Origin of the sequence: Thalassospira sp. UBA4513, assembly GCF_002388495.1 — a bacterium.
In the GTDB taxonomy this organism is placed as follows: Bacteria; Pseudomonadota; Alphaproteobacteria; order Rhodospirillales; family Thalassospiraceae; genus Thalassospira; species Thalassospira tepidiphila.
Genome location: NZ_DGMR01000024.1, coordinates 1 through 57671, shown reverse-complemented (window position 1 = coordinate 57671; position 57671 = coordinate 1). Strand labels below are relative to the sequence as shown.

The window sequence follows — 57671 nt, the reverse complement described above, 5'->3', positions numbered from 1 at the left end:
CAATCCAGCTCCAGGTCGCACCAATCGTTCCTTCGATGCCGCCGCCCAGCAGAATGTAATTCTGATCAAGCGGGGCAACCGTGCGTCCTTGCGTGACCCACCATGCGGATCCGCGCCAGACCAAAAGCCCGCCAAGTGTCACGATAAATGCCGGGACGCCAAGATAACCGACTGCAACACCTTGAATGGAACCGATCAGGCCACCGACAACAATGCCAACCATAAGCGTCAGCACCCAGGTCAGGGGATGGTTGTAATCAAGAAACTGTGGCAGGACATCGGTCTGAACGACCCCCATGATCATGGCCAGAACACCCAGGACCGCCCCGACCGAAAGGTCGATATGGCGGGTGACAATGATCAGGACCATGCCGCACGCCATCACTGCCACAGAGGCAGTCTGAACCGACAGGTTAAAGATGTTTCGGGGCGTGATAAAGCGACCGCCCGAGGCAATGTCAAAACCCACCCAGATAATCAGCAGGACAACGGCGAGGCCAACCAGACGACGGTCGACTTCCATTTTCGAAAGTAGTCGTGACATGAAAAAGCTCGTAAAGCAGCGGGGCCGAACTGCGATATCTGCACGATATGTGGAATGCAGTCGGCCCCGGGTTTATGCAAGGTCGGAGGAAACAGGTTGGCCTAATTGCAGGCCGCAACCTTGCTGTTGGTTACGCCCTGGCAAACCACGTCTTTGGACACCCAGCCAGCATCAATCACCAGATCAAGTTTGTTCTGGGTGATCGCAACCGGATCAAGGAAGTAAGACTTCATGGTCACGCCATTCGGGCTCTGCCAATCTTCGGTACCGTCAACCTCGTCAAGCTTGGTGCCCTTGGCAAGTTCAACGGCGATCTCAGCCGCACGCTTGCCAAGAAGACGGGCATCTTTCCAGACCGAAACCGTCTGGGTGCCAAGTGCTACACGGTTCAGTGCGGCATGATCGCCGTCCTGACCCGATACAGGAATGCCCTGCATGCCCTGTGCAGACAGTGCTGCAACAACACCACCGGCGGTGCCATCGTTGGATGCGACAACGGCATCAACCTTGTTGTCCGCAGCCGTCAGGAACTGTTCCATGTTCCGCTGCGCAATCGCTGGCTGCCAGCTGTCGGTATAGGCTTCGCCAACAACCTTGATGTCGCCCGCGTCAATTGCCTTCTGCAGGATTTCAAGCTGTCCTTCGTGCAGAATGTTGGCGTTCGGGTCGGTAGGTGCGCCTTTGATGAAGACGTAGTTGCCTTTCGGTTGTTCGGCAAAAACGGCCTCGGCCTGAAGGCGGCCGACTTCCTTGTTGTTGAACGTAATGTAATAGGCGTTCGAGTCTTCGATCAGGCGGTCATAGCCGACGACCGGAATGCCTTCGTTCAGGGCCTTTTCGACAGCCGGGCCAATTGATGCTGAGTCCTGTGCCAGGACGATCAGAGCATCGGCACCACGTGCGATCAGGCTTTCGATATCGGAAAGCTGTTTGGACGGATTGCTTTGGGCATCTGCGCTGATGTACTCAGCCCCCGCAGCATCCAGAGCGGCCTTGATTGCGGCTTCATCGGTTTTCCAGCGTTCTTCCTGGAAGTTCGACCAGCTGACACCAACAGTCAGATCAGCAGCAAAGGCATTTGCAGACAGCAGAACGGTTCCGGCCAACATGGCCGTTGATAGGAGTTTTTTCATCGGTTTCTTCCCTGAATAAATGTGTCTTCTGGTGACATTTATTTTTGTTATCGAAAAAATGTTGACGTGAAGAAGGCGTCCTGTCAAATATTTTTTAGTGAATAAATTAAATTCATCGCTTTTCACGCATTTTTATATCGCAGTTTGCGATTAAGGGTTGAATTGACGGTGTTTATAATGTGGTGCGCTGCAGCAATTAATTTATTCACCTAAAATAATATGAAAAGAGACAGGGAACGTTATGACAGCGAGTTATCACGACATTGACGGTAAATCCGTGCTTGTAACCGGCGGTGCATCCGGGATTGGCGCCTCGATTGTGCGCGCATTCTGTGCGCAGGGGGCGCGGGTCGGGTTCTTCGATATCGATGATGCCGCCGCGCAAAAACTGATCGCCTCCATAAAGGAAGAGCACGGCGTAACCCCGGTCTACAAATCGCTTGATTTGCGCAACCAATCATCCATTTCCGATGCGGTTCGCGACATGTCGGTTGCGATTGGTCCGATTGACGTTCTGGTAAACAATGCAGCGCGCGATGATCGGCATTCGCCCGAAGATATCAGTCCTGACAAATGGCGTGATGGTCTGGATGTGAACCTGAACCATCATTTCTTTTGTGCCCAGGCAGTCGCACCGGGCATGAAGGAAAAACGGTGCGGAAGTATTATCAATTTCAGTTCTGTGAGTTATATGATGGGCCTGCCGGATCTGGTAACGTACGAGACCGCAAAGGCCGGTATTATCGGACTGACGCGCGCGCTTGCCCGGGACTGGGGTGAATATGGCATTCGCGTCAATGCGGTGACGCCGGGCTGCATCATGACACAGCGCCAGCTTGATCTTTGGATTTCTCCCGAGGATGAAGAACGCATTCAGGAGCAGCAATGCGTCAAACGCCGGCTGGTGGGGGATGATGTTGCACAGATGGTTCTTTTCCTGGCATCTGATGTTTCGTCGGCCTGTTCATCACAGAACTTCATCGTGGATGGCGGCATCGTCTGATCGTGTGTTTCGACGGGTGCCAAGACCGCTGCTCGCCCCGAGACCACTGCTCGAACTTGGAAAAAACAGTATATGTCGCCTGCAAATCTCTCTGATCAGCCAATCATCATCGATGAAAAAGCCAACCCGTATCGCGACTGCATCCAGGGTCTCGCCAACCAGCCGATCACAGTCGTCCGGTTGCTGCGTGATGCTGTGAACGAAAACCCGGTCGTTGCCAGTGGTCGCAATTTTGCCGTTCCCGAAATCAAGGACGTGGTCGGGCGTCTGGTGGAAAACCGCCCGCGCATCGCAATCATTGCCGGCGCACCTGATCATCCGGCCCATCTTCTGGATCGTCCGCAGGCGCTGATGGCGGCACTGCGCATTTGGGAAATGGGCGGGGTTCCGTTCCTGTTCCATGTGCCGGTGATTTGCGATGGCACGGCGCAAAACAATATCGGGCAAAGCTATTCACTGGCGTCGCGCAACCATACGGCGGCGGCAGTCAATATCACCTTTGAAGGCCACAGTTATCATGCGGCCTATGTGATTGCCGGCTGCGACAAGTCGCCTGCCGCTGTGGTGGCGGGGCTGGCAGCGGCCGATCATGCACGCGCCTGGCGCGGCGATCAGGCGCCGGTCTGGGCAGTCTTTGCACCGTCGCATGTTCTAAAAGGCGGCGAAATTCCCGAAGGCACGCGTCGTCTGCTGGATAAAATCGCCGCTGACTCCGATGCCGCGGGGCATGATGACCTGGGCGCCGATATCCGCGAAAACATGCGCTATATCCTGCAATGCACCTCGGACGAGGCATTTGCAGGATTGCTCGAACGTGCCCGCCTTCTGGGGATTATCGACGGGGCGCTTGAACGTCGGGTTCTGGATGAGCTCGCAACAGCGACCTGTGATTCCAAGGGCGGCATTTGTGCCTTTAACGGCACGGGCAATTCATCGCGCACCATGTTGGCGGCCTTCGGCCTGACCCCGCCGGAACTGGAATTGCTGACCGATGTTCCGCCGTTCGAGGCCGTGGCCGCCGGGATCGATGCCCTGTTTGGCGTTTTCAACAAGCCGGAATATGCGATTGGCAATTTGCTGAAGGCCAACTTCGCCAATTTCGTGCGTGTTCATAATGCCACGGGATCGAGCAGCAACATGCTTTTGCATTTGCCATTCATGATGCGCTATGCCGGTTTTGATATCTCGATTGATGATTATCAGGATGTGCGCACCAAAACCCCGGTGCCGGAAATTTTCGCCCACAGCCTGACGGAAAACCGCGACACTTTTGTCTTGGCTCAGCAAATGGCCGAAGGCAAAAACCGCGGTATGGAAAGCATCTATCGCATTCTGGCCGATCTCGGCGTGGCGATGGATCTTGATGCGCCAACCATCCTCGGAAAAACCTGGGCGGAACGCATTGCCAATCTTGAAAATCCGGTTGATCTGTCGCTGGGCGATGCATCGGTCATTCGTGCCAACCCGGTCAGACAGCGTTCAGGCGTTGATGTCATCACCGGCAGTTTCTTTGAAAATTGTGCGGTCAAGACATCGGGTATGAGCGACCGGTTATTGTCGCACTTTGATGATCATGTCTTCATCGTGCGCTATTACGAAAATGAACATGTCTGTAATGCCGACTTTGCTTCGCCCGATTTGATTACGCGTCTGATTGAAACCGATGGCGTTGACGAGGAACTGATTGCCGCAGTCGTGCGTCGCAATGGCGGAAATCGTGTCGATATGGATACGCCAAAGGACATGTTCGAACAGGGTCATCTGTCCTTTGCGTTTGTCATCGGCGGGCAGGGACCGGAAGCCTATGGCATGCCGGAAATGTTTTCGCCGTCGCAGAACTTGCGCCATCACCGCATTCTCGAAGCATCATCCATGCTGATCACCGATGGACGTTATTCCGGGGTCACCAAGGGGGCCTGTATCGGTCATATGGTGCCGGAGGCCTTTACAGGTGGTGCAATCGGTTATCTTAAGGATGGCGATGTGCTGCGTCTTGATCTGACCGGGCTAACGCTGGATTGGCTCGATCCCGAGGCATTCAAACGTGGGGAAGAGGTCGCATCCGATCCCCGCGACATTGCGGATCGCAAGCCGGTCTTTGATGCACGGTTCAAACGCATGGCCGATCGCCAGTGTGATATCGCCGCAAGCAACGTGCTTGACGGGATTGGCAATGCCGCTCGCGGTATTGTGCCCCGTGCCGTCGATCGTCGCGCAACCAAATCTTGGCGCTAAGCCGCAAGGGTTTCACACCAAAATGCAAAACGCCCCGTGCCGTATTGGCCGGGGCGTTTTTGATTGTTGGAGGTGCTAAATTTAACCCATCCGCTCCGATGCGTAGCTTCCCGGGCTTGGCGGGAAGACGATGGTGCGGTTGCCGTTGATGAACGAACGATGATGGATATGGGCATGCACCGCACGCGCCAGCACCTGGCTTTCGACATCGCGGCCAATCGACACATAATCGGCCGAGTTCTGGGCATGGGTAATGCGCGCAATGTCCTGTTCGATGATCGGACCTTCATCAAGGTCGGCGGTGACATAATGCGCTGTTGCGCCAATCAGTTTGACCCCGCGCACATAGGCCTGTTGATACGGGTTGGCACCCTTGAAGCTTGGCAGGAAGGAATGGTGGATATTGATGATCTTGCCACTCATTTTCTTGCACAGGCTGTCAGAGAGGACCTGCATGTAGCGGGCCAGAACGATCAGCTCGACATTATAGTCAGAAACAACATCAAGAAGCTTTTTCTCGGCTTCGGGCTTGTTTTCCTTGGTAACCGGGATGTGGTGGAAGGGAATATCGTGATTAACGACAACCTTCTGATAATCAAGATGGTTTGACACCACGCCAACGATATCAATCGGAAGTGCCCCGATTTTCCAACGATACAGCAGATCGTTCAGGCAATGACCAAACCGCGACACCATCAGAAGAACCTTCATCTTCTCGGAGCTGTCATGGATTTCGTACTTCATGCCAAGTTCTGCTGCCGGACCCTCAAAGCCTGCAATCAGGGTTTCCTGATCAACACCTTCTTCGCTGACGAAGGCAACCCGCATAAAGAACAAGCCGGTTTCTTGGTCGTCAAACTGGGAGCTATCGGTAATGTTACAGCCGTTATCTGCCAAATAGGTCGAAATAGCAGCAACCACCCCGCGCTGAGAATCGCAGGAAACAGTCAGAACGTAGCTTTTCATCGCGTCTGGCTTTCTCGTTTGGAATAATCAAAAATTGCCCGGCCCCGTCCATCGGGGAATGAGATAAGGCCGGGCAGAAGCATTAAATATCAAGTGTGTTCTCACGTTCCCAGCGGGAAAAGTGAGAAACGTAAGAATTCCACTCGGTTTGTTTGAGTTTGAGATAGGCACTTGAGAATTCCTTGCCCATCGCAAGCTGGAGCTCTTCGTTAGAGCCCATTTCACGCAGGGCATCGAGCAGGTTCAGTGGCAGACGCGGTGCATCCTTGATCGAATGCCCTTCCTTGTACATGTCGATATCGTAATGCGGTCCCGGATCGGCATTGGTTGCCATGCCATCAAGACCGGCCGCAATGATCACGGCCTGAAGAAGATAGGGGTTGGTTGCCCCGTCGGGCAGGCGCAGTTCGAAACGCCCCGGCCCTGGAACGCGGACCATGTGCGTGCGGTTGTTGCCGGTCCAGGTCACAGTGTTCGGAGCCCAGGTCGCACCCGACATGGTGCGTGGCGCATTGATACGCTTATAGGAATTGACCGTCGGGTTGGTGATCACCGCCATGGCAGAGGCATGCTTCATGATGCCGCCAAGGAAATGCTTGCCCTTGGCCGACAGGCCAAATGGCATATCATTATCGGCAAAGGCGTTGGCACCATCATTATCCCAGACTGACACGTGGCAGTGGCAGCCATTGCCGGTCAGGCCCGGGAAGGGCTTTGGCATAAAGGTTGCGCGCAGGCCGTGTTTTTCGGCGATTGATTTGACCATGAACTTGAAAAAGGAATGCTTGTCGGCGGTTTTAAGCGCGTCATCGAATTCCCAGTTCATTTCAAACTGGCCATTGGCGTCTTCGTGGTCGTTCTGATACGCACCCCAACCGAGTTCAAGCATGTAATCGCAAATCTCGGCAATCACGTCATAACGGCGCATGACGGCCTGTTGGTCGTAACAGGGTTTTTCCGCCGTATCGGCCGGATCAGAAATTTCCGACCCATCGGTGGTGACAAGGAAAAACTCCGCCTCGACCCCGGTTTTGACATTGAGGCCAAGCTCGGCAGCCTTGGCGATCTGGGCTTTCAAAACGTTGCGCGGGGCCTGTTCGACCGGTGTGCCTTCCATGATGCAATCGGCGGCAACCCAGGCGACTTCCGGTTTCCAGGGCAACTGGATGACAGAGCTAGGATCAGGAATGGCGAACATGTCGGGGTGGGCCGGGCTCAGGTCAAGCCAGGTGGCGAAACCTGCAAAACCGGCACCTTCTTCCTGCATGTCGGCAATTGCCTGGGTCGGGACAAGTTTGGCGCGCTGACCGCCAAACAGGTCGGTAAAGCTGATCATGAAGTATTTGATGCCGCGTTCCCGGGCAAAGGCTGATAGATCCTTGGTCATCGAAGTCCCCTGACGAATTTTATCAATAACCATCGGTTCCCCGGGCACGCCTTGGGGCGCACCCGGTCCGGTGGTAGGTTAACTGTTCTAGAATCCTCCCTGACCCGGAACCCAGTTGGTTCCGGCAAGCGGTACACCCGCCATGGCGGCCGCTTCGATATTCAGTGCGCAGAGATCCTCGGGTTCGAGGTTGTGCACATGATTTTTGCCGCAGGCGCGCGCAATGGTTTGCGCTTCAAGGGTCATGACCTTCAGATAGTTGGCCAGTCGCCGTCCGGCGGCAATCGGGTCAACCCGTTTCATCAGGTCGGCATCCTGTGTCGTGATGCCTGCGGGATCACGACCTTCATGCCAGTCATCATAGGCACCAGCGGTGGTGCCAAGTTCGTTATATTCTGCTTCCCATTTCGGGTCGTTATCCCCAATCGCGACCAGGGCCGCAGTCCCGATGGAAACCGCATCCGCACCAAGGGCAAGCGCCTTGGCAACGTCGGCACCATTGCGGATACCGCCCGAAACGATCAGCTGTACTTTGCGGTGCATCCCCATGTCTTGCAATGCTTTTACCGCCGGGCGGATACAGGCAAGGGTCGGCTGACCGACATGTTCGATAAAGACTTCTTGCGTCGCGGCTGTGCCACCCTGCATGCCATCCAGCACGATGACATCGGCACCGGCCTTGACCGCAAGGGCAACGTCATAATAGGGGCGTGCGCCGCCAACCTTGATAAAGATCGGCTTTTCCCAATCGGTGATTTCGCGGATTTCCTGAATTTTGATCTCAAGATCATCCGGGCCGGTCCAATCCGGATGACGGCAGGCGGATCGTTGATCAATGCCCATTGGCAGGTTGCGCATTTCCGCCACACGGTCCGAGATCTTCTGGCCCAGCAGCATGCCGCCGCCGCCCGGTTTTGCGCCCTGACCAATAACGATTTCAATCGCATCTGCACGTTTCAGGTCGCGCGGGTTCATGCCGTAACGTGACGGCAGGTATTGATAAACAAGCTGGGTCGAATGGCCGCGTTCTTCCTCGGTCATGCCGCCATCGCCCGTCGTGGTCGATGTGCCTGCCGCCGATGCACCGCGTCCAAGGGCTTCCTTGGCCGGACCGGAAAGCGAGCCAAAGCTCATGCCAGCAATGGTGATCGGAATTTTAAGCTCAATCGGTTTCTTGGCAAAACGCGTACCCAGCGTGACAGCGGTTTCGCATTTCTCGCGGTAGCCTTCGAGTGGATAGCGCGACATCGATGCGCCAAGGAACAGCAAGTCATCGAAATGCGGGACCCGGCGTTTCGCACCACCACCGCGGATGTCATAAATGCCGGTCGCGGCTGCGCGGCGGATTTCTGAAAGGGTGTAATCATCAAAGGTTGCCGATTTACGCGGCGTCGTAACGGGATTTTTGTAGGTCATGGTCTGATCCTGTCTTTGGGCTGAAATGCGCAATTTTGGGGTGCTGCGCAGCTTTCAGCATGCCGCATCAATAGGCGTCGAAATTATCGACACTGAAGTTGTAAAGCGTTCTGGCCGAGCCATATCGCGTGAATTCCTCGGGCTTCACATCCGTGATGCCTGCATCTGCAAGAAGCTTGGTTAGAAGGTCGATATGTTCGGCCCGCATTTCCTTTTTCTCGCAATCGGCACCGAGGCTTTTGACCGTGCCGCGCACGAAAAGGCGCGCTTCATAAAGCGAATCACCCAGCGCATCACCGGCATCGCCCAGAACAACAAGGTTGCCCGATTGCGCCATGAAGGCGGACATGTGGCCGATATTGCCTTTGACGACGATATCGACACCTTTCATCGAAATGCCGCAGCGTGACGACGCATTGCCTTCGATGACCAGCAACCCGCCATGGGCGGTGGCCCCGGCATACTGGCTGGCATCGCCTTTGATCACGACTTTGCCCGACATCATGTTTTCAGCCACACCCGGACCGGCATTGCCATTGACCGTGACGGTGGCCTGTTCATTCATGCCCGCACAGTAATAACCCACGCTACCATTAATCGTGACATTGACCGGTGCGTCGATGCCGACAGCCACGGCATGTGCGCCGCGCGGATTGGTGATTTCGAAATCCTCAGGCACACCACTTTTATCAAGCGCATGAAGCGCCTGATTGAGCGCGCGCAGTTCGGTGGTTGCAAGATCAAACACTGGCATGTGTGTTCCTTCCTCATAGGACTGCAGGGTGAGTGCAGTCGGGTCGGTGCGCGCATCGCAGCAACCGACAGGGTTCGTGTTAATCAGTGTTCCCAGAAATAAACCGTGGCCGGTTCCGGTTCCCAGACGCGGGCGTCTTCAATGCCCGGCAGGTTGACCAGTGCGCGGTATTCGGACCCGAATGCGACATAGGCATCGGTTTCCGCCATCACGGCTGGTTTGCAGGCAATTGGGTCGCGCACAACGCCAAAGCCCGATTTGGTGCCAACCACAAAGGTAAAGAAGCCATCAAGGTCATCAAGCGCACTTGTCAGGGCTTCGCCCAGGTTCTTGCCCTTGGCCATTTCGCCGGTTAGATAGGCGGCTGCGACCTCTGAATCGTTTTGGGTTTCAAGGCGAATGCCTTCGCGGGTCAGTTCGCGGCGAAGGTTATTATGGTTCGACAGCGAACCATTATGCACAAGGCATTGGTCCGAACCGGTCGAAAACGGGTGGGCGCCAAGGGTGGTCACCGCACTTTCGGTCGCCATGCGGGTATGGCCGATCCCGTGGGTGCCGCTCATGTCGGAAATCTTGAAACGTTCCAGCACGTCCTTTGGCAGGCCGACTTCCTTGTAAATCTCCATCGCCGTACCCGTTCCCATGACGCGCACATTCGGACGAAGGTCTTCAAGTGCGCTTCGGGTCGCATCGATCTGATCGCTTGAAACCGTAATCACCGCATGGGTGTTTTTGGGCAGGATGGATGCGTTTTTGATCCCGGCTTTGCGCAGGTCTTCGGTCAGTCCGGCAAAATCTGTTTCCGGTTCCGGAGACTGGATCGTGAGTTTGACCAGATCATTCTGATCTGCGCCATAAATTGCGATGCCCGCACTATCGGGACCACGGTCGGTCATGGTCACCAGCATTTCAGACAACAACGCGCCGAGCTGTGGTTCCAGACTTTTATCTTTAAGGAATAAACCAACAATGCCGCACATGGCAGGACAGTCTCCATTCTGTTTCTGAAACGGAGACTACCTGTTCGCGAATGCGGAATCAACTATGAAGAATAAAAATTTCTTCTCAGTGAATTGATGTTTTCACCGGAGTGAATGCTTATCCCCGGGCGGGATAGCAGATGATCGATAGGTAACGTATTGGAAATGAAAGAAGTTCTTCCGGTCCGTGGCGGGCATCGGCATCAAAGAACAGGCTGTCGCCTTCTTTCATGTAGTAAAGCTGATCGCCATGGCGGTAACGAACTTCACCCTCAAGCATATAGATGAATTCCATGCCTTCATGCTGGAAGGCGGGGAAGCTGCTCGACTCCTCGGTAAGCGTTAGCAAATAGGGTTCGACCACCACGCCGCTGGTGTTGTTATCGATATGACCCAGCAGGTTATATTCATGGCCGGCGCGCGTGCCGCGGCGTTCAATCGCAACACCTTCGCCGGATTTCACGAACACCGCATTGCGCGGTTCTTCATAACGGCGGAAGAAATCGGTCACCGGCACACCCAGCGCACTTGCCAGTGCCTGAAGCGAGGTCAGCGACGGCGAGGTCACGCCGTTTTCGATCTTGGAAAGCATCCCCATCGAAATCCCGGTTGCCGACGCCAGATCGGAAATCGTAATGCCCAGCTTCTTGCGGAGCGCTCGGACTTCATGGCCGATGGCAATTTCCAGATTGTTTTCCTTGGGTTCACGAAGCGCGTGCGGGTCCTGGGTGAGGGCGGCGGGTTTGCTCTTGGTGTCCATACCTGATCCTTGCTCGCTATTGGCGGTGGTCTGCGGTGCTTGTGTTGTTTTGCTATTTGCCATGCTGGCTTGTCCTCCGTCACCGGTTTTGTCCCGGTGCGGGTCCGCTCGTTTCTGGTTTCCTCGAACGGCCACTTGATGCGGCCTGCCTTTTTATCGGTCGTATGCGCCCGGGCTTTTGCCCTTATTGGTCGGCCATACGCCATAGGCATGACTTACACTGGCAGGAAATATTTATCAACTCCAGGGAAAATAAATTTCCGCAAAGGCGATATGAGGGGTGGGGATGGAAGTTGCTGCAATGCCGTAGAAAATAGCCTTTAAGGAATAAAAATTGAATAATATGAAAAATAATTATTGCGTTCGCGAACAAGATGCCGCCAAAATATGGAACAAAATAAGCCGATAATAGCGCGCTGATTGTGCGCAAAGGCAATCATATCAGGAGGCCATCACTATGACTGCAAGCTGGAGATTTTCAGCCCTTGCCGATCGGCATCGCGCGCTTGGTTCCAATCTCGAAGACTGGAGCGGTATGGGTACCGCCTGGACCTATGACAAGGATTGGGAGGAGGAATACATCGCGATCCGCACCAAGGCCGGGATCATGGATGTTTCAGGCCTGAAAAAGGTTCACATCACCGGCGCGCATGCATCCCACGTGATCGACTATGCCACCACGCGCAATGTCGAAAAGATCTATCCGGGCAAGTCTGTCTATGCCTGCATGCTTAATGATCAGGGCAAGTTCACCGATGATTGCGTGATTTATCGCATGGGGCCCAATTCATGGATGGTGGTGCACGGATCGGGCACCGGGCACGAAGAATTGACCAAGGCGGCCATGGGCCGTGATGTGTCGGTTCGTTTTGATGACAACCTTCATGATTTATCGCTGCAAGGGCCGCTTGCGGTGGATTATCTGGCGGAATATGTGCCGGGCATCCGCGATCTGCCCTATTTCCATCATACGCAGACGCAGTTGTTTGGCCTGCCTGTAATGATTTCGCGCACCGGCTATACCGGTGAACGCGGCTATGAGATCTTCTGTCGTGGGCAGGATGCCGGGATGATCTGGGATCGCATCGTTGCCAAGGGCAAGGATATGGGCATTATTCCGACCCGCTTTACCACGCTTGATATGCTGCGTGTCGAAAGCTACCTGCTGTTTTACCCTTACGATAACTCGCAGATGTACCCGTTCGAAAATGAAGGTCCGGGCGATACCCTGTGGGAGCTTGGCCTTGATTTCACCGTCAGCCCGGGCAAGACCGGCTTCCGCGGTGCCGAGGAACACTACCGCCTGAAAGGCAAGGAACGCTTCAAGATCTTTGGCATCCTGTTTGATGGAAAGGAAGTCCCGGCCGAAGGGGCGGAAGTCTTCAAGGACGGGGCCAAGGTCGGCGTTGTCACCTGTGCGATGTATTCACCGCTCAAGGATCAGACCATGGCCATTGCCCGTCTGGCGGTGGATTGCGCCGAACAGGGTGTGCGGCTTGAAGTGACGGGTGAAAAAGGCATGCTCGGCGGAATGGCCCATACCATGCCATTTGATGACCCCAAAAAATTGAAAAGAACAGCCAAGGGTTAAGGTCGGCGACCGGGGGCTGTCAGAGGCCCCCGGATCAAGCGCCTGATCCATGAGGTTTCTGACAGAATGGGACCCGCTACCATGTCTGAGAGTCTTATCGAAGAAAGCATTCTTTCCCGTCCGACCTATGGCACGTTAAAAATCGTACCGGGTCTGGCGCATTATTTTCTGGCCGATGCATCCGGTGCCGAATGCGTTATCCGGGTCGTGCAGGAACTGCCGCGCGACATGTTGGAAAAGGTGCATATCCTTTATGTGCCGACCCCGGGTGAAGCCGCCCTGATTACATCGCTTTATGCGCTTGGCGCCAAACGGTTCGAACATTCCCCGACTATTGACGAAGCCGTCGCCAAGCTTGGTGAATGGCTGTCAGACGCCAAGATGGGCAGCCAGCTTTATCTTGCGGGCACCGAAGGCTTGGTCGGGCAGGGCGCTGCCAAGGGCGAGGCATGCGGCCTCGATCATACAGCAGTGCAGTGTGAGCATCGCGGCAGTCTGGCGCGTCGCGTTCAGTGTGTTCACTGCAAAACCATGATCGAGGACGTCACCACCCAGCCGGTCAAATGTCCGTCTTGCGATTTGCTGTTGCTCGTGCGTGATCACTATTCCCGTCGTCTGGCGGCGTTTCAGGGTGTTTGTATCAATGCTGAAGACCCGTCTGAAGAAATCGAAATCAAGGAGGTGTTCAAATGAGTGCGTCCGATCATTTGATTCCGGTGGTTGTCAGTAACGTGGTCGAGGTCAACCCGATCATTAAACGGTTCGAGTTCAAGCACGTGAATGGTGATGAACTCCCCGCCTTTTCGGGTGGGGCACATATCGTTGTCGAAATGCTTGATGACGGCACGAAACGCAAAAATCCCTATTCGCTGATGAGCTCCCCGTTCGAGCGCGATCAATATGCGATTTCGGTGCGCCGGGACGATACCGGGCGCGGCGGATCGAAATTCATGCATGAGCAGGTGCGACCTGGCATGCAGATGAAAATCTCTGCCCCGGTCAATCTGTTCGCGCTCGACTTGCGGGCCAGAAAACACCTGATGATTGCTGGCGGCATCGGCATTACGCCGTTCATCGCGCAAATGGCCCAGGCCGATAAGCTCGGCGTGCCGTTTGAACTGCACTATGCTGCGCGCTCAGTATCGCAGGCGGCCTATATGGACAGCCTTGCCGATCGTTTTGGCGATCACGTGTCGTGCTATTGCGATGATCAGGGCGAAAGCGTTGATTTGGAAACGCTTTTATCCAGTCAGCCCCTTGGCACGCATGTCTACGTCTGCGGCCCAAAGGGCATGATCGAACGGGTGGTTGAAACCGCGACAAGTCTTGGCTGGCCCGCCGCACACGTTCATTTCGAACACTTCCTGGCCCCACCAGTTGGTGAGCCCTTTGAAGTGCATCTGTCCAAGGCAGGCATTGATATCACGGTGGGTGCGGAGCAAAGCCTGCTCGAGGCGGTTGAGGCATCCGGAACCCCGATCAATTGCATGTGCCGGGGCGGGGCGTGTGGTCAGTGCGAAACGGTGGTTGTCGCCTGCGACGGCGAGATCATGCACAACGATCACTGGCTTGATGAAGAACAGCGTGCGGCAAAGCAACGGATCATGCCGTGTGTTTCACGGTTCCGCGGCAAACGCCTTGAACTTGATCTGTAAGGGGGATTTCAGTCATGACCATCCAGTTTAAAGACGAGAGCTTCCGCGGTGATTTCACCTACGCCAATAGTCCGTCAAACATCCCGCGTTTTCCGTTTCCCTTCCCGGAAGACGAATACATGTATTCGACCAATATCGAACCGCATCATGCTGCCCGTGCCGGCAGCCCGTTTGAAAATGCGTTTGATGTTGATGAACACTATGTCGCGGAAATGAAGGACCGCGCGCTAGTTTTGGCCGAAGACCCCGGTCGATGTCAGGCCTTGCCGCATATGGAAACGGCGGGGTGGGATTTCCTTGAACTCGTGATGGTGTCCAAGGCGCGCGATTATCCCGATCTGTTCAAACTGACCATGGATGGCGATCGCTGGCACTGGATCAACAAACCGCTTCAGATCGACGATACCTTTACCTTTGGTGACAGTTCGACACTGCCCTGCCATCCGATGGAATATATCGGGCGTCAGGTACAAGGCGATCACGCCATCCTTGATCAACGCGATGGCAATCTTTGGATGGATGCCGGGATCATCACCGCACAGGCCGACTGGTCGCTTGATTTCGACATTGGCATGAATTTCTTTGAATGGCATGCGCCCGTGCCGCTGGCCCACGAACTGGGTGTGTTCCAGCGTGCGCTGAAATTCCTTTTGACCCTGCCACAGGGGCAGCCATCCCGGCGCCTGAACTGGACGTTGACGGTTAATCCGCGTCTCGATACCAGCCCGGAAAATTATCCCAAATGGGGTCCGGACCGGATGACCGTGACGCCGGAAAATATTGGTGAAAAGGTCCATCTGCGTGTGGAGCTTCAGACGTTCTGGCGTCTGCCGCGGTCCAACGCAATCCTGTTTCCGATCCGAACATATTTGATGGCGATGAACGAAGTGGTGACCCAGCCAAAATGGGGCCGTCGCCTGCATCGTGTCATGCGCGATTTGCGGCCCGAACTTGTCGATTACAAGGGGCTGTCGCGCTACCACCCGATCCTGGTCGAGTGGCTTTCACAATTTGACGACGGGGCGCCGACGTCACCGGGGATCTTCCCCGATTAACAAAGAACGAACCGGCACAAGCCGGACAGAGGAGACGCATAAACGGCATAACGCTTTTATTGGGGATTTAAGGCTATGACACTTCGTGTTGCGATTATTGGCGCCGGTCCGTCAGGCATGGCGCAGATGCGTGCATTTCAATCTGCTGCCGCCAAAGGGGCCGAAATCCCCGAGATTGTGTGTTTTGAACGTCAGGAAGACTGGGGTGGTTTGTGGAACTACACCTGGCGCACCGGACTTGATGAATATGGCGAACCGATCCACGGATCGATGTATCGCTATTTGTGGTCAAACGGGCCCAAGGAATGCCTGGAATTTGCCGATTACACGTTTGAGGAACATTTCGGCAAACCCATCGCATCCTATCCGCCGCGCGCAGTGATCTGGGATTACATCAAGGGCCGGGTTGAAAAGGCCAATGTCCGCCCGTGGGTGCGGTTCAGAACCCCGGTCCGCAGTGTTGAATTCGATGAAGAAAGCCAGACCTTCGCCGTCACATCACATGATTTGAAAAATGATGTGGTTTCGACCGAGGAATTTGATCATGTCATTGTTGCCAATGGTCACTTTTCGACCCCGAATGTGCCGGAATTTCCGGGCTTTGAGACCTTTGGCGGGCGTGTTTTGCATGCCCATGATTTCCGTGACGCACTGGAATTCAAGGGCAAGGATATCCTGATCATCGGTACGTCCTATTCGGCTGAGGATATCGGATCGCAATGTTACAAGTATGGCTGCAAGTCGGTCACGGTCAGCCACCGCACCAACCCGATCGGCTTTGACTGGCCAGATAACTGGGCAGAGGTGCCGCTGCTGACCAAGGTTGATGGCAATACGGCCTATTTCAAGGATGGCTCATCACGTGACGTCGATGCGATCATTCTGTGCACCGGCTATCAGCATCACTTCCCGTTCCTGACTGATGATCTGCGTCTTAAGACCGATAACCGCCTGTGGCCACTGGGCCTTTATAAAGGTGTCGTCTGGGAAGAAAATCCGAAGATGATGTATCTCGGCATGCAGGACCAGTTCTATACCTTCAACATGTTTGATGCGCAGGCATGGTTTGCCCGTGACGTGATCATGGGCCGCATTCCCTTGCCATCCAGGGATGAAATGAAGGCCGACAGCAAGGCCTGGCGGGATCGCGAAGAGGGTCTTAAGGACGATCACGACATGATCTGGTTCCAGGGAGATTACACCGCCCATCTGATCGAAATGACGGACTATCCGATGTTCGATATCGAAGGGGTGAACAAGACCTTTGAGGAATGGGAACATGACAAGGCCGACGACATCATGGGCTATCGCAACAAGTCCTATCGATCGCTGATGACGGGCAATATGTCACCAGCCCATCACACGCCGTGGCTGGACGAACTTGATGACAGCCTGGAAGCCTATTTGCAGGTTGAAAAGAAAACGGCTGCCGAATAGGCAGCCGAACTTTCAGGACTTTCAAAGAAGCGGGCGCAAGTCCGCCGTCTCCCTTAACCAAACTCGCAGTCACCCCCACAGTCGACATGGCTGCGGGGTTTCTTTTGGGGTTTATAAGCCGCGCGTTTCAGGACCGCGGCTTTTCCTTTTTGGGATCATAATGCGGGAAGGCGGTGATGATGGCGGGCAGGCGGACCATATGGCCGTCAAGCTTGCCAATCTCGACCTCGGTGCCGATATCGGCGTGCGCGATATCAACCCGCGCCAGTGCGATATTCTTGCCCAGAATGGCGGATCGTACCGCACTGGTGATCACACCGATCTGCGCACGTCCGATATGAACGCAATCGCCATGGCCGACCGTGACGTTGCCATCAATCTCGATGCCCACCAGTTTGTGCGACGGATGTTCCTTGCGCCGGATCAGGGCGTCACGGCCGACAAAGTCATCTTCCTTTGATTTGAGCGGTACGGTGAAGCCGATCCCGGCTTCGAACGGATCGGTCTGATCGGAAAATTCATAATCGGCAAAGATCAACCCGGCCTCGATCCGCAACATGTCAAGGGCTCCTAGCCCCATCGGCGTCAGGCCGTGTGGTTTGCCAGCCGCCCAGATGGCATCAAACACGGTGAGGGCGTCCTTGGGATGGCACCAGACTTCGTAACCAAGTTCTCCGGTATAGCCGGTGCGGGAGACGACAACAGGTGCGCCTTTGGCATCACCGATCCGGCCAACGGTGAATTTGAACCATTCGACTTCATCCATGGATGGCTGATGCGGCGGAGTCCAGATGACTTCGCGCAGGATATCGCGGCTTTTAGGACCCTGAACGGCGATGTTGTGCATCTGATCGGTCGATGAGCGGATCAGGACATGCAGGCCAAGTTTTTCGGCCTGTTCACGCAGCCAGACACCGCTGTAATCATCGCCGCAAATCCAGCGGAAATTATCCTGCCCCAGACGCAACAACGTGCCGTCATCAATCATACCGCCGTGCGGATAGCACATCGCGGAATAGACGACTTGGCCGATGCCAAGTTTTTTGACATTGCGCGTCAGGCAATATTGCATCAGCGCTTCGCTGTCCGGGCCGGTGATTTCGAACTTCCGCAAGGCTGACAAATCAATGACCACGGCCTTTTCACGGCAGGCATAATATTCTTCGATCATGCCGTGGCCGTTATATTCATGGGCCAGCCAGAAACCCTTATATTCGACGAAGTTGCGGGTCAGTTCGCGTGTACGCGGGTGGAAGGCGGTTTCTTTGGTCATTTTTGCTTCGGCCTCTGCAGTCGGGCGCCAGGCAACGGCGTGGCTGAATTTTTCAGCACCATCGTAACTTCGGATATGGATGTCGGTTGGTTTCCAGGCATTGGCCGCGGAAGTGTCATCCGGGCAGGCCGATGACACACAGACAAGGTCGGTCATCGCACGCAACAGCACGTAATCGCCCGGACGCGACCAAGGCTGATCGGCATACATCACGCCGTGATCATCAATGCCAGTATTGAAAAAGAAATTGATCGCCATCCAGCCAGCCCGCGGATCAACACCATGTTTGGCAAGGGCCGCGTTGAAATTGTCCGTGCAGTTCACATGACCGGGATAGCCGATGTCATCGTAATATTTCGCAGCACAGGCCATGGCAAAGGCATCATGACGCCCGCAGGTGTCCTGAACGACTTCGACCAGTGGATCCATGTCCTGATCATAGTATTTTCCATGCAGGCCGGGCATTGGATAGGCATGGCCCATCAATGTGCGTGTGGTGGTCACATCCAGCGGGTTCTGAATGCCGCGATCAAGTTTGCGCGCATCAAAACACTGAAAATCAGTGCATTGCCGCCCGTCGACATCAAGAATCTGGATGTAGTCGCCTGCCTTGATTTCATAGGCCTCGGCGGTGGCCGAATGCACACGCAAATCCACAACCGGATCGGCCAGCGGATCGGGCAGGGCGAAGCTATAGGTATCAGAATGATGGGCGCGTTTGATCAGGGCCGTGATCGGTGTTGCGGTATTGTGCGCATCGATCCGCATCAGCGGTGCCGGGGTGGCAATGATGACAAACCCGTCAAGCTGGATGGTCAGTTCAACCGTATCACCGGGTGGGCTGGCATTGCCAAAAAGCCGATGGGCAAGACAGCTTTCAAGTTTGATATCGCGTTTGCGCAAGGTCTTGGCAAAGCGCGTCAGGCTGTCATCAAACGGATCAGACAGCAGATCCATCAAGCCATGCGGCGCGCCATGTGCCAAAGGTTCAAAAATCTCGGGCCGTGCGGCGCCGGATGGTGTCAGGCCGATCAGCTCGACTGATTGCATGCCTTCGCAATTGTGGAGTGCGAGTTGATCGCCCTCGCGCACCGAAATCATGATCGCACCGCGTCCGGGAATTTCATAGCGTTCGCGATTGCGCGCCATCGCAGTGCGTCCGGCATTGATAATGCGACTGGGGCGCGCAGCGCGGACAGCGTGCGGATAGGTTTCCGGTGTTCGGGCAAGGTCGATCATTGTGGCCTCGTGTGCGGTGAATGATCTGAAAGCGGCAGGCCTGGAGGGTATTTGGTGTTTTTACTTTCGGGAAAAGGCAGAGAGGCCAGTTTTGACACTGGCCTCTCGCTGTGTCAGTTGAGCAAAGCAATAACCCAAGGGTTCAGGGCGTCATTGTATTGCTTTGCATCAATCAGATTACATGTCTTTGTAGGCTTTGTTCTCGTGAATGGCCATCGAGGCGATGGTCCAGATGCACACGCCAACACCAACAAGTGTAAGCGCCACGAGCAGAGCCGGTTTGTCAGCAAAGGTGAAGTAGGCTTCTGCACCTTCCCAACTGGTAATCGGAGCTGAGTTCATGTTTCAGTTTCCTTGTTTCGATGTGTCAGAATGATCTTACTCAGCCGGGGTCGGCGAAGTCGGATCGTTGGTAAACGCTGCCGGAACGGTGCTTTCCGGATATGCGCGGACCGGTACTTCTGCCTTGTCAAGGCCAGCCACTTCTGCCTGTTCAGACACACGCAGCAGACCAACAAGCTTCAGAACCAGGGACAGAACGTAGCCCGGTGCGAAGCCAAGGATCATGAAGACGACAGCACTTGAAAGCTGTCCGACAAACGAGATTTCCGGACCGGCAACGTTCTGATAGCCAGATGCAAAGATACCGGCCATGACAAGGCCCCAGACACCGCCAAAGCCGTGGACGGCAACCGCGCCAACCGCATCGTCGATCTTGAATTTCTCAACAAGGATGTCGTTGAGTTTCGGCATGACGCAACCGCCGCCAAAGCTGACGAGGAAGGCAAGACCCGGATAGTAAAGGTCAAGTGCCGGTGCAGAGGAAATCACACCGATCAGGGCACCCGACATCATCCAGAACGGATCACGGGTGACCAGATACGCACCGATCATGCCGCCTGCAACGCCCATCAGGGTGTTGAATGCGAATGCCGACAGGGTTGCCGGGGTGTTGTAAATGGTCATCCAGGTATCGCCGGTATAGATGATGCAGCCGCCAAGGAAGCCGAAGAAGCCCATAACGATAAGCATCAGGCCAATCAGCGACATTGGCATGTTGTGACCGTCGATGTTGTTGACGGTACCGTCGGCATTGAAGCGACCGATACGCGGACCAAGGTTGATCAGAACACCAAGGGTGAAGAAGCCAGCGATGGTATGAACGGCACCCGCCGCACCAACGTCATGCAGGCCCCACTCGGTGGTGAGCCAACCATCCGGATGCCAGCCCCAGGATGCGCCAAGGATCCAGACAACAGCGCCCAGGAACAGGGCAAGGATCGTAAAGCCGGAAATACGGATACGTTCGATTACCGAGCCCGACATGATCGAGGCGGTGGTTGCCGCAAACAGCGTGAAGGCCGCATAGAAGATACCCGACGCGTTATCCGTCAGGTTCGGACCCATATATTCGCTCCAGGGCAGGCCTGCCTCGGAACCGTCGGAAATGGTGAAGCCGGTCGGGAACGCAAGATAGATCCACCAGCCGATGTAGTAGAAGGCCGGGATCAGGAATGCGAAAGCGATCAGGTTTTTCATACCGGATGCCAGTGCGTTCTTCGCACGCGATGCACCCATTTCATACGCAAGGAAGCCTGCGTGAATTGCAAGCATCAGTGCAGTACACCACCAATAGAATACTTCGGAATTGATGGTCGTTGCCATGCTGAGCGATGCTTCAAGGCTGTCCAGCCTCGCCATCAACTCTGGTACGGATTGTTCCATTTTAGTCTCTCCATCACAAAATGCCCCCCGATGGACATTCCTTTTATTAAAATTCAATTCCCTGTAGTGAACAAGCGCAAATGTGTTTTTTATTGTGCGTCGCAAAAATTACAGGAAAATCAATGATCTAAAAAAATATAGAATCGATCAAGGAGAAATTTGAACAAAAAATAGACGCCAAAATTTAATGCATATCAAATATGCAGGTCGCCGGAGTCGTGCCGATTCCGTCTATTTCCCGGGGTGAGAAATGCATCTTTTGGTTGGGTTTTTGCTATCGAGAGGGTTCAGGTCAGAGACCGCGCGCCTCGCTTGGCTTCACGCCATAAGCATCTTTGTAGCTGCGTGAAAAATGGCTGCTGTTGGAAAAGCCGGTGGCAAAGGCGATCTCGGAAATGGTCAGGGCACTTTGCGTCAAAAGCTTGCGGGCATGTTCAAGCCGGACCTGGCGATAGGTTTCAAGAAACGACTTGCCAAGATGCTGGTCAAACAGGCGATCAAGCTGCCGTGTTGAAAGCCTGGCAAAGCGCGCCATTTCGTCGCGGGTTTTCGGATCTTCGATGGTGGTTTCCATCTTTTCGAGAACCCGAAGCAATCCGGCATGATGGACGTTATAGCGTTCGGCAAGCGATGCACGTTGAGGGCCGCCCGATTGCCCGACTTGTGTGTGCAGATACCAGTCCGACACCCGGGTTGCGAAATCCGCCCCAAGGTTTTCGGCGATCATGGCATGCATCATGTCAAGCGGCGCCACCCCGCCGCCACAGGTGATGCGATCCCCGTCAATGACAAACCGTGCGCGTTGGGGTTCCAGATCCGGAAAGGCCTCGATCAGGGCAGGGGCATGTTCCCAGTGAATGGTGAATTGACGCTGCCCCAGAAGCCCGGCGGCGGCCAGAACGTAAGCCCCGCTTGATATGCCGCCCATGCGCACACCCCAGCGCGCCAGTTTGCGTAAATTGCCAAGCATGCCCGGTGCCTGCCATTGCGACGGATGTCCACCGGCACAGATAAACAGGGTGTGCAAACTGGTCGGGGCCTGCGATAGCGGGGTGGTCGGCACCATCGTGCCGGAAGAGGATAAAACGTTTCCGCCCGCCGCCGAATAATTCAACACCTTGTAGATCGGCTGACCCGCCAGAAGGTTGGCCGCACGCAGCGGCTCAATCGCCGAGGCATAAGACATCAACGCAAAATCGGGCAGCAACATGAAACCGATATGCTGGGTGGCCGGAACCGGTTTGGCGTCAAGTTGCCCGGTACGCGGGGTGCGTGTGGTTCTGTTTTGGGGGGCTGAGCTCATGACGCCTGTATCCCGCGTTGGGCGACAATAATATCGCGATGTCGCATTTGTGTTATTGAATGTCTTTAATAGACAAGCTGCAATTTGCACCTCTGTCAAGATTGCTGGGTACCCGATGTGGGCAACAGCGAAAGATCGATGATGCGTTATTCAGCCCTGTCATTGCTTGGCAATGCATTTTCCAAGAACAAGAACTGGAAGCCAGCATGGCGCAATCCGGACCCGAAACCGCATTACGATGTGATCATCATCGGCGGTGGCGGGCACGGATTGGCAACCGCCTATTACCTTTCCAAGGTGTTTGGCGTGCGGAATGTCGCCGTGCTTGAAAAGGGCTATCTTGGATCCGGGAATATCGGGCGGAATACGACAATCATTCGATCCAACTACCTGCTTGAAGGCAATAACCCGTTCTACGAGTTTTCGATGAAGCTTTGGGAAGGCCTTGAGCAGGATTTCAATTTCAACGCCATGGTGTCCCAGCGCGGTGTGATCAACCTGTTTCATTCCGATGCCCAGCGCGATGCCTACACGCGTCGTGGCAATGCCATGCGCCTGCACGGGGTGGATGCGGAGCTTCTTAACCGTGATCAGCTGCGTGAAAAGCTGCCGTTTCTGGATTATGAAAATGCCCGCTTCCCCGTCATGGGCGGGTTGATGCAGGCGCGCGGCGGCACGGTGCGCCATGATGCCGTTGCGTGGGGCTTTGCGCGCGGGGCCGATCAGAACGGCGTCGACATCATCCAGAATTGTGAAGTCACCGCCATTGACCGCGATGGCGATCAAATCACCGGGGTGCAAACCACACGGGGTGCGATCACCTGTAACAAGCTCGCCATGGCGGTCGCGGGCAGTTCAAGCCATGTCGCCAAAATGGTCGATATGCGCCTGCCGATTGAAAGTCACGCGCTTCAGGCCTTTGTGTCCGAAGGATTGAAACCGTTCATCGATACGGTGGTGACCTTTGGCGCGGGGCATTTTTATGTCTCGCAATCCGATAAGGGCGGACTGGTGTTTGGCGGGGATATCGAAGGATATAATTCCTACGCCCAGCGCGGAAACCTAGCGTGCGTGGAACATGTTGCCGAGGCCGGCATGGCGATGATCCCGGCACTTTCGCGGGTGCGGATCCTGCGCAGTTGGGGCGGGATCATGGATATGAGCATGGATGGATCGCCGATCATGGATCGCACCCATCTTGCCAACCTCTATTTCAATGGGGGCTGGTGCTATGGCGGGTTCAAGGCGACCCCGGCGTCGGGCTATTGCTTTGCCCATTTGCTGGCAACCGATACGCCGCATGAAACCGCAACCGCGTTTCGCATGGATCGTTTTGCGCGCGGGTATCTTCTGGATGAAAAAGGCGTTGGCGCCCAGGCCAACCTGCATTGAGGAAATTTGGAAATGAGTAGTCTTGTCAAATGTCCTCATTGCGGTTTGCGCCCACGCGAGGAATTTACAATCCGCGGCGAAGTCGCCACCCCGCGCCCAGATGCCGGTGCCGATGAAGCCGTCTGGTTTGATCATGTTTACCTGCGCGACAACCCGCGTGGTGAACATCGCGAATACTGGCATCATTCCGGCGGGTGTCGTCGCTGGCTGGTGTTGACGCGCAATACCCTTACCCACGAAACGTCTGATGTGGTCGATGCAAGCACCTTGAAGACGGAGGGCGCGCAATGACCAGTTTCCGGATTGATGGCGGCACCCTGATTGACCGCAATGATGTGCGCCGCTTTACCTTTAATGGCGAGGCACTCACTGGCTTTGGTGGCGATACGGTTGCATCAAGCCTGTTGGCCAATGGCAAGCAGCTGGTTGGCCGCAGTTTCAAATATCACCGTCCGCGCGGCATCCTGACCGCCGGGGCGGCGGAACCCAATGCCCTTCTGACCATCGGGCGGGACGGGCGGCGTGATCCCAACACCCGTGCCACCATGGCGGAACTGTTTGATGGCCTCGAAGCGCGATCGCAGAACTGCTGGCCGAATGTCAATTTTGATATCGGGGCGGCCAATGGGTTGCTCGGGCCGCTTTTAGGCGCCGGGTTCTATTACAAGACCTTCATGTGGCCAGCCGCCTTTTGGGAAAAGGTCTATGAACCGCTGATCCGCAAGGCGGCCGGTCTTGGCCGGGCAAGCTATGATCCCGATCCCGGCTATTACGAAAAATGTTGGGCGCATTGCGATCTTTTGGTGATCGGGGCGGGGCCGGCTGGTTTGGCCGCGGCCCTGACCGCCGGGCGGGCCGGTGTGCGCGTGATCATTGCCGATGAAGGGGCGCAACTTGGTGGTGGTTTGATCGCCGAAGGAAGCCCGGTGGGTGGTAAACCAGCCGACACAGTGCTTGCCGATATCATTGGTGAGTTGCACGCCCTTCCCAATGTCGAGATCAAGAAACGCACCACGGTTTTTGCCGCCTATGACGATCAGGTGTTTGGCGCGGTTGAACGGGTACAAAAGCATCTGCCAGAACACGAGATTAATCCCCATCGCGCCTTGGAACGCCTGTGGCGCATTGTCGCCCGACAGGTGGTGCTGGCGACCGGGGCGGAAGAACGCCCGATTGTCTTTGGTGGCAATGATCGCCCGGGCGTCATGATGGCCGGTGCGATGCGTACCTATTTGAATGCCTATGGCGTGGCACCGGGCAAACGCGTGGCGCTGTTTGCCAATAACAGTCAGGCCTATCAGACCGCGATGGATCTTGAGGCGTGTGGTATCGAGGTTGCCGCGATCATTGATCCGCGCACCTGCCCGAACATTGACTATGACGGTAAGGCGCGCCTGATTGCCGGTGCAATGGTGCGTGATACTGCTGGTCGCAAGGCGATCAAGTCCATCACCGTTCGCCATGATGATGGCCGTGATGAAGTTATCGCGGTGGATGCCCTTGGCGTATCAGGCGGCTATAGCCCGATTGTGCATCTGGCCTGTCATCGCGGAGGCAAACCTGTGTGGTCGGACGCGCATGTCGGTTTCATGCCGCCGGAAAATACCGATGGCATGACGTCCTGCGGTGCGGTTGCCGGAAAAGCCGGTATTGCGGCCTGTTTTGCCGACGGCGGTGTTGCCGCGGTCAAGGCGCTTGCAGAACTGGGTGTAAAGGGCGAGGCCGCATCACTTCCGGGTGTCGAGCAGAACGAGGAAAAAGTTGATCATATCCAGCTGGTCTGGCGGGTGGCATCAAGCAAGGGTAAGGCCTTTGTCGATTTTCAGAACGACGTTGCGGCATCTGACATCACGCTCGCCATGCGCGAAGGTTATGATCATGTCGAACTTGCCAAACGTTATACCACCAACGGCATGGCAACCGATCAGGGCAAGACATCGAATGTAAACGCGATTGGCATTCTGGCCGAGAACAAGGGTGTATCGCCCGGCGAAATCGGTACAACAACCTTCCGTCCGTTTTACACGCCGGTATCGTTTGGTGCGCTGGTCGGCGCATCCAAGGGGATGGATTTCCAGCCAGTGCGCAAGTCCCCCCTGCATGGTTGGGCAGAGCGTAATGGTGCAAAGTTTGTCGAAACCGGGCTTTGGTATCGATCAAGCTGGTTCCCCAAGGACGGCGAGACCTTTTGGCGTGACAGCGTTGATCGCGAAGTTAACGCGGTGCGGTCCAAGGTTGGCATCTGTGATGTTTCCACCCTTGGCAAGATTGAGATTTTTGGTGCTGATGCGGCAGAATTCCTGAACCGGGTTTATTGCAACGCTTTCCTGAAGCTGCCGGTTGGCAAGGCGCGCTATGGCATCATGCTGCGCGAGGATGGCTTTGTGTATGATGACGGCACGACCAGTTGCCTTGGCGAAAATCATTACTTCATGACGACGACAACGGCCCTTGCCGCCGGGGTTTTGACCCATCTGGAATTCTGCGCGCAGGTGTTGTGGCCGCAGCTGGATGTCCGTTTGGCATCGGCAACCGATCAATGGGCGCAGATGGCAATTGCCGGACCTAAATCGCGCGATGTGCTGTCCAAGATTATTGATGATGATATCTCGAACGAGGCCTTCCCGTTCCTGGCGGCGCGTGAAGTATCGATGTTTGGCGGGCGCCTCAAGGGCCGGTTGTTCCGAATTTCGTTCTCCGGCGAGTTGGCCTATGAAGTTGCGGTGCCTGCCGGATACGGTGAAAGCGTTGCCGATGCGATCATGACTGCCGGCGAAGAGTTCGGGATCACGCCCTATGGCACCGAGGCGCTTGGCGTGATGCGGATTGAAAAGGGCCATGTCACCCACGCCGAAATCAACGGCACGGTCACACCGGCTGATCTTGGCATGGGCAAGATGGTGTCAGCCAAAAAGGATGATTTCATCGGCCGGGTGATGAACCTGCGTGAAGGGCTGGTGGATCCATCGCGCCCGTCACTTGTCGGGATCAAACCGAAATCACCGTCTGACAGGTTCGCCACCGGATCGCATATCCTTAATCCCGGTGATGACGTCAGTCTTGCCAATGATCAGGGCTATGTCACCTCGATGTGTCATTCACCGACATTGGGTCATACGATTGGCTTGGCGCTGGTGAAAAACGGCCCGAGCCGCGTTGGTGAAGAAGTGGTCATCTGGAATGGACTGGCCGGAACAACTGTCACCGGCGTCCTTTGCAATCCTGCCTTTGTCGATCCGGAAAATGAGAAACTTCATGCATGAATATCCATTAGAAAACCGTTTCGCATTTTCGCCCCACGTCGCGGCGGGCGCGGGTGCGTCGATCAATCTCGCCCCGGTGACGGGTGGCTTTGTGATCCATGTGCTGGGCGATGCCAAAAGCGAAGAAGCGGCCCTCAAACAGGCGCTTGCAAAGATCGCCCCGGAACTTGGTGCGGATGTGCGCAAGTCCGCGCCAAAGCAGTGGTTCTGGGTGGGGGATGCGGATGTTTCTTCTGACCGGTTGGCAGAAATTCAGGCGGGGTTACCCAGCGAATTTGCACTGGCCGATCAGACGCATGGGCGATTACGCATGGTGCTTTCCGGCGCTTCATCGCGGATCGTGTTGGCCAAGGGCACCATGGTTGATCTATCGCCAGAGATGTTTGCAATTGGTAGGTCGGCCATGACCCAGATCGGGCATATCGGCGCAATGATCACCCGTACTGCGGATGACAGTTTCGAGCTTATTGTTTTGCGCAGCTTTGCGAGCACCCTGTGGGATGAATTGCAACATATGGCCGCAGAGTTCTGCCACCCTTGAATGGACATCGCGGGGGTGTGTTCGTTCATCGGCGTTTCGGTTCAAACAAAACACGGTAGGGGCGGAGCATTTAAGTGCTCCGCCCGTTTGTGGTGTGATCAATTTATTTGCGCGCGGTCAGGCGTGCGCTTTTGATTCCGTTGCAGATTCCTGACGTAGTCGGGAGATTGCGATGAAATGGAAGCCAAGAAAAATCGGAACGAAAAACGCCGGGAACATTGCAAGCGGATAGGCATTGATGATGTTTGGTGCATCCAGTGCATAAAGATGGGCAAATCCCGGTGACGTAATAATCCCAAACAGGACAGCAAAGAAGAAATCGGCGATCCCGATGAAGATCGCGCGCGCCAGAAGGGATCTTGCATTCGGTTCCCCTTTGGCAAGTGCCCGACTTGCTTGCCATCCGGCAATCCCGGCAAGAATGTCCCCCAGTCCCGCAGGCAAAGCAAACAGTGCTGGAATATCCCCGACGATCCATCCGATCAGGAACAGTCCACCCATGATGCGCGGGATTTGAAACGCGGCGATTGCACTCAGGGGTGTGGCTTCGGTGATGCGTCTGCCAAGCGGTGTCAGCCACGCAAGGCCCCAGATCAGGGTCGCGCCGCCGAACAGAAACATCAGGACATAGGGCGGGTCGCCAATTTCGGCGGGGACATTGAAAACCCCCGACCGAGAGAACGGGAGGGCAACAGCAAACCACGCCCCAAGGACAACTGCAGAGGCAGTCACAAATACAGCGATTTGATTGGCTGTCAGGGAAGCGCGAAATGCACCCATGCTGGCAATCGCGACAGCAAGAAGTGGAATGCCGATCCCGAATGGATGCACATAGAACTCATAAAAACCGAACATGGTTTTGGTAACTCCGTTTTGTTGTGGTGCATGCCAGCAAATTATTCCGAACGTCAGAAACCGTTGCGCGCTGTCTGTCTTGGTGCCGCAACGGTTACGTTTGCTATCACGCGCCATTATAGATGATGATTGTCATCTTTTTATTTAGATGATATACGAAATCTATAATGTCAATCCCGAATTTGAGAGTTCGCTATGCCGCGTGTTTCCGAAGCGGAAAAAAAGAAATCCCGCAAACGCATTCTTGATGCGGCCGCACGCCTTATCCGTGAGAACGGTGTTGAAGCAACCAGTGTGGCAGATGTCATGACAGCAGCCGGGATGACTCATGGCGGGTTCTATCGCCATTTCGCCAACAAGGACGAACTGGTTCGCGCCGCGTTTCTGGAAGCGGTCGACAGATCGGTTGGGGCAATGGACGTTCCTGAAACCGAAGGCGCTCGGGAAGAGGCGCGCAAAAGGTACGTCGCGACATACCTGTCACAGGAGCATGTTGAAAGCAGGGGGACAGGCTGTCCGATTGCCGCACTGGGTGCGGAGCTTGGACGTGGCGATGGCGCGGCAAAGAAAGAGGCCGCAGCCAGCGTTGATCGGGTTGCGGCATTGCTTGCGGATGGGGATGACAAGCAGGAAGGATACGAAAAACTTGCCTTGCTTGTCGGTACAATAACCTTGGCCCGGCTTGTCGATGATGTCGTAACGCGCGAATTGATCCTTGATGCCGGTGCCACGGCATTCAAACGATCTACTTCATAAAGTACCGGGATGAAGTACCGGCCAAAAAGTGGGATTTTCGCGCGTTCGGTTACTTGACCAATACAGCCAGAAGTTTGTCGAGGAACACTTCGCAACGGCCCAACTGATCAAGCTCGATGAATTCGTCGGGCTTGTGGGCCTGTTCGATACTGCCCGGGCCACAGACCACGGTCGGGATATCGCCAAGGGCCGAAAATGCGCCGGCCTCTGTGCCGAAGCTGACCTTGCCGGTGGTGTTGGCACCCGTGAGCGCCATGACAAGTTTGGTTACTTCTTCGTCATCGCCGGTGGCAAGGCCCGGCATATCGGAAATCACTTCAACCTCGATGCCGACATCGTCGTAAATCTCGCGCATTTCGGGCTGAAGGGTATTTTCGATGTAATCGTAAATCTTGGCTTTAAGCGCTTCGCGGTCATCGTTGGGCAGATTGCGGAATTCGAAATCGACAAAGCAATTCTGCGGAATGATGTTGAGCTGCGTACCGCCCTTGATCACACCGGTATGGAAGGTGGTGTGGTTTGGCTCAAACTCGTCATCATGCGGGCCGTTTTCGCGGCATTCGTGGCCAAGCTTACGCAGGAACACCACCAGTTCGGCGGCAAATTCAACCGCATTGACCCCTTCGCGCGGCAACGACGAGTGCCCGGAACGACCGGTGAAATGTGCGCGCGCGGAAAACTTGCCCTTGTGCTGGGTGATGACCTTCATTTCAGTCGGCTCACCGACGATGCACATGGCCGGTTTGTGTGGCAGATTGTTGATCGCCTCGACCAGGCTTGGCACACCCAGACAGCCGACTTCCTCGTCATAGGTGAAAGCCAGATGGATTGGCACCCGAAGGTTGGCGTTCTTAAAGGTTTCCGCCTTGGCCAGAAGGCAGGCGAGAAAACCCTTCATGTCGCACGATCCGCGGCCATAAAGCTTGTCGTCGCGGATATCAATCTCGTACGGATCGGATGCCCAGTTCTGGCCCTCTGTCGGGACCACGTCACTGTGGCCTGACAGGATCACGCCACCCGCAACGTCCGGGCCGATGGTGGCATAAAGATTGGCCTTGGTATCGGTCGGGTCGCGCACAACCAGCGTGTCATAGCCCAAACCGTCCAGGAATGCCTTCACCTCGTCAATCAGTGCCAGATTGGGCGTCATGCTGACGGATTGGTGGCGGATCAGTTTGCGGCACCATTCAATGGTATTTTCTGACGGGGCAAGTGCGGCGGTGGTCATTCGACGAATTGTTCCTTGAGGATACGTTCTTCAAGATTGTGTTCCGGATCAAACAGCAGCTTGATTTTCATACTGCGGTCTTCGCGGATTTTCACGCTCGAGACATCGCGAACCTCGGTATAGTCGGCAACGGCGGATACCGGGCGCTTTTCGGGGTTCTCGATCTGGAAAACGACTTCTGCGCCATGGGGCAAAAGCGCGCCACGCCAGCGACGCGGGCGAAACGGACTGATCGGTGTGAGCGCGAGCAATCCGCTTCCCATCGGCAGGATCGGACCATGTGCCGACAGGTTATAGGCCGTACTGCCGGCCGGCGTACAGACAAGCGCGCCATCGCAAACCAGTTCGGCCAAGCGTTCGACGCCATCGACCTTGATGCGCAATTTGGCGGCCTGACGGGTTTCACGCAATAGCGACACTTCGTTGATCGCCAGCGCACACAGGCTTTCGCCCGAAACAGTGTGGGCTTCCATCTGAAGCGGGTGAAGCTCGACCGTCTGGGCCTCTGCGATGCGGTCGGTCAAATTCATTTCGCGGAATTCATTCATCAGAAATCCGACCGTGCCCCGGTTCATGCCATAGATCGGCACCTTGCGGCCCATATAGCGGTGCAGGGTTTCGAGCATGAACCCGTCGCCGCCAAGGGCTACGATCACGTCGGCCTTGTCGGGCGCAATGTGGCCGTATCTGTGTTTTAGCCGATACATCGCATCCTGTGCGATTTTGGTTTCGGCTGCAACGAAGGCGATGGAATCAAGCTGCATCTTCGATCCAACGGATGTTTGGGGCTCGCCCGAAAGGGCATGGCCGAACAATAGAGTACGCTTTGCACTGAATTGCAAGGGGCTGCGTGATGTTCGTCCCCATGCAGATGTTTTGACTAAACACCAGTATGATTGACGGCACGAAAAAAACAGTGGAACCTGAAAGTTACGGGTTCCGATCCCCGGTTCAAATCAAAAAAACAGAACGGCGCGATGTCAAAAGAACCATTCAGCTTCTCTGCCGCCCTTTCCCGCATTTCACGTCCTGATGAAGGTCATGACGATGATGTGCTTGAAGTCGGCGAAAGCATGGAGCTTGATGGTGCGTCCGAAACAGCACTCGTTCCCAAACGGATCCGCAATCCGGATGCCACCCGTCAGAAGCTTCTGGACGCGGCGTTTGGTGAAATCCGCCGGGCCGGGTTCGGCGGGGCGTCAATCAGCAACATCCTTGAACAAAGCGGCTGTACGAAAGGTGCGCTTTATCACCACTTTTCCGGCAAGGCCAACCTGATCAACGCCGTCATCGAGGAATGCCTGCCGGGCTATGTTGACGAGGTCTGGTTGGACGACCTTGAAGGGGCAGAAGATATATTGCCCGTGTTGATGGGGCAGGTGGATCGGTTGGGTAGCGAAAATGCACCGGCAATGCTGGCCGGCGGATGCCCCCTGGCGCGTCTGGCATCCGGTGCCGGTGAACTTGATGAAAGCCTGCGCAAACGTATTGATGGTGTTTACCGTTATTGGCGGCGCGGGCTTGCGTCCCGCATCGGCAAGGCGCAGTTCGACAAAACCGTCCGTACCGATATCGAACCCTCGGCCGTTGCGGAATTCATCATTGCCGCCCTGCACGGGTTCCTGACCCGCCCGCCCGCCTTGCGCAATCTGGAAACCCAGGATTCATTTGCGCGCGAATTTGCCCGCTATCTCAATAATCTTCGGCCTTGATCAGACTTAATCGCTAAAGCCCTTCGTTCTGAATTGCGCGGCACGTAGATTATTGTGCTGTCAGCCATTAATACAAACCATAAATGTAATATGGATTGTATTGACATTTATTTGTGATGAATTAGGTATATTGCACAAAATCATGATGAATTGATCATTGGAGACAGCCCCATGCGTTCCCTTATCCTTTCTGCCGTTGCGGCGGTCACTTTTGCCTTTGCGGGCAGTGCTGCGCAGGCGGAACGTCTTACCGAAAAGCCGCTGGTTGATGCCAACTGGGTTGCGGACAATCTTGATAACCCGTCGATGGTTGTTGTTGATATCCGCTCGCTTACCAAGGACGGCAGCCCTTATGAAGCTGGCCACATTCCGGGTGCCGTCTTTGCGCCCTATGGCAAGTTTGGCTGGCGGGCCAAGGTCAATGATGTGGTTGGCATGCTGCCGCCGGTTGATGTGATTTCCAACCGCATTGGTGCACTTGGCATCGACAATGACAAACAGGTTGTCGTCGTTCCGGCCGGCCAGAACAGCTCGGACTTCGGTTCTGCCACCCGCGTTTACTGGACTTTTAAGGTGCTTGGTCATGACGCGGTTACCATCCTTGATGGTGGTCAGCGCGCTTGGCTGGCGGCTGGCAAGGAAGTCTCGACCGATCCGGTCGTGCCAAAGGCCGTTGCGTTCAATGCCAATTTCCGTCCTGAACTTGTTGCGACCGCCGATGATGTTGCCAAGGCGCGCGCAGAGGGTGTTGCACTTGTCGATGCCCGTCCGGTTTCGCAGTTCAAGGGCGAAGCAAAAAGCGGTGTTGTCGCCCGTCCGGGTGCCGTTCCGGGTGCGAAAAACATTCCGCAGTCAAAGTTTTACAACGATCAGGATGGCGCCTTTGTCGCGGCTGACGTGATCGAAAACCTTGTGGCAGATGCAGGTGTTTCCAAGGACAGCAAGGAAATCACCTATTGCAACACCGGTCATTGGGCGTCGGTCGCATGGTTTGGCCTTTCCGAAGTGATGGGCAACAAGAACACGGCGATGTATGATGGCTCCATGACCGAATGGGCGGCGGATCCGAACCGTGAAATGGTGATCCCGGAATAACCGGATAACCATACGGCTTCCACCAAGCCGCGAACATTCTGGACGGAACCGGGCAGCCGGTTCCGTTTTCATTTAGATATCTGATTTCAGGTTATTGAGCCTCACCATGTCTGAAACGACCCTAAAAGCAAATCCGGCAACACCGGGTTTCACCTTTGACAAAGGACCGGCTGCCATCACCGCCGTCCTGTTTGTCCTTGTCGGTATCGCAATTTCACAGGCGGTCGATCTTAAACAGGCCGTGCTGTATGGCCTTGGCGGATTGCTTGGCATTGCGCTTTATCATGCGTCCTTTGGGTTCACCGGCGGGTGGCGCCGCTTTTCTGTTGAAAAGCGCGGCCGTGCCTTGCGTGCACAGCTTTTGATGATCGGTGTTGCGGCGGCGGCCTTTATCCCGTTGCTGTCGCTTGGCAATCCGTTTGGCGGATCGGTCGTTGGGGCGGTTGCACCCGTCGGCATGTCTGTCCTGATCGGGGCGTTTCTGTTTGGGCTTGGTATGCAGCTTGGCGGGGGCTGTGGCTCCGGCACGTTGTTCACGGTTGGCGGCGGCAGTGCGCGCATGCTGGTCACGCTTGTCTTCTTTATTATCGGTGCGGTGATCGGCACGGCCCATCTGCCGATGTGGCTTGAGCTGCCCTCCTTGCCGCCGATGAGCCTTGGTCGTGAATATGGCATTGGCGGCGGGCTTGCCGTGACGTTCGGGGGTCTGGCGCTGGTGGCGTTGCTGACCGTATTCGTTGAAAAGCGTGCCCATGGCGGCCTTGAAGTTGTTTCAACGGCACCGCGCGAAGGTGTGGCACGTTTCATCCATGGCCCATGGCCGATGATCTGGACCGGCCTGCTTTTGGCAGGCCTCAATGTTGCGACGCTTCTGATTGCGGGCCATCCGTGGTCGATTACCTTTGGCTTTGGCCTTTGGGGCGCAAAGATCGCGCAGGTCATTGGTGTTCCGGTTGAAACCTGGGAATTCTGGAACTGGGCTGGCCCGGCGCGTGCGCTTGGCAATTCGGTTCTGCAGGATAATACGTCGGTGATGAATTTCGGCATCGTGATCGGGGCAGCATTTGCCGCAGCCCTTGCCGGCAAGTTCGCACCCAAGGTTTCTGTTCCGGTTGCATCCCTTATCGCGGCTGCTATTGGCGGGCTTTTGATGGGTTATGGTGCGCGTCTGGCGTTTGGCTGCAATATCGGCGCGTTCTTTAGCGGGATCGCCTCGGGCAGTGTGCATGGTTGGCTGTGGTTTGTGCTGGCCTTTGCCGGCAGCTGGATCGGCATAGCATTGCGTCCTGTCTTTGGAATGGATGGTTTCCGGAAATGAGCGAGAAAAACACACTCCTGTTTGGTGCGGTCTTCCTTGCGGCAACCGGTGCCGTTGCGTTGGATCACTACAGCCACACCGCAAACATCCCGGCCGTTGCCAATCCGGCCCCGGCCAAACTTCCGGCAGCGGGCAGTAACCCGTGCGCTGCCAATCCTTGTGCCGCAAATCCCTGCGGGGCCAACCCGTGTGCCGCGAACCCATGTGCGGCAAACCCGTGTTCAGCCAACCCGTGCGCGGCTGGCTATAGCCCGTGCGGTGCGAATCCATGTGGTGCGGGCTATAATCCTTGTGCGGCAAGCCCGTGTGGTGCCAATCCGTGCGCAGCCTACAACCCGTGTGCGGCAGGAAACCCTTGCAGTTCTTCCAGTCCGTGCGGTGGCTTTAACCCCTGTGGTGTGCGATCAGCTAACCCATGCGCGGCTTCGCCATGCAGCGCCAATCCCTGCGCCGCATTCAATCCGTGCGCTGCTTCCAACCCATGTGCGGCAGGAAATCCGTGTGCCGCTTATAACCCGTGTGCTGCGTCGCCCTGTGCTGCGTCTCCGTGCGCGCCAGCGGCAAGTAACCCATGTGCCGCCAGCAATCCGTGTGCGGCCCATAATCCCTGCGGGGCAGGGAACCCGTGTGCGGCGTATTGATGTCGGCAAAGGCAGCATGTATTTGAATTTACAACGGCACGGCAGCGCAATTCTGCCATGCCGTTGTGCGTAAAACGCGGGGCTGTCAAAAATAAGCTGTTTGACAAGGGGATAAAACTCTGCGCATGGTGTGGCTGTTATTTGATCGCTCCAGAAGCGTAGAGGGGAATTAACGCCCCTACTGTCGAGTGGTTAACCCAAGAACGCATTGAAGTATCCAGCTACGCGGGTGCTTCCAGAACTGCAAGGCGCAGACCTGATTACTAATTTTCACCGGGCGAAGTCCCAGCTGTCTGCAGCCTCCAATTTACGAGTTACCCTTATTTGACCCAGTTTTCCGAACTCGGCCTCGCCGAGCCGGTCCTTCGCGCGCTTGCCCAAGAAGGCTACGACGCGCCGACCCCGATCCAGGCACAATCCATTCCCTCTCTTCTAGACGGTAAGGACCTGCTTGGTATCGCACAGACCGGTACCGGCAAGACGGCAGCGTTCGCATTGCCGATCCTTGACCGCCTTTCCAAATCCCAAACCCGCACGCCCAAAGGGGCATGCCGTGTACTTGTTCTTGCGCCGACGCGTGAACTTGCCGCCCAGATTGGCGAAAGTTTCCGTGCCTATGGCCGCTTTCTCAATGTGCGCACGGCTGTCGTTGTTGGTGGTGTTGCCCCTGGTCCGCAGATCAAGGCAATAACCCCCGGTGTGGAGGTTCTTGTCGCAACACCTGGTCGTTTGCTTGACCATGTCGACAGCGGCAAGCTCAGCCTTAAACATGTTGAAGTGGTGGTGCTTGATGAAGCCGACCACATGCTTGATCTTGGCTTCTTGCCGCCGATCAAGCGCATCATCAAGATGTTGCCGCGTGATCGCCAGAACCTGTTTTTCTCTGCCACCATGCCGACCCAGATTGGTCAGCTGGCAGGGGACATGCTGTCTGACCCGGTCAAGGTGTCGGTAACCCCGGTTGCCACCACCCAGGAACGCGTCGAGCAGTCGGTCTATTTGATTGAACGCACGCGCAAGCGTCAGCTGCTGGCAGAGCTTCTTGATAATCCGGCTTTCAAGCGTACGCTGGTCTTTACCCGGACCAAGCGCGGTGCCGACCGTGTCGCGCGCCATCTTGAAGCCAATAAAATCAGCGCGGCTGCGATTCATGGCAACAAAAGCCAGAACCAGCGTGAACGTGCTCTGAACGCCTTTAAGGATGGTCAGATCAACGTGCTTGTCGCAACCGATATCGCCGCGCGCGGTATCGACGTCGATAGCGTGACCCACGTTGTGAACTTCGAACTCCCGAACGTGCCGGAAAGCTATGTTCACCGTATCGGCCGTACGGCCCGCGGTGGTGCCAGCGGATCGGCAATTGCGTTTTGTGATGAAGAAGAACGTGGTCTGCTGCGCGATATCGAAAAAACGACCCGCCAGAGCATTCCGGTTATTGATCGCCGTGATGCAAAGGCCGCAGCCGAGCAGGAAGCCCTTTCCGACGAAGCGCGTGAAAGCAACCGTGGCCGCCGCAGTAGTGGTGGCAATGGTGGTGGTCAGTCGCGCGGAAATGGTGGGCGTGGTGCATCGGGTGGCAATGGTCGCGGTGGTCGCCCGGCCAATGGCCGGAATGCCCGCAATGATCGTTCGGATCGCAGTGATGCGCGCGCTTCTGCGCCGCGTCGTGATCGTGATGATGCCCGCAAACAAACGACACAAAGCCGCGATGGCGCTGACAATGCGTCCCGTGCATCGACCGAACAGGCCCCGTCGAACCCGGCGCTGGAGAAATCCAAAAGCCGTTACAAGGGTGGCCTGAAGTCGAAACCTGCCAATGGTCGTGGCGGGAACCCTGAAAACGGCCCCCGTCAGAGTGATGGTGGCAAGCGCCCGACGAAACGCATTGATTCCAATGGAAATCGTCGCGACGGGGCGAAAGCTGACAATTCAATTTCTTCCGGTTTGTCCTTTATGGGCAGTGCCGAGGAACGCCGCGCGACTGGTAACGGGAGCAATAGTGCCCGAAATACCGGACCGCAAGGCAAGCGCGGCGGTGTAAACCGCAATCGCAATCATCGTGGCGCACAGTCCGGCGGGCAGCCGGGTGGTGCGGGCCGCGAAAACACTTCTGGAAAACAGCCGAGACGTGAACGCGCCTGATTGTTTTTCAAACCCCTATAGGCGCACCCACGCGGGGTGTGTCGAAACGCCAATCAATACTCGATAGGAGATCTAAAGATGGCAACTGGTACCGTTAAATGGTTCAACGCAACTAAAGGTTTTGGTTTCATTCAGCCGGACGAAGGCGGAAATGACGTATTCCTGCACATCAGCGCCGTTGAACGCGCTGGCATGGGCCACCCGCAGGAAGGCGACAAAATCAACTACGAACTGCGCACCGACTCACGTTCGGGCCGCGTTTCGGCAGATGATCTGACCGCTGCCTAATTCGGCTTGTCCTTCCTTGTGAAGGGCACCGTATTAACGAAACCCCCATCCGGGAAACCGGATGGGGGTTTTGTTTTGCGGATGTCATTTGTGATGATGCTTTTATGACATCTGATGCGCAAGGCGCGGAAATGTTTAACGATTTCAGGTAGAAGCGCTAGAACAGTTCCCGTGATGCCATGACAGGTTAGGGGACGGTTTCGATGCAGGGTGATGGGGCAGGTAACGGGGTAAGTGATGTTGGGTCTGGTCAAAAGGCCGGGCTGTCGCCAATCATGGCGGTTCTTGATCGCTATCCGTTTCTTGTGCTTGGCTTGCTGCTTGTTGGGGCTTTTGCCTCGTCGAGTGCTGCACCCTTGGCCGGGCTTTATGTTGTCGAAGGATTGGGGCAAGCCCCCTGGAAGCTCAGCCTGGTGGCGATTGTTCAGGTGTGCGTGACGCTGATTGTGAACCGCACATTTGGCCGCGCGATTGACCGGGCTGTGCCGATCAAGTTCCTGCTGGTGACCAGTATTCTGTGTTTTGGCATTGGCATGACCCTGCTGGGGCTGTTTCAGATTTACTGGGTTTATCTTTGCATTGCATCGATCCTGCTTGGGATTGGGTCCGGTGCGCTTTCGGTGATGTATTCATTCGGGCGCCTGTTTGCCGAACAGACCGGGCGTGATGTCGTCAAGTTCAATGGCTTCCTTCGCATCCAGACATCGCTTGGCTGGATGGTGGGGCCGGCGGCGTCCTTGTCATTTTACGGTGTCTATGGTTTTGCGCCGACCTATTACGCAATTGCCGGACTGGCCGCGATCTGGTTTGTCACCTGTTTGGTAATTGTGCCGGGCGCATTCAAAACCCATCACCCCAACAGCCTGAAGATCGGGCAGAAAGTCCCGTTCAACTTTGACCTGTTGTCGGCCTGTGTGCCGGTGTTTTTCATCGGGGCGGCCAATGTGGTGTTTGTTTCGGCAATGCCGCTTTATTTCTCAACTGAGCTCGGGCTGGTCGCGTCCTCGGCGGGATTTGCCTTGACGGTTAAATGCTTTGTCGAAGTGGTGGTGATTTATTTCTGCGCAACGCTGATCAAACGGGTGGGCGAGCGTAAGGGCATGCTGATCGCAGCCCTTCTGGGGGCGATGTTCTTTGGCCTGATTTATCACGCCACAACACTTGTCGATGTGCTGGCACTCGCCGCGATTGATGGGCTTTATTACGGTATCTTTGCCGGGATCAGCATGACCTTCGTCCAAAACTTCGCCCCCGATCAGCCCGGTGTCGCGACCAGTTACTATGTCAGTACGCTGTTTGTCGGTGGTTTGATCGGCAACCTTTTGACCGGGGTGGTGGCCAGTGCCTTTGATTTTCAGACAACCGTTTTGATGGCCTGCGCGTTTGCCTTTGTCGGGGCGGTGGTTTTGGCGGTCATGCGCGATGCAAAGCATTCTACGCCGGTCGGGCAAGGTTCATGATGGCTTGACTTTGATCGCGTCCCATTGATGATCGGGGCATGAACGAAAATACTGAAAACACCCGTCCACGTTTGCTGGTTGATGCCGATGCCTGCCCGGTCAAGGCCGAATGCGAACGTGTGGCCGAACGCCACCGGATCGAGATGATCATGGTTTCCAACGGCGGCATTCGCCCGTCGCGTAATCCGTTGATCAAAATCGTGATTGTCCCGCCGGAACCCGATGCCGCCGATGACTGGATTGCGGAAAACGCGCGTGCACGTGATGTGATCATCACCAATGACATTCCACTGGCATCGCGCGGGATAGAAATTGGGGCGCGGGTCCTGAAAGCCAACGGTCAGGAATTTACCGAGGCCAATATTGGCAATGCGCTGGCCGGGCGTGAAATCGCCGCCCACATGCGCGAAGTCACCGGCGAGCAAGGGCGCAATGCCGCCTTTACCCAGAAAGACCGATCGAAGTTTTCAAGTGCGTTGGAAGTTCTGGTGCAGGCCGTTCTGCGCGGCTGATAGAACATCACCCAAAAAACACGGGCCGCCAGATGAATAATCTGACGGCCCGCACACAGGTCCTGATTTGGTGAGGGAACAGTTCTCACGAAATCAGGCTTCCCCCCTGCGTATCTTTATGAACAGCAAGGCTTAGAACGGGTAGTGGCGCTTGCCACTCTGGATCGTGATCCAGCGCATTTCGGTGAATTCATCAATCGATGCCCGGGACCCGAAACGGCCATAACCCGATGATTTCACACCGCCAAACGGCATCTGTGCTTCGTCCTGAACGGTCGGGCTGTTGATGTGGCAGATGCCGCTTTCAATGCGTTTGGCAATTTCCATCGCACGCGGAATGTTGGTCGAGAAGACCGCTGACGACAGACCGTATTCGCTGTCATTGGCGATGCGCACAGCCTCGTCTTCATCGCCAGCACGAATAACGACACAAATCGGACCGAAGCTTTCCTCGGAATAGATTTTCATCGCCGGTGTCACATGATCAAGCAGGGTCGCATCCATCAGAACGCCATCCTTGGCCTTGCCCGAACCGGCAACAAGTTTCGCACCCTTGGAAACGGCGTCTTCGACCAGTTCCTCGATGCGATTGACCGCCTCGACACTGACAACACCGCCAAGGATGTTTTCGGCCTTGGCCGGATCACCTGCAGTCAGGGTTTTGGCCTTGGCGGCCAGTTTGGCGACAAAGTCATCGGCAACCGCGTTGTCAACGATCAGGCGTTCGGTCGACATGCAAATCTGGCCCTGGTTCATATAAGCGCCAAAGGCCGCACCATTAACCGCTTCGTCAAGGTCTGCGTCATCCAGAACAAGGAACGGTGCCTTGCCACCCAGTTCAAGCAGAACCGGCTTAAGATGTTCAGCCGCAAGCTTGGCGATGATGCGCCCGACACGGGTCGAACCGGTAAAGTTGATGCGACGCACCGCCGGATGGGCAATCAGGGTTTCAACGATTTCCGGCGCATCCTCCGGGGCATTGGTCACAACGTTTACAACGCCTTCAGGGGCACCAGCTTCGACCAGGCAATCACCGATCAAACGGTGCAGGGCCGGGCAAAGTTCGGATGCCTTGAGGATGACAGTATTGCCGCACGCAAGCGGCATGGCGATGGCACGCGTGCCAAGGATCACCGGGGCGTTCCAGGGCGCAATGCCCAGAACCACACCAACCGGCTGACGAATGCCCATGGCCATCAGGCCCGGCGTGTCAGACGGAATAACATCGCCCTGAATTTGTGTCGTCATGCCACCGGCTTCACGCAGCATGTTGGCGGCAAGATGGGCGTTAAATCCACCCCACATGCGCGTGCTGCCGGTTTCATCAAGGACCAGCTGACCGAACTGATCGCCTTTGGCCTCCATGATGTCAGCGGCCTTAAGCAGGATCTTGCGTCGTGCGCCCGGACCCATTTTCGACCATTCCGGAAAGGCCGCGGCAGCTGCATCGGCGGCCTTGCGGGCATCGGCGGCATTGGCGGCTGCTGCGACAGTCGCGACTTCGCCGGTGACCGGGTTCTTGCGTTCAAAAGTGCGGTTGTTGGACGCATTGACGTCCTGATTATTGATCAACAATTTGGTGTCGTTCATGACGTTTCTCCTGACTTTCTTGTAGTTTGCTGTGCCTTGGCGAAAGACTGCATCACGCGGCCCCAAGGCCAAGAAATGCCTTCTGCACAGCTGGGTCGGATTGCAGGGCCTTGGCAGTATTTTGCCCGGTAATGGCCCCGTTTTCGATCAGATAACCTCGATCTGATATGGCGAGGGACTGGTGGGCATTCTGTTCGACCAGAAGCACACCAACGCCTGTTTTGCGAATGGCCGCAAGGGCCTTGAATAATTCCCCGGTCATGATTGGTGACAACCCCAAAGACGGTTCATCAAGCAAAAGAATATCGGGATTGGACATAAGCGCGCGGCCGATGGCCACCATCTGCTGTTCGCCACCACTCATGGTGCGAGCCGCTTGATTAAGTCGTTCAGCAAGTTTGGGGAACAAATCAATCACGCGATCAAGATTTTGCTGTTCAGCTGCCCTTGCACGTTTGGCAAAGGCACCAAGCGCAAGATTTTCACGCACTGTCAATTCTCCGAAAATGCCGCGCCCTTCCGGGACAAGGGCAAGTCCCGCCTCAACGATCTTATGGGCGGAAAGTTCGGTCAGCTCACTGCCAGATAGGGTGATACGCGTGTTAACGTGGGCCGGCACCAGACCTGCGCAGGCCTTAAGCAGGCTGCTTTTACCTGCACCATTGGCGCCCAGCATGACAACGATTTCGCCACGGTCGACAGCAAGGTCGACTTCGCGAAGGGCTGTGTGCTTGCCATAGGACACAGACAGTTTTTTGATATCAAGCATGGCTGTCTCCCAGATAGGCGCGGACGACTTCGGGGTCAGAAAGAACTTCGTCGGGGGTGCCATCGGCAATCTTGGCCCCGGCATTCATTACCACACAACGATCACACAGACTTCTGATCGCATCCATGACATGTTCGACCATGATGATCGTAAGCCCTTCGTTCTTGAGCTTGCGAACAAGGGCGATACCATCCTGCAATTCGGACGGGTTCAATCCGGCCAGCCATTCGTCAAGCAACAGAAGTTTCGGTTGCAGGGCAAGTGCCCGTCCCAGTTCAAGGCGTTTCTGATCGATATAGGTCAGATCGCCTGCGGGCGTATGGGCCTGTTTGGCAAGCCCGATCCGTTCAAGCAATTCAAGTGCAGCGGCATGCGCGGCATCACCCCAGAGCGGCTTGGTCCGGTAGGCAAGACCCGCTTCGATATTTTCCACGCAATCAAGATCGGGTAAAACACGCACCAACTGGAAAGTCCGCGCAATGCCGGAATGGCTGATTTTGTGGGCAGGGAGATTGGTGATATCCTTGCCGCTGATGACAATCTTGCCTTCATTCGCCTGAAGGGCACCTGAAATCAGGTTCATCACCGTGGTCTTGCCCGATCCGTTGGGGCCAAGCAAGCCAAGGATTTCGCCTCCATGGACATCGAACTGCATCTGATTGACGGCAATCAGGCCGCCAAAGGCCTTCTGCAGACCTGAAATCGACAAAAGGATTTCATTCGTCATGCTGCGTTCCCCCCGGGTTTGGCGTTTTGTTCGGTTGCAAGTACGCGCTTTTTGGGGGCGCTGTATTTTTCATACAAATCGACAACCCCGCCCGGCAGAAGATAGACAATTACCAAGAACACGCAGCCAAGCAGGATGCTGAAATGGTTCGGGAAGTTCGCGGTCAGGATTTCAAACAGAAGGGTCAATGGGACAACGCCAAGCAGAGGGCCCAGCAGGCGACGCGGCCCGCCAAGCAGTGCCATGATGACAACCTGGAATGACAGCATCGGGTTAAAGGCAATGACCGGATCAATATAGGTCCAGCGCGGTGCCATGATGGCCCCGGTCAGGGTCATGAACAGGGCAGACAGAACAAACAGCGCGACTTTCACACGCGTGACATCAATGCCGCAATGCTTGGCAACGGTTTCGTCCTCGCCAATGATGCGCAGCGCAAAGCCAAGGCGCGAACGGCCCAGAATGAAGCCGGTCAGCAGAAGAACCGCAAACAGGGCGAGCAATTGCCAGTAAATGTCGTTCTGGGTGATATCAAGAAAGACATAGCGGCCCATTTCGCGGGTGACATTGACCTCGTACCAACTGACGACCTGGCGCACCAGTTCGGTCAGGCCAAAGGTAAAGATCACGAAATACACACCTGCCAGACGCAGGGTGGAAAAGCCAACCAGAAGGGCAATCACGGTGCCCGCAAGCCCGGCACAAACGAGCACGAGGGGGAAGGGCAGAACTTCACCCAGAACTGCCACCGTATAGGCACCAATGCCAAAGAACACCACGGTGGCAAGTGAGATATATCGTGTCGGTCCAGAGAACATTGACCATGCGGTTGCCAGAACCGCAAAGCTCACAATGCTGATGGCAAGCGACATGTAATAACTGTCAACCAGCGAGGGCAGGAAGGCAAGGGCAGCAAAGATCACCGCACCGATACCAACGGGCTTGATGAAATCAGGTTTGAGGATGCTCATGACGCGGCCCTCCCGAACAGGCCGGAAGGCTTGATCAGCAAGACCAGCAGGAAGATCACATAGGTCACGGCGATGGTCAGGCCCGGATCGATATAGGTCGCGACCAGGCTTTCCGCGACACCAAGGATGAGGCCCGCAATCAGCGCGCCCAACATATTGCCAACCCCGCCCATGATCACAACGATCAATGCTTTCATGGTAAAGACAACACCCATCGAGGTGGAAAAAGTCAGAAACATACTGACCAGAACACCACCAACAGCGGCCATAGCACCACCAAGGGCGAAAGCAAAGCAGGATGCAAAATTGACATCAATTGCCACCAGACGGGCAGAGGTCGGGTCAACGGCGACCGCACGAAGGGCCGTGCCCATCCGGGTGCGGGTCAGGATCAGATAGAAACCCAGTCCGATGACAACTGCGAAACCAAGTGCGACAAGCCGGTTTGCTGCAATCGTCGCGCCAAAGATGTCAACGGCGTTGTTGAGGAAATCATAGCTGTAATAGTTGCCACCAAACCAGACCAGCAGCACGCCCTGAACGATAAACAGCAGGCCAAAGGTAGCCAGGATGCTGTCGACTTCAAGCATGCCGCGATTCTTGGCGCGCGCGACCAGCGGGGTTAGCAGGATGCGATAAATCACCCAGTTCAGGGCAAAGCTTGCCGGAATGATGATCAACAGACCGGCAATCGGATTGACACCAAGCGAGGTCATGAAAACAAAGGCAATAAATGACGCGACAATCACCAACTCGCCATAGGCGAGGTTCATGATGCGCGAAACGCCATATTGCAGTGTCAGCCCCATGGCAACAAGGGCGTACATCCCGCCAAGAGTAATCCCGGAAAAAATTGCGTAGCTAAACATTAATTCCATCCAAAAGGGGCGTCGGGATTCCCGGGAGTTCTATTGGCTTAGGAACCCCGACGTCCTTATGTGGCGCGCTTACTGCGCGGCTTTCCACTCAGGTTTCGGGAAGACAAGTTCTGCAGCGCCCTCCATGCTGGTCGGTGCGAGGCCGACAAACTTGCCACCCTGCCACTGACCAACCTGCCAGAACGTCTGATCGCCCGGCTTGTAGGTGCCAAGAATGGTGTCAAAGCCGCCTTTGGCCAGTTCGGCATTGATCGCTTCGCGGTCGGTCGTGCCGGCACGCTCGATGGCCTGCTGCAAGGACTGCAGTGTTGCCCAGTTCACGATCGATGCCCAACGATCCGGCTCACGCTCGGCGAATGCGATGTGGCGTTTGATGTAATCGGCAATTTTGGGATCGTCCTCGCTCGCACCACCAAGGCTGACGACGCCTTCGGCATTATCGCCAAAGCGGTTTTTGTAAAGCGGGAAGGCCGTACCGACACCGGCATAGAATACCTTGGGATTAAAGCCCAGAACGCGAGACTGTTCGGTCAAGCCAAGCGTGCCGGGCGGGTAAGAGAAGGCAACAAAGGTGTCTGCGCCAAGCGATTTGATATCATTAACGATGGTTGCCAGATCCTGGGAACCCAGCGGGTAAGTCTTGTCATAGACGAGATCGAAATCACGATCTTCAAGGGCTTCGCGGCCGGCCTTGGAAAGCTCGATACCAAATCCGTCAGCAACGGCGATCATGGCAACCTTGTCGTTGATTTTGCCTTCGTCCTTAAGCCCCTTAAGGAATTCGGCCAGTCCAACGGCATATTGTTCACCAGTACCCAGCAGCCAGTAGGAGTTCTTCCAGCGCTGCGACAGTTGGGGTGCCTTGTCGGTCACGGCCGTGCCCGCAAGGTGGGCGTAGCCCGCTCGGTCAAGGATTGGTGCTACTGCAAGGTTGATACCCGTGCCCCAGGGGGAGAGGATGAAATCAACCTTGTCCTGGTTGATCAGGCGCTCAATCGCTCGTACCGCTTCTTCCGAGCTGGATCGGTCATCATATTCGACAACTTCAATCGGAAGCTGCTTGTCGCCGACTTTAAGGCCACCGGCATCATTGATTTCCTTAACCCACATTTCGTAGTTCGGAATGGTGCTGGTGGCCGCGCCCGGTGCACCCGGACCGGTTTTCGAAATGGCATAGCCAATACGATATGTTTCCTGGGCATTGGCCCCAAACAGCGTCGCGGTACTCATGACGGCGGTTGTGGCCGCTGCAATGGTCGCGAAGCGCAGTTTTGCTGAAATTTGCATGCTTTTCCTCCTGATCTCTTTTGCAGAGACGGTTTTCCCGTTTGCGCGTAGTTTCAGGAGTTTAGGCAAAGATTTAGTGTTACTTACTTCACAGTGTGAAGTAAACCTCCGGCGTAACCTCCCGCCTATTAGTTCGCAGATGCAAAATAATAGGAACGCATTCTTTGTATGTATTGTTGCTTGTGACGGTTTCTTTGACCGCGTTTCTAGTAAGCGATGGAACGTTTCTAATGTAAAGATGCTGAAATTGACAATTTAGGACGAAAAATTGTACATTTTTACATATAACCATTTGGAATAGATGTGTGACAAAAAGGCATGACCGATCAAACTCCCCGTCAGATTCCGGTCTCAAGCGCCGTTGAACTTACCGATAACCCGTTCGAAGACCTGCTTCCCGTAACCACTCATGCGGTTATGGACCGTTTTGATCATCCATTATCGACCCAGACCTGGGTCATGAATGATCAGGCACGTCGGGACCGTTGCCATGCCATATTGTTGCTTGGTGGTCGTGCCGAGGTTGGTTTGCGCAAAGGAACGATAGCCTGCAAGGCCCCAGCTCTCGTTTGGTTGCCGTTGGGCGAAACGCAGCGCTTTGGCGTGAGTGCTGGCAGTAATGGCTATTTGCTTTCGGTTGCCGATGATCTGGTGGCGCGTCACTGCGGCGACGGCAGCGGGATCGCCGGTGGTAATTCTGCTGGCGGTGGCTTGCCTTTGCGCTTTGCTGCGGACACCGTCCATAATGTTACTCTGCAAGAGGGCCTTGGAAATCTGGTGTTGCTTGAGCGCAGCTTTGAAGCCATCCGATCTGAGCTGATGGGAAATGCGCTTGGTGCCAGTCTTGTGGTTGGCGCGCATTTACAGATCATTTTGACCATGGTTCTGCGTCTGGCAGAAGGCGTGATGGCGCAGCGCAACCAGCACGGGCCGGGCTCGATCACCTTTCAGCGATTTTTGCAGGTGCTGGAGCTGCATTTTCGCGAACACTGGAATGTTGCTGATTATGCCAAGGCCCTTGGCGTCAGTGAACGCAGATTGGGGTCTGCTGTGTTGCGCGCCACCGGCAAGCCGCCCTTAACGATTATCCATGAACGTGTCCTGCGCGAGGCCTGCATGCGTCTGGAACAATCCCCGCTTGGTGTGGCACAGATTGCCTATGGTTTGGGCTTTCGCGATCCGGCCTATTTCAGCCGGTTTTTCAAACGTTATATGGGGGAGGCGCCCGGCGCCTATCGCCGGTTGCGGCGTGCGCACGAGCGTGTGCGCGATAATACTTTTGCTGCCTGGCCTTAGGCCCGCGTTGGCCGCCTCAGGCGGAATACAGATGGATTCCCCTCAGGATAGAAGGTTGCGTTGCCTTTTTTTGATCCTACTTGTCTGCTTTAACCGTAATAACAAAGTCATGACCTGTTAGTTTGATTGGATCGACGTTGCGTAAAGGCAAAACCCTGTTTCTTGCTCTTTTGGCCGTTCTTGTCCTGCCATTTGGCATCAGCCTGGCAGAAGACCCACCGGGTGAAAAAGCCAAGGAACGCTATACATGGCGCAATGCGCCGCGCCATTCTTCGGGTGTGGCGCCTGATGCGGTTGCCAACCGGGATCAGGCGATTGTCATGGTGATGGCGGCCGAAACATTTGGCTGGCGCGCCTATTTCGCAGTTCATCCATGGATCATCTATAAGCGTGCCGGTGAAACCCGATATACCCGCTATGACGTGGTGGGGTGGGGCAGTGGCAATGTCGTGCGCCAGAATTACGCGATCCCGGATGGTCTTTGGTATGGCTCGAAACCGGAACTTCTGGCGGCTCATCGGGGCGAGGCGGCCGAAAAGCTGATCCCCGAGATCGAACAGGCGATCAAATCCTATCCATTCCCGCGCGAATATCGCAGTTATCCGGGCCCGAACAGCAACACCTTCATCGCCCATATCGGCCGTGAAGTGCCCGGCCTGAACCTTGATATGCCGGCCAACGCAATCGGCAAGGATTATCGCCCGATCACCAACCCGGTTGGGCTTTCTTCAAGCGGGCAGGGCGTACAGGCCAACCTGTTGGGCGTTCTTGGCATGTCGCTTGGTCTGGAAGAGGGGATCGAGCTTAACCTGCTGGGTCTGAACTTCGGGATTGATTTCAACCGTCCGGCACTGCGTTTGCCATCTATCGGTCGCTTGGGCATGGATAGCGTTGCACAAACAACTGAAGCTGCGGAGCCCAAAAGTGATCGTGCGGCCAAGGAAACGGCAATTGATGTCGTCGCAGAACCAAGCAGTTAATTAAGCTGCCAGATCGCGGCATTGAGCAGGGTGGCAAATGCCACCCAAAGGGCATAGGGCACCAATAGCATCCCGGCCAGACGGTCAATCTTCCAGAACGCAACCATGTTGGCGATGATCAGGCCAAGCAGGATGACGATATCGATCAGGCCCAATAGGGGCGATTGCGCGCCAAAGAACAAAAACGACCATGCAAGGTTAAGCGTCAACTGACCTGCATAAAGGCTAAAGGCGCCTTTGGCATTGGCGATGCCCACCTTAAGCCACGCGCGCCAGCCGCTAAAGGCGATCATGAAATAAATGACGGTCCATACCGGGCCGAAAACCCAGTTGGGCGGACGGAAGAACGGCTTGTTCAGGGCCGCGTACCAGTCATTGACGCTGGTGGCTGTCACCGCCCCGCCAAAGGCCGATATGATCAGACACAACACCATAAACGCAATCAGGGCAAAGACACGTGTGCGATGGTTGGGGTGATGAATACGCCCTGCACTCATCATTTCCTGTTCGCTGTTGGTCATGGTGTTGACGGGTCCTTTGGCCTAGTTGGTGACGTCGCCGATTGTGTCGATCAATGCATCGAAATAGGGGTTCCAGGTCAGGCGGGCATGATACTTGCCCGGTTCCATATATCCCCATGCACTGCGCCAGAGCAGTGCGCGATCCGCTGGTCGTTCAATGTCTTCCTGACCGTTTTCGATGAAGACAAAGCTTCCCTTTGCACCGTAATACGGATTGTCGGGCGAGAACAGCGCGCTCAGATGTGAGAAACTGCTGATCTGTTGATCTGGCAGATTGCTGTTGAGGTTCTCAATCCGGCTGTCGTCGCTTGGTGCGTTGACCTCATCATACCAGACCAGGCGTGAAGCCGGGTTGGTGAAATGCGTCTCAAAGCGACGAAGCATTGCAATTGGATCGAGCACACTGTCATCCGCGCTCATGGTAACAAGGGCGGGACGGTCAAACGGCTTTGCGTCAAGCGCGTCATCAACGTCGGTGACGCTGCGGTAATAAAGTGCCGATGCCTTGGTCGACAGGGATTGATAGTTGATCACGTTGTCTTCCAGATCGGCATCGACCCAATCCCACAGATACTGGACCAGTGGTGTCAGGAATAACAGATCACTGCCCGGCTCGATGCCCGGCGAAAACAGCAACAGCCCGTCAATATCCGGGTTTCGGGCCGCGTAACTGGTGACAAGATTGCCACCGGTTGAAAATCCACCCAGCCAGACTTCATCCACCTCGCGTTCCAGAAGCGCAACCTGATGTGCGACCGATCCAGTCCAGTCGTCATAATCGGGCAGGCTGAGATCACCCGGACGGGTGCCGTGGCCGGGCAGCAATATCGACCGTGCAAGCCAGCCGTCCTTTGCCATTGCCACTGCAATATCGTGGAAGTACCACGGACTTGATCCCAGACCATGAACGAACAAAACCCCACGGCTGGGCTGGTCCGCAGCCATCGTATCTGGTGTATCAGGTGTATCCGGGCGCACTTCAAATGGAATGTTGCGCGCAATTTCCATTTCGTGGTCATCGGTCAGAAAAACCCGATGGGTTGCGATCCAGTCACGCGTTTCAGATACGTAATCGTCGAAATTATCCTGCATGTAGGGCGGGATATCGGGTGACTGATCATAAAGCGCGTTTTCCGGCGGAAATGCACAGGCCGCAAGCAGGCTTGCCGGGATCAGGGCCAACAGGATTGTGCGAAGTGGGCGCATGAGATGTCCTTTGGCCATGATGCTGAGAAATTATGTAAATCACTGAAATGGTTACGTCAAACGGCGCACTGCAGATCACTTGTTTGGGGCGTCTTATCGTGCGTTGGTGTGCCCGGATAGCGATAGGAAGATTATCGGATGCCAAGCTGAAATGGCAAGCAGCTGTGATGGCCGTCACAGCAAAGAGATAATGCATAATATATGCGATTCAATTGGTATGATGATTTGTGACATGGTCACGGGCCGGCGACTTCAGTGTTTGTGAAGTGGCTCTAAAACAAGAAAACCTTGCCGCTACCTTGGCAAGGAATATCCAAGGGGAAGGGGAATGCCATGTTGTCACTGAGTTCGGTGAAAATCGGCACACGTATGCTGATTATTGTCGCGGGCGCGGTTCTTGCGGTGTTGTTGGTTGGGGCGTTCGGTCTGACCGAATTGCGCCAAAACATGCTTGAAGATCGCAAGACAAAAACGAAGAACCTTGTTGAATCCACAATCAATTTGATTGGTCATTATCATGCGCTGGAACAGTCCGGCGAAATGACCACCGAAGAGGCGCAAAATGCCGCCAAAGGCGCTGTTGCAGCCCTTCGTTATGATGAAAAGAACTATTTCTTTGTGTTTGACCACACGCCGGTTCTTCTGATCCATGACATCAAGAAGGATCTTGTCGGCAAGAACTTGACCGACAATGTCGACGGATCGGGCAAATTCCTTTATCGCGAGTTCGTGCGCGTCGCCGAAGAAAAGGGCGAGGGTTTTGTCGATTATACCTACAAGGTGCCGAATTCGGATGATCTTCGTCCGAAGCTTTCATTCGTCAAGGATTTCAAACCGTGGGGCTGGATCGTCGCCACCGGTATTTACATCGATGATGTAAACGCTGTTTTCATGCAAATCATGCTGGTGATGGGTGGTGTTGCCTTGGCGATCCTGGTTGCGGTTGTTGGTGTCTCGCTGATGATCAGTCGCGGTATTACCCGACCGCTTTTCGATATTTCGGAAAATATGCTGCGTCTGTCGCAGGGTGATCACAATATCGAAGTCAATTACACCCACCAGAAAAGCGAGATCGGCGATCTGGCGCGGGCGATGGATATCTTCAAATCGAAAACCATCGAAATGGAAGAAATGCGCACCCAGCGTGAAGAGCAGGAACGCATCGCCGAAGAAGACAAGCGTGCGGCCCTTCGCAAAATGGCCGACAGTTTCGAAGCCAGTGTCGGGCAGGTTGTCGCCCAGGTGATCGAGGCATCGGGCAATATGCAAAGCTCTGCCAATGCGATGACCGATACCTCCAAGCAGGTCGGTGAACGTTCAACGGTTGTTTCGGCAGCATCGCAGGAAATGTCGACCAACGTGGAAACGGTTGCCTCGGCGGCTGAGGAACTGAGCACGTCTATTGCCGAAATCAGCAATCAGGTCGCACAGTCCGCAACCATCGCCAAAGGTGCGGTTCAAACCTCAGAAGAAACGCACCAGAAAATCGAATTGCTGGCAGAGGCGGCAAACCAGATTGGTGAAGTTGTTTCGCTGATCACCGACATTGCCGAACAGACGAACCTTCTGGCCCTGAACGCAACGATCGAAGCCGCGCGTGCCGGTGATGCCGGCAAGGGCTTTGCTGTGGTTGCCAACGAGGTCAAGAACCTTGCAAACCAGACGGCAAAGGCAACCGAGGATATCCGCTCCCAGGTCAGCGACATTCAGGTCGCCACATCCAATGCAGTTAATGCGATTGCCGAAATTGCCGAAACCATCCGAAGCCTTGACGGGGCGACGACGACAATCGCGTCCGCTGTTGAAGAGCAGGGGGCCGCAACCCAGGAAATCGCGCGCAACGTTGAACAGGCATCACACGGCAGCCGCGATGTATCTGAAAATATCTCGGGCGTGTCGACGGCAGCAAATGACGCCGAAAAGCTTTCGGGCGAGGTGCTTGGCCTTGCCGAGGGTCTTGGACGTCAGGCAGCTGTTCTGAACGAAGCAGTTGAATCGTTCCTTGCCGAAGTGCGTAACGCCTAAGCCTGAGACGATCGCGCAAAACAGAACCGCCAGTCCTGTAACAGGGCTGGCGGTTTTTTCATGATCTTGTGGTTTGGTCCATCTGGTCAGGATTTCTGGGTGCTTTTTGCCGTCTGACCAAACAGGATCTTTTTGTCTTCTTCACTCATCTCGCCAGCACGCAGACCTTCGCCCGCCTTGTAGGCGGCAATCGTTGCCGGACGGGATTGTATGGCTTCGAACCAGCGTTTCAGGTTCGGGAACTCATTGAGGTCCTGCTGCTGTTTTTCGTGGCTGACGATCCATGGATAGCAGGCCATATCGGCAATCGTATAGTCATCACCGGCAATGAATTTGCGGCCTTCAAGACGCTTGTTCAGTACACCGTAAAGACGGTTGGTCTCATTGACATAACGGGTAATCGCATACGGGATCTTTTCCGGTGCGTAGGTGCCGAAATGATGGTTCTGGCCGGCCATCGGGCCAAGGCCGCCCATCTGCCAGAACAGCCATTCCATCACCGTTTTGCGTCCGCGCACATCAGTCGGGATGAACTTTCCGGTTTTCTCGGCCAGATATTGCAAGATGGCGCCGGATTCAAACACCGTGATGGCCTTACCGCCATCGGCCGGGTCGTGATCAATGATCGCCGGCATACGGTTGTTGGGTGAAAAGGCCAGGAATTCCGGTTTGAACTGATCGCCTGTGCCGATATTGACCGGCACGATTTTGTAATCCAGTCCGGCTTCTTCAAGGAACAGCGTGATTTTATGGCCGTTGGGTGTCGGCCAGTAATACAGATCAATCATGGGCCAAAGGCTCCTTTAAACTATTCGTGATGGCGAATTCGATAATCGAAGCTTGCCAATCAGGTTGTTATCGGTCAATTTAAAACGATCATTCCAAAATGCAAGAGCCGGTCACGCCATTGTGTAACGGCGATACCAGGCAAGGAGACGTGTCATGATCCGCTTCTATTACCATCCGACCCCAAACCCGCAGAAAATCTCGATGATGCTTGAGGCATGTGGTTTGCCTTATGAGGTCCTGCCGGTTGATACCCGTAAAGGTCAGCAGCATGACCCGGCCTTCCGCGCGATCAACCCGAATGGCAAGGTCCCGGCAATTGTTGATACCGACGGACCAGGGAGCAAGGAAGTGCGCGTGTTTGATTCAAACGCGATCCTGCTGTATCTCGCTGAAAAGTCCGGCAAGTTCCTGGGTAAGCCGGAAGATCGCGGTGAATTCCTGTCGTGGTTGATGTTTATTGCCACGGGTCTGGGTCCGTTTTCTGGGCAGGCGGTGCATTTCCAGCATGTCGCCCCTGAGGGCAGTGACTATGGTGTAAACCGTTATCGCAACGAGATCGCCCGCCACTATCAGGTGCTGGAAGACCATATGGAAGGTCGCCAGTTCATCGTCGGCGATGAAATGACGATTGTTGATATCTCGGCCTGGGGCTGGATCGACAAGGCCCCGTTCGTGCACAAGAACCCGGATGTCTGGGACAAGTATCCCAACATCAAACGCTGGTTTGACGCGATCAATCGCCTGCCGGCAGCCGTGAGCGCGCGGGAGGTTGGCAAGGACCACACCTTTAAGACGGAAATGGACGAAGACGCAAAACGCGCCATGTTCCCGTCGAACTACGCATAAGCCGACGAAACGGCTCTGCAAACGAAAACACCCCGGCCAGATTGGCCGGGGTGTTTGCTTTGACGTGTATGTCTTGGCAATCAGTCGGTGGTTTTTGCCCCGAACTGCTTGTTGAATTGCAACACCAGCAGGGTTACAACCGCGCCCGAAAGCAGGTAGGCACCAACACCGGCCAGACCGAACTTGTCACACAGATAAAGCGCGATCAGCGGTGCGAAACCAGCCCCAAGCAACCATGCAAGGTCGGATGTCAGGGCCGATCCGGTGTAGCGGTATTCACGCTTGAAGTTCGATGCCAGCGTCCCGGCCGCCTGACCAAAGCACAGGCCCAGAACCGCAAAGCCACCCAGAACAATCATGCCTTCATTGATGATATTATAGGTGTAAAGCAGCGGTGTCAGGATCGCACCCAGCAAGATGATCCCCGCACTGTAACCAAGCAGGCGACGACGGCCGAGCTGATCGGCAATGAAGCCCGATGCAATGATGCCAAAGGCACACAGCACCGCGCCAACACCCTGGGTCAGCAGGAACTGCCCCGGATTGCCGTTGGCATAAAGATAGACCCAAGTCAGCGCAAAGACCGTTACCAGATGGAACAGCGCGTAGCTGACCATCGGGACCAGCGCACCCAGCACAACGGTACGACCATTATGTTTGAGCGTGTCGATGACACGGGCTGCCTCAAGCTCGTTCTTGTCAAGCAGATGGCCGAATTCGGACGTTGCCACCAGACGCAGGCGGGCAAACAGCGCAACAACGTTGATTGCAAAGGCAACGAAGAACGCATAGCGCCAGCCAAAGGCCAGGAAGTCGTCGGGATGCAGTGTCAGCAGCAAATAAGCAAACAGCGAAGATGCCAGCATGAAGCCAAGCGGCGCGCCCAGTTGCGGGATCATCGCGTACCAGCCCTTGCGGTTATCCGGTGCGTTCAGTGCCAGAAGCGACGCCAGGCCATCCCAGGCACCCCCCCATGCCAATCCCTGCAGGAAGCGGAAGGCACACAACAGGTAAATGGCAAGAACGCCAGCGGACTCAAAGCTTGGCAGGAAGGCCATCGCGGCGGTGGAACCGCCAAGCAGGAACATGGCAATCGTCAGCTTTACTCCGCGCCCGTGTGCACGGTCGACTGTCATAAAGACAAGCGACCCGACAGGGCGGGCGATAAAGGCCAAGGAGAAAATGGCAAAGGAATACATCGTCCCCACCAATGCGGTTTCACCCGGAAACAGCAATTGCGGGAAGACCAGCACCGATGCGATGCAATAGACGAAAAAGTCAAAAAATTCTGATGTCCGGCCAATAATCACGCCAAGCGCGATTTGTCCCGGATCGTTGGTGGCGTCGGCATTGTGATGCCGCGCATCGCGTTCCAAACCCGAAGAGGTGGCGGTCGCGTAGTTTTCTGTCGTTTGGTTCACGCCGTTCTCCCTAATTCACTTGTCGGACCATTTGGGCCCTCACTGCTTTTGATTGGATCACAAATCCGGTTCGAAGAACGATACGACTTTGGATCGAGTCTAATTATAGACATGTGAATTGCAAACGTCAGTGTCAATTATTGTGATGCACCGCACAACGCGTGGTTTACATCCGAATGATAATTGTCATTACGACCCTGCTATGCGCCGCGGGTAGCTTGACATTGCTGCAACGCAGCTATAGCAATTCCCGCGAATTTCCGATTTGGCATTTTTTTGAAAAAAAATTGCTTTCTTTGTGCCCTTTCCGTGGATGTCTGGAATTATAATTCCTATATGCGTGTGCGGCAGGGTACGACGCGTGGCGATCTTTGGTGGGTCGCTATGCGGCTCGCAGGCATATGGTTGTCTGTGAGAACATCTTCCAGAGACTGAGGAAGTATGAAGCGCATGCTTTCAAAACTTGTACGTGGCGTCGCATTGACCTCAATGTTCTCGCTTCTGGCCGGTTGCAACCTTGTTGTGATCGATCCGTCGGGCGATATTGCCTCTCAGCAGGCCGACCTTATTATCGTATCAACCATCCTGATGCTGCTGATCATTGTTCCGGTCATGGCATTGACGGTCTTCTTTGCCTGGAAATACCGGCAGGGAAACAAGGATGCGGAATACGATCCCGAATGGCATCATTCCACCAAATTGGAAGTTGTCATCTGGTCTGCCCCGCTGGTGATCATTATTGCCCTTGGCGCGATTACGTGGGTTACGACCCATACGCTTGATCCGTATCGTCCGCTCGACCGTATTGATGCTGAACGTCCACTGCCAAAAGATCATGAGCCGATGGTGATTGAAGTCGTTTCCCTCGATTGGAAATGGCTGTTCCTGTATCCGGAACAGGGCATTGCGACTGTCAACGAACTCGCAGCTCCGGTCGATACGCCAATCCAGTTCAAAATCACCTCTTCGGGAATCATGAACTCGTTCTTCATTCCGGCTCTTGCGGGCCAGATTTATTCGATGGCGGGGATGGAAACAAAACTCCATGCCGTAATCAATGAAGAAGGTGTTTTTGACGGGTTCTCGGGGAACTACAGCGGTGAGGGGTTCTCTCATATGCGCTTCAAGTTCCACGGGCTGAGCCAAGACGGGTTTGATGCCTGGGTCGATAATGTGAAGGCCGATGAAAACCTTTTGGGGCGTTCGCAATATCTTGAGCTTGAAAAACCCAGCATCAAGGAACCGGTTCGGTACTTCAGCTCGGTAGATCCGGAACTTTACAACGCGATCCTCAACATGTGCGTTGACCAGTCGAAAATGTGCATGAACGAGATGATGCATATTGACGAAAATGGTGGCGGCGGTCTGGCCGGTATCAATAACGTCATGTCCTTGACCTATGACGTGCCGCAGATGCGTGGCAGTCAGCCATTGCCCGAAAGCAAGTCCTACGTTGCGACGCTTTGCACTGCACCGGAAGGTGGCTTGGCTGGTGAACTTGCGAACCTGCCGTTGTTTGACAATGAACAGGTCTCGCGTGCCATGAGTGTTGCGCCGTCAGGTGTTTCAACAGGGTTCTGAAGCAGTGCCGGTTGGTAAAAGCCAACCGGCCCTTCGCAGTTTTGGCATCGGCTACGATGCCTGTCTGCATTTGAAAGAAGAGTAATCCGATGTTCTCTAATCCGGACCTTTTACATTTTATATTTGGCCGGCTGTCACTTGATTCACTTCCGTTCCATGAACCGATCCTTGTGGTGACGTTTGCGGCGGTGGTTCTGGGCGGTATCGCTGTTGTCGGCGGTATCACCTATTTCCGCCTCTGGGGATATCTCTGGAACGAGTGGATCACGTCGATTGACCACAAAAAAATCGGCATTATGTACATCATATTGGCGCTTGTCATGCTTTTGCGTGGTTTCTCCGATGCGCTTATGATGCGTGCCCAGCAGGCGATGGCTTTTGGCGGCTCGGAAGGTTTCCTTCCCCCTGATCATTACGATCAGATATTCACCGCCCACGGCGTAATCATGATCTTCTTCGTGGCCATGCCGCTGGTGACGGGGCTTATGAACTTTGTCGTGCCGCTACAAATCGGCGCGCGTGACGTTGCGTTCCCGTTCCTGAATAATTTCAGCTTCTGGATGACCACCTGTGGTGCCGCGCTGATCATGGTGTCGCTGTTTGTCGGTGAGTTCGCGAAAACCGGCTGGCTGGCCTATCCGCCGCTGTCTGACATTGTCTACAGTCCGGGGGTCGGGGTCGATTATTATATCTGGGCCTTGCAGATTGCCGGTGTCGGGACGTTGCTGTCGGGGGTCAATCTGGTTGTGACCATCGTCAAAATGCGCGCACCGGGCATGTCCATGATGAAAATGCCGGTCTTTACCTGGACGGCACTTTGCACCAACGTTCTGATCGTGGCTGCGTTCCCGGTTCTGACCGCTGTTCTGGTTCTGCTTGGTCTTGACCGCTATGCGGACACCAACTTCTTCACCAACGATCTTGGCGGTAACGCCATGATGTATATCAACCTGATCTGGATTTGGGGGCACCCGGAGGTGTACATCCTGATCCTGCCAGCGTTTGGTGTGTTTTCCGAAGTTGTGTCGACCTTCTGCCGCAAGCGTCTGTTTGGTTATAGCTCGATGGTTTATGCCACCGTGGTTATTACCATCCTGTCCTATATCGTGTGGCTGCACCACTTCT

The 57671-nt window shown here is 55.2% G+C and carries 50 protein-coding genes (1 of these 50 running past the window's edge); 25 read left to right on the top strand and 25 right to left on the bottom strand.

Going from position 1 to position 57671, the window contains the following annotated elements; all coding sequences use genetic code 11:
* Positions 1-544, bottom strand: partial view of a sugar ABC transporter permease gene (locus B2T33_RS09935; protein WP_286791893.1) — the 5' end (the start) only. 722 nt of this gene lie to the left of the window's left edge; only the first 544 of its 1266 coding nucleotides appear in the window; it begins with the start codon at positions 542-544; its stop codon lies beyond the left edge, outside the window.
* 101 nt (positions 545-645) lie between these two features.
* Complete coding sequence (gene xylF, locus B2T33_RS09930; protein WP_064781950.1) at positions 646-1677, bottom strand: D-xylose ABC transporter substrate-binding protein; 1032 nt, start codon at positions 1675-1677, stop codon at positions 646-648.
* Between the two features lie 241 nt (positions 1678-1918).
* Here xylF and B2T33_RS09925 point away from each other — a divergent pair, with 241 nt between their 5' ends.
* Both B2T33_RS09925 and B2T33_RS09920 read left to right on the top strand, forming a co-directional pair.
* On the top strand, positions 1919-2680 hold the full coding sequence (locus B2T33_RS09925) for an SDR family NAD(P)-dependent oxidoreductase (RefSeq protein ID WP_008892007.1): 762 nt from the start codon (positions 1919-1921) through the stop codon (positions 2678-2680).
* 72 nt (positions 2681-2752) lie between these two features.
* Positions 2753-4915 carry a dihydroxy-acid dehydratase gene (locus B2T33_RS09920; protein WP_286791889.1) on the top strand — a complete coding sequence of 721 codons (2163 nt, stop codon included), beginning with the start codon at positions 2753-2755 and terminating at the stop codon, positions 4913-4915.
* An 81-nt stretch (positions 4916-4996) separates the two neighbouring features.
* Here the strand turns inward: B2T33_RS09920 and purU are convergent, their stop codons facing one another.
* The 6 genes from purU to B2T33_RS09890 form a co-directional block, all read right to left on the bottom strand.
* Positions 4997-5881, bottom strand: a complete 885-nt coding sequence (purU, locus tag B2T33_RS09915; protein ID WP_008892009.1) for a formyltetrahydrofolate deformylase — start codon at positions 5879-5881, stop codon at positions 4997-4999.
* 82 nt (positions 5882-5963) lie between these two features.
* Positions 5964-7268, bottom strand: a complete 1305-nt coding sequence (gene glnT, locus B2T33_RS09910) for a type III glutamate--ammonia ligase (RefSeq protein WP_063090381.1) — start codon at positions 7266-7268, stop codon at positions 5964-5966.
* Positions 7269-7355: 87 nt separating this feature from the next.
* Complete coding sequence (locus tag B2T33_RS09905) at positions 7356-8684, bottom strand: FMN-binding glutamate synthase family protein (RefSeq protein ID WP_063090379.1); 1329 nt, start codon at positions 8682-8684, stop codon at positions 7356-7358.
* Between the two features lie 67 nt (positions 8685-8751).
* Positions 8752-9438, bottom strand: coding sequence for a GXGXG domain-containing protein (locus B2T33_RS09900; RefSeq protein ID WP_063090378.1), 687 nt, complete (start codon positions 9436-9438; stop codon positions 8752-8754).
* A gap of 83 nt (positions 9439-9521) precedes the next feature.
* Entirely contained in the window at positions 9522-10418 is an 897-nt protein-coding gene (locus B2T33_RS09895; RefSeq protein ID WP_286791882.1) for a class II glutamine amidotransferase, read from the bottom strand.
* 118 nt (positions 10419-10536) lie between these two features.
* The gene (locus B2T33_RS09890) at positions 10537-11241 is read right to left on the bottom strand and encodes a helix-turn-helix domain-containing protein (RefSeq protein ID WP_174713875.1); all 705 of its coding nucleotides are present in this window, start codon (positions 11239-11241) and stop codon (positions 10537-10539) included.
* Between the two features lie 394 nt (positions 11242-11635).
* Here B2T33_RS09890 and B2T33_RS09885 point away from each other — a divergent pair, with 394 nt between their 5' ends.
* The 5 genes from B2T33_RS09885 (at position 11636) to B2T33_RS09865 (ending at position 16916) form a co-directional block, all read left to right on the top strand.
* Positions 11636-12769 carry an aminomethyltransferase family protein gene (locus B2T33_RS09885; protein ID WP_286791880.1) on the top strand — a complete coding sequence of 378 codons (1134 nt, stop codon included), beginning with the start codon at positions 11636-11638 and terminating at the stop codon, positions 12767-12769.
* A gap of 81 nt (positions 12770-12850) precedes the next feature.
* A complete protein-coding gene (locus B2T33_RS09880) occupies positions 12851-13462 on the top strand; it encodes a dimethylamine monooxygenase subunit DmmA family protein (RefSeq protein ID WP_286791878.1) in 612 nt (203 codons plus the stop codon).
* The gene (locus B2T33_RS09875; protein ID WP_286791876.1) at positions 13459-14424 is read left to right on the top strand and encodes a PDR/VanB family oxidoreductase; all 966 of its coding nucleotides are present in this window, start codon (positions 13459-13461) and stop codon (positions 14422-14424) included. Before B2T33_RS09880 ends, B2T33_RS09875 begins: the two co-directional genes overlap by 4 nt.
* Positions 14425-14438: 14 nt before the next feature.
* Positions 14439-15479 (top strand): heme-dependent oxidative N-demethylase family protein, encoded by a 1041-nt coding sequence (locus B2T33_RS09870; protein ID WP_120225314.1) that lies wholly within the window; start codon positions 14439-14441, stop codon positions 15477-15479.
* A gap of 75 nt (positions 15480-15554) precedes the next feature.
* Positions 15555-16916 carry an NAD(P)-binding domain-containing protein gene (locus B2T33_RS09865; RefSeq protein WP_286791873.1) on the top strand — a complete coding sequence of 454 codons (1362 nt, stop codon included), beginning with the start codon at positions 15555-15557 and terminating at the stop codon, positions 16914-16916.
* A 127-nt stretch (positions 16917-17043) separates the two neighbouring features.
* On the opposite strand, the gene B2T33_RS09860 is transcribed toward B2T33_RS09865, so the two are convergent.
* The 4 genes from B2T33_RS09860 to B2T33_RS09845 all read right to left on the bottom strand — a co-directional run bounded on the left by B2T33_RS09860 (position 17044) and on the right by B2T33_RS09845 (position 22456).
* The gene (locus B2T33_RS09860) at positions 17044-19428 is read right to left on the bottom strand and encodes a DUF1989 domain-containing protein (protein ID WP_286791871.1); all 2385 of its coding nucleotides are present in this window, start codon (positions 19426-19428) and stop codon (positions 17044-17046) included.
* Positions 19429-19605: 177 nt separating this feature from the next.
* Entirely contained in the window at positions 19606-19770 is a 165-nt protein-coding gene (locus B2T33_RS09855; RefSeq protein WP_165374900.1) for a hypothetical protein, read from the bottom strand.
* Between the two features lie 36 nt (positions 19771-19806).
* Positions 19807-21153 carry an ammonium transporter gene (locus B2T33_RS09850; RefSeq protein ID WP_063090363.1) on the bottom strand — a complete coding sequence of 449 codons (1347 nt, stop codon included), beginning with the start codon at positions 21151-21153 and terminating at the stop codon, positions 19807-19809.
* A 292-nt stretch (positions 21154-21445) separates the two neighbouring features.
* Entirely contained in the window at positions 21446-22456 is a 1011-nt protein-coding gene (locus B2T33_RS09845; protein WP_286791867.1) for a GlxA family transcriptional regulator, read from the bottom strand.
* Positions 22457-22594: 138 nt separating this feature from the next.
* Between B2T33_RS09845 and B2T33_RS09840 the strand changes: the two genes are divergently transcribed.
* Genes B2T33_RS09840 through B2T33_RS09825 form a run of 4 tightly spaced genes read left to right on the top strand, consistent with a single transcriptional unit; the run spans position 22595 to position 27652 of the window.
* A complete protein-coding gene (locus tag B2T33_RS09840) occupies positions 22595-23848 on the top strand; it encodes a sarcosine oxidase subunit beta family protein (protein ID WP_414716637.1) in 1254 nt (417 codons plus the stop codon).
* Positions 23849-23860: 12 nt separating this feature from the next.
* Complete coding sequence (locus B2T33_RS09835) at positions 23861-24139, top strand: sarcosine oxidase subunit delta (protein WP_286791865.1); 279 nt, start codon at positions 23861-23863, stop codon at positions 24137-24139.
* Positions 24136-27111 (top strand): sarcosine oxidase subunit alpha family protein, encoded by a 2976-nt coding sequence (locus tag B2T33_RS09830; RefSeq protein WP_286791863.1) that lies wholly within the window; start codon positions 24136-24138, stop codon positions 27109-27111. Before B2T33_RS09835 ends, B2T33_RS09830 begins: the two co-directional genes overlap by 4 nt.
* Positions 27104-27652, top strand: coding sequence for a sarcosine oxidase subunit gamma (locus tag B2T33_RS09825; protein ID WP_286791861.1), 549 nt, complete (start codon positions 27104-27106; stop codon positions 27650-27652). The genes B2T33_RS09830 and B2T33_RS09825 overlap by 8 nt, the downstream gene beginning before the upstream one ends.
* A gap of 117 nt (positions 27653-27769) precedes the next feature.
* On the opposite strand, the gene B2T33_RS09820 is transcribed toward B2T33_RS09825, so the two are convergent.
* Positions 27770-28507, bottom strand: coding sequence for a hypothetical protein (locus tag B2T33_RS09820; protein ID WP_286791859.1), 738 nt, complete (start codon positions 28505-28507; stop codon positions 27770-27772).
* A gap of 195 nt (positions 28508-28702) precedes the next feature.
* Between B2T33_RS09820 and B2T33_RS09815 the strand changes: the two genes are divergently transcribed.
* Positions 28703-29263 carry a TetR/AcrR family transcriptional regulator gene (locus B2T33_RS09815; RefSeq protein WP_197145428.1) on the top strand — a complete coding sequence of 187 codons (561 nt, stop codon included), beginning with the start codon at positions 28703-28705 and terminating at the stop codon, positions 29261-29263.
* A 49-nt stretch (positions 29264-29312) separates the two neighbouring features.
* On the opposite strand, the gene argE is transcribed toward B2T33_RS09815, so the two are convergent.
* Both argE and B2T33_RS09805 read right to left on the bottom strand, forming a co-directional pair.
* The gene (gene argE, locus B2T33_RS09810; protein WP_197145427.1) at positions 29313-30491 is read right to left on the bottom strand and encodes an acetylornithine deacetylase; all 1179 of its coding nucleotides are present in this window, start codon (positions 30489-30491) and stop codon (positions 29313-29315) included.
* Positions 30488-31255, bottom strand: a complete 768-nt coding sequence (locus tag B2T33_RS09805; RefSeq protein WP_040824675.1) for an NAD kinase — start codon at positions 31253-31255, stop codon at positions 30488-30490. The genes argE and B2T33_RS09805 overlap by 4 nt, the downstream gene beginning before the upstream one ends.
* A 213-nt stretch (positions 31256-31468) precedes the next feature.
* Here B2T33_RS09805 and B2T33_RS09800 point away from each other — a divergent pair, with 213 nt between their 5' ends.
* The 7 genes from B2T33_RS09800 to B2T33_RS09770 all read left to right on the top strand — a co-directional run bounded on the left by B2T33_RS09800 (position 31469) and on the right by B2T33_RS09770 (position 39659).
* On the top strand, positions 31469-32203 hold the full coding sequence (locus B2T33_RS09800) for a TetR/AcrR family transcriptional regulator (RefSeq protein WP_197145426.1): 735 nt from the start codon (positions 31469-31471) through the stop codon (positions 32201-32203).
* A gap of 171 nt (positions 32204-32374) precedes the next feature.
* Positions 32375-33298, top strand: coding sequence for a sulfurtransferase (locus B2T33_RS09795; RefSeq protein WP_286791853.1), 924 nt, complete (start codon positions 32375-32377; stop codon positions 33296-33298).
* Between the two features lie 106 nt (positions 33299-33404).
* Complete coding sequence (locus B2T33_RS09790; RefSeq protein ID WP_197145424.1) at positions 33405-34616, top strand: YeeE/YedE family protein; 1212 nt, start codon at positions 33405-33407, stop codon at positions 34614-34616.
* A 965-nt stretch (positions 34617-35581) separates the two neighbouring features.
* Positions 35582-37399 (top strand): DEAD/DEAH box helicase, encoded by a 1818-nt coding sequence (locus tag B2T33_RS09785; RefSeq protein WP_286791852.1) that lies wholly within the window; start codon positions 35582-35584, stop codon positions 37397-37399.
* 78 nt (positions 37400-37477) lie between these two features.
* Positions 37478-37687: a cold-shock protein gene (locus B2T33_RS09780; protein WP_008892034.1), complete on the top strand. Its 210-nt coding sequence runs from the start codon at positions 37478-37480 to the stop codon at positions 37685-37687.
* A 203-nt stretch (positions 37688-37890) separates the two neighbouring features.
* Positions 37891-39147, top strand: coding sequence for an MFS transporter (locus B2T33_RS09775; RefSeq protein ID WP_286791851.1), 1257 nt, complete (start codon positions 37891-37893; stop codon positions 39145-39147).
* A gap of 38 nt (positions 39148-39185) precedes the next feature.
* Positions 39186-39659 carry a YaiI/YqxD family protein gene (locus tag B2T33_RS09770; RefSeq protein WP_120225302.1) on the top strand — a complete coding sequence of 158 codons (474 nt, stop codon included), beginning with the start codon at positions 39186-39188 and terminating at the stop codon, positions 39657-39659.
* Between the two features lie 132 nt (positions 39660-39791).
* Here the strand turns inward: B2T33_RS09770 and B2T33_RS09765 are convergent, their stop codons facing one another.
* The 6 genes from B2T33_RS09765 to B2T33_RS09740 form a co-directional block, all read right to left on the bottom strand.
* Positions 39792-41249, bottom strand: coding sequence for an aldehyde dehydrogenase (locus B2T33_RS09765; protein ID WP_286791850.1), 1458 nt, complete (start codon positions 41247-41249; stop codon positions 39792-39794).
* A gap of 52 nt (positions 41250-41301) precedes the next feature.
* Positions 41302-42018 carry an ABC transporter ATP-binding protein gene (locus B2T33_RS09760; protein WP_286791849.1) on the bottom strand — a complete coding sequence of 239 codons (717 nt, stop codon included), beginning with the start codon at positions 42016-42018 and terminating at the stop codon, positions 41302-41304.
* Positions 42011-42745, bottom strand: a complete 735-nt coding sequence (locus B2T33_RS09755; RefSeq protein ID WP_286791848.1) for an ABC transporter ATP-binding protein — start codon at positions 42743-42745, stop codon at positions 42011-42013. The genes B2T33_RS09760 and B2T33_RS09755 overlap by 8 nt, the downstream gene beginning before the upstream one ends.
* Positions 42742-43716: a branched-chain amino acid ABC transporter permease gene (locus B2T33_RS09750; RefSeq protein ID WP_286791847.1), complete on the bottom strand. Its 975-nt coding sequence runs from the start codon at positions 43714-43716 to the stop codon at positions 42742-42744. The genes B2T33_RS09755 and B2T33_RS09750 overlap by 4 nt, the downstream gene beginning before the upstream one ends.
* A complete protein-coding gene (locus tag B2T33_RS09745) occupies positions 43713-44585 on the bottom strand; it encodes a branched-chain amino acid ABC transporter permease (protein ID WP_197145418.1) in 873 nt (290 codons plus the stop codon). The genes B2T33_RS09750 and B2T33_RS09745 overlap by 4 nt, the downstream gene beginning before the upstream one ends.
* A 78-nt stretch (positions 44586-44663) precedes the next feature.
* Positions 44664-45881 (bottom strand): amino acid ABC transporter substrate-binding protein, encoded by a 1218-nt coding sequence (locus tag B2T33_RS09740; RefSeq protein ID WP_286791846.1) that lies wholly within the window; start codon positions 45879-45881, stop codon positions 44664-44666.
* 318 nt (positions 45882-46199) lie between these two features.
* Between B2T33_RS09740 and B2T33_RS09735 the strand changes: the two genes are divergently transcribed.
* Together B2T33_RS09735 and B2T33_RS09730 are read left to right on the top strand one after the other, a co-directional pair.
* Positions 46200-47177, top strand: coding sequence for a helix-turn-helix domain-containing protein (locus tag B2T33_RS09735; protein WP_286791845.1), 978 nt, complete (start codon positions 46200-46202; stop codon positions 47175-47177).
* 137 nt (positions 47178-47314) lie between these two features.
* Positions 47315-48157, top strand: a complete 843-nt coding sequence (locus B2T33_RS09730; RefSeq protein ID WP_286791844.1) for a DUF3750 domain-containing protein — start codon at positions 47315-47317, stop codon at positions 48155-48157.
* Here B2T33_RS09730 and B2T33_RS09725 read toward each other — a convergent pair.
* Together B2T33_RS09725 and B2T33_RS09720 are read right to left on the bottom strand one after the other, a co-directional pair.
* A complete protein-coding gene (locus B2T33_RS09725) occupies positions 48154-48678 on the bottom strand; it encodes a TspO/MBR family protein (RefSeq protein WP_286791843.1) in 525 nt (174 codons plus the stop codon). The genes B2T33_RS09730 and B2T33_RS09725 overlap by 4 nt on opposite strands.
* Before the next feature lie 21 nt (positions 48679-48699).
* Positions 48700-49884, bottom strand: coding sequence for an alpha/beta hydrolase (locus tag B2T33_RS09720; RefSeq protein WP_286791841.1), 1185 nt, complete (start codon positions 49882-49884; stop codon positions 48700-48702).
* 333 nt (positions 49885-50217) lie between these two features.
* On the opposite strand from B2T33_RS09720, the gene B2T33_RS09715 reads away from it, so the two are divergent.
* Complete coding sequence (locus B2T33_RS09715; RefSeq protein WP_008892047.1) at positions 50218-51909, top strand: methyl-accepting chemotaxis protein; 1692 nt, start codon at positions 50218-50220, stop codon at positions 51907-51909.
* A gap of 86 nt (positions 51910-51995) precedes the next feature.
* Here the strand turns inward: B2T33_RS09715 and B2T33_RS09710 are convergent, their stop codons facing one another.
* The gene (locus tag B2T33_RS09710) at positions 51996-52697 is read right to left on the bottom strand and encodes a glutathione binding-like protein (protein WP_286791838.1); all 702 of its coding nucleotides are present in this window, start codon (positions 52695-52697) and stop codon (positions 51996-51998) included.
* A gap of 154 nt (positions 52698-52851) precedes the next feature.
* Between B2T33_RS09710 and B2T33_RS09705 the strand changes: the two genes are divergently transcribed.
* A complete protein-coding gene (locus B2T33_RS09705) occupies positions 52852-53544 on the top strand; it encodes a glutathione S-transferase family protein (RefSeq protein WP_286791836.1) in 693 nt (230 codons plus the stop codon).
* Between the two features lie 80 nt (positions 53545-53624).
* On the opposite strand, the gene B2T33_RS09700 is transcribed toward B2T33_RS09705, so the two are convergent.
* On the bottom strand, positions 53625-54965 hold the full coding sequence (locus tag B2T33_RS09700; protein ID WP_064789885.1) for an MFS transporter: 1341 nt from the start codon (positions 54963-54965) through the stop codon (positions 53625-53627).
* 450 nt (positions 54966-55415) lie between these two features.
* Here B2T33_RS09700 and cyoA point away from each other — a divergent pair, with 450 nt between their 5' ends.
* Complete coding sequence (cyoA, locus tag B2T33_RS09695; protein WP_165374901.1) at positions 55416-56546, top strand: ubiquinol oxidase subunit II; 1131 nt, start codon at positions 55416-55418, stop codon at positions 56544-56546.
* Positions 56547-56635: 89 nt separating this feature from the next.
* The coding region (locus tag B2T33_RS09690; protein ID WP_286791831.1) for a cbb3-type cytochrome c oxidase subunit I at positions 56636-57671 on the top strand (1036 nt) is incomplete at its 3' end.

Coding starts and splice junctions, on each gene's coding strand:
- xylF (WP_064781950.1), bottom strand. CDS start 1,677: ATGAAAAAACTCCTATCAACGGCCATGTTGGCCGGAACCGTTCTGCTG.
- B2T33_RS09925 (WP_008892007.1), top strand. CDS start 1,919: ATGACAGCGAGTTATCACGACATTGACGGTAAATCCGTGCTTGTAACC.
- B2T33_RS09920 (WP_286791889.1), top strand. CDS start 2,753: ATGTCGCCTGCAAATCTCTCTGATCAGCCAATCATCATCGATGAAAAA.
- purU (WP_008892009.1), bottom strand. CDS start 5,881: ATGAAAAGCTACGTTCTGACTGTTTCCTGCGATTCTCAGCGCGGGGTG.
- glnT (WP_063090381.1), bottom strand. CDS start 7,268: ATGACCAAGGATCTATCAGCCTTTGCCCGGGAACGCGGCATCAAATAC.
- B2T33_RS09905 (WP_063090379.1), bottom strand. CDS start 8,684: ATGACCTACAAAAATCCCGTTACGACGCCGCGTAAATCGGCAACCTTT.
- B2T33_RS09900 (WP_063090378.1), bottom strand. CDS start 9,438: ATGCCAGTGTTTGATCTTGCAACCACCGAACTGCGCGCGCTCAATCAG.
- B2T33_RS09895 (WP_286791882.1), bottom strand. CDS start 10,418: ATGTGCGGCATTGTTGGTTTATTCCTTAAAGATAAAAGTCTGGAACCA.
- B2T33_RS09890 (WP_174713875.1), bottom strand. CDS start 11,241: ATGGCAAATAGCAAAACAACACAAGCACCGCAGACCACCGCCAATAGC.
- B2T33_RS09885 (WP_286791880.1), top strand. CDS start 11,636: ATGACTGCAAGCTGGAGATTTTCAGCCCTTGCCGATCGGCATCGCGCG.
- B2T33_RS09880 (WP_286791878.1), top strand. CDS start 12,851: ATGTCTGAGAGTCTTATCGAAGAAAGCATTCTTTCCCGTCCGACCTAT.
- B2T33_RS09875 (WP_286791876.1), top strand. CDS start 13,459: ATGAGTGCGTCCGATCATTTGATTCCGGTGGTTGTCAGTAACGTGGTC.
- B2T33_RS09870 (WP_120225314.1), top strand. CDS start 14,439: ATGACCATCCAGTTTAAAGACGAGAGCTTCCGCGGTGATTTCACCTAC.
- B2T33_RS09865 (WP_286791873.1), top strand. CDS start 15,555: ATGACACTTCGTGTTGCGATTATTGGCGCCGGTCCGTCAGGCATGGCG.
- B2T33_RS09860 (WP_286791871.1), bottom strand. CDS start 19,428: ATGATCGACCTTGCCCGAACACCGGAAACCTATCCGCACGCTGTCCGC.
- B2T33_RS09855 (WP_165374900.1), bottom strand. CDS start 19,770: ATGAACTCAGCTCCGATTACCAGTTGGGAAGGTGCAGAAGCCTACTTC.
- B2T33_RS09850 (WP_063090363.1), bottom strand. CDS start 21,153: ATGGAACAATCCGTACCAGAGTTGATGGCGAGGCTGGACAGCCTTGAA.
- B2T33_RS09845 (WP_286791867.1), bottom strand. CDS start 22,456: ATGAGCTCAGCCCCCCAAAACAGAACCACACGCACCCCGCGTACCGGG.
- B2T33_RS09840 (WP_414716637.1), top strand. CDS start 22,595: ATGATGCGTTATTCAGCCCTGTCATTGCTTGGCAATGCATTTTCCAAG.
- B2T33_RS09835 (WP_286791865.1), top strand. CDS start 23,861: ATGAGTAGTCTTGTCAAATGTCCTCATTGCGGTTTGCGCCCACGCGAG.
- B2T33_RS09830 (WP_286791863.1), top strand. CDS start 24,136: ATGACCAGTTTCCGGATTGATGGCGGCACCCTGATTGACCGCAATGAT.
- B2T33_RS09825 (WP_286791861.1), top strand. CDS start 27,104: ATGCATGAATATCCATTAGAAAACCGTTTCGCATTTTCGCCCCACGTC.
- B2T33_RS09820 (WP_286791859.1), bottom strand. CDS start 28,507: ATGTTCGGTTTTTATGAGTTCTATGTGCATCCATTCGGGATCGGCATT.
- B2T33_RS09815 (WP_197145428.1), top strand. CDS start 28,703: ATGCCGCGTGTTTCCGAAGCGGAAAAAAAGAAATCCCGCAAACGCATT.
- argE (WP_197145427.1), bottom strand. CDS start 30,491: ATGACCACCGCCGCACTTGCCCCGTCAGAAAATACCATTGAATGGTGC.
- B2T33_RS09805 (WP_040824675.1), bottom strand. CDS start 31,255: ATGCAGCTTGATTCCATCGCCTTCGTTGCAGCCGAAACCAAAATCGCA.
- B2T33_RS09800 (WP_197145426.1), top strand. CDS start 31,469: ATGTCAAAAGAACCATTCAGCTTCTCTGCCGCCCTTTCCCGCATTTCA.
- B2T33_RS09795 (WP_286791853.1), top strand. CDS start 32,375: ATGCGTTCCCTTATCCTTTCTGCCGTTGCGGCGGTCACTTTTGCCTTT.
- B2T33_RS09790 (WP_197145424.1), top strand. CDS start 33,405: ATGTCTGAAACGACCCTAAAAGCAAATCCGGCAACACCGGGTTTCACC.
- B2T33_RS09780 (WP_008892034.1), top strand. CDS start 37,478: ATGGCAACTGGTACCGTTAAATGGTTCAACGCAACTAAAGGTTTTGGT.
- B2T33_RS09775 (WP_286791851.1), top strand. CDS start 37,891: ATGCAGGGTGATGGGGCAGGTAACGGGGTAAGTGATGTTGGGTCTGGT.
- B2T33_RS09770 (WP_120225302.1), top strand. CDS start 39,186: ATGAACGAAAATACTGAAAACACCCGTCCACGTTTGCTGGTTGATGCC.
- B2T33_RS09765 (WP_286791850.1), bottom strand. CDS start 41,249: ATGAACGACACCAAATTGTTGATCAATAATCAGGACGTCAATGCGTCC.
- B2T33_RS09760 (WP_286791849.1), bottom strand. CDS start 42,018: ATGCTTGATATCAAAAAACTGTCTGTGTCCTATGGCAAGCACACAGCC.
- B2T33_RS09755 (WP_286791848.1), bottom strand. CDS start 42,745: ATGACGAATGAAATCCTTTTGTCGATTTCAGGTCTGCAGAAGGCCTTT.
- B2T33_RS09750 (WP_286791847.1), bottom strand. CDS start 43,716: ATGAGCATCCTCAAACCTGATTTCATCAAGCCCGTTGGTATCGGTGCG.
- B2T33_RS09745 (WP_197145418.1), bottom strand. CDS start 44,585: ATGTTTAGCTACGCAATTTTTTCCGGGATTACTCTTGGCGGGATGTAC.
- B2T33_RS09740 (WP_286791846.1), bottom strand. CDS start 45,881: ATGCAAATTTCAGCAAAACTGCGCTTCGCGACCATTGCAGCGGCCACA.
- B2T33_RS09735 (WP_286791845.1), top strand. CDS start 46,200: ATGACCGATCAAACTCCCCGTCAGATTCCGGTCTCAAGCGCCGTTGAA.
- B2T33_RS09725 (WP_286791843.1), bottom strand. CDS start 48,678: ATGACCAACAGCGAACAGGAAATGATGAGTGCAGGGCGTATTCATCAC.
- B2T33_RS09720 (WP_286791841.1), bottom strand. CDS start 49,884: ATGCGCCCACTTCGCACAATCCTGTTGGCCCTGATCCCGGCAAGCCTG.
- B2T33_RS09715 (WP_008892047.1), top strand. CDS start 50,218: ATGTTGTCACTGAGTTCGGTGAAAATCGGCACACGTATGCTGATTATT.
- B2T33_RS09710 (WP_286791838.1), bottom strand. CDS start 52,697: ATGATTGATCTGTATTACTGGCCGACACCCAACGGCCATAAAATCACG.
- B2T33_RS09705 (WP_286791836.1), top strand. CDS start 52,852: ATGATCCGCTTCTATTACCATCCGACCCCAAACCCGCAGAAAATCTCG.
- cyoA (WP_165374901.1), top strand. CDS start 55,416: ATGCTTTCAAAACTTGTACGTGGCGTCGCATTGACCTCAATGTTCTCG.